The organism is Pseudomonas sp. Ma2-10, from assembly GCF_054330215.1.
On sequence record NZ_JBTEYL010000012.1, the window covers coordinates 57,672 to 115,342 of the forward strand.

Here is a 57,671-nt window from a genome sequence, read left to right on the forward strand (position 1 = left end):
CCGCATATTGCTTGGACAGTTCGACGCCGAAGGCTTCCTGGGCGATGGCTCGCAGGAACACGTCTGGCTTTTGAATCAGCAGACCGCAACCGTCACCGGTCTTGCCGTCGGCGTTGATCCCACCGCGGTGGGTCATGCAGGTCAGGGCCTCAATGGCCGTTTGCAAAAGGGTATGACTGGGCTCGCCCTGCATATGGGCTATCAGGCCGAAACCACAGTTATCCTTGAATTCATCTGGTTGGTACAGACCTGCTTTCATAGACACTTTCTCACCAGGCTGCCTCTTATCGAGGCAAATTTCTTTTCAATTCAACCACTTACCATCCACGCCGAACGTACGCCAGCTTTGCGGGGGCAAAAGGGAGGTCATTGTACACACCGACACAGAGGCTCACAAATTTGACGACGAAATGTCGCAAATCTATGTCGCATTTATGAAAGGTTTAAAGCGATACGCTGTGCTAGTCAAAACTTTTTTAATTTTGACCGCAACGACTCAAAGACTACTGTGACGCAGACACCACAAGGCACGCGGCCTGTAGAGGCGGCATGCGCTTGTAGAAATTTTGAGGTGCCGGGAGAGGCGGCCTGGGTAAGGCCGCCGAATCTTCAGCGAGTTGTTGCCTGTTCCTGTTGGACGCTGGCGACAGTGCGAGGCCAAGGTTTACCAGCCTGAACCTTCGCTGGCAAGGCCTTGATAGCGGTAACGGCTGCATCGCGGTTGGCGAAGCTACCGTAAGTGATGACGTAAAGCGGCTTGCCATTGAGGGTTTTCTTGAAATAACGGTACTCGCCGCCCTGCTCCTTGACATAGGATTGCGCGGCCGTTTCGGAGCTGGTGCCGAGGATTTGCACCACGTAGTTACCCGGCGCTTGCCCTGCGTACCAGGTGCCGCCGGCGGTCTTGGCGGCTGGTTTGGCTGGCACTGGAACTGGCTTCACGGCAGGCGCAACCGGCTTGGCAGTCGCGACTTGAGTCGGAGCAGGCTTGGCGGCAGGTGTCGGTGCCGGGCCAGGCTGGATGCCCGCAGGCGGCGCAGTGGTAGTTACGGTCGGCGGCGTAGTGCTCGAACCTTCGACCTGCACACCGTCATCGCCTTCGGTGATGCCACCGGCGGCTTCGGCCAACGGACTACGCATGACCGGCTGCGAGTTACCGACCAGCGGCAATGGCATCGGTTGCGAGTTACCGGCGAATTCGACGGCAGGCGCGCCGCCGCTGTCAGGTTGTGGCGTGCCCTGGCCAAGCGGCAATTGCGCCTGCTCGCTGGCAGGTGCGCCAGTGGTCGGTGCTTTGCTGCGACCTGGCATCAACCAGGCAGCGGCCACCGCGACCACGACAACGGCAGAAATTGCCAATACGTGTTTCTTCGGCATGTTGAACCCCATACTTGGACGCTTAACCGCTGAGCGGCTAGCAATCATGGCTTCGATCATTGCATCGCGGGCAACCTGGTTGATGGTGCCAGGCCAACCGTCGGAGCTTTCGTGAATATCAGAGATCTGATCCGCAGTGAAAAGTTCGATACCCCGGCCGGCGCCTTCGAGCCGCTGGTCCAGGTATTCGCGGGTTTCTTCTTCGGTGTAAGGCTGCAACTCGATAACGTGAAAACGCTCTTCCTCGAGGCTCAGCGCATCCAGCTGAGCGATCAACGACGACTCGCCGAACAGGAATACATGCGGGCGACCTTCCGGTGCACCGGCAGCCAGGGCCAGCAAAGCTTCCAGCGCGGACTCGTCCAGTTGCTCGGCGTCATCCACCAGCAAATAGACTTCCTGCCCCGTCAACGCAAGTTGCACCACTTGCGCCAGAATCGCGCCGATCTCGGCCTGGGCGACGTTCAGCGCCTGAGCCACCTGACGCAGCACGCCAGCCGAATCACCGGCGCCACGGGCGGAAACCACCACGCTCTGCACCGACTGTTTGTTGGTGCTGGCCACCAGCGCCTGCCGTAGCAGCGTCTTGCCACTGCCTTGGGGGCCAGTGACTACCAGCAGCAACTGACTGTAGCGTGCCAGGTGATGCAGTTGCCCCAGCACCGGTTTTCGCTGGGCCGGGAAGAATTTGAAGCCAGGCACCCGTGGTGAAAAAGGGTCATGACTCAACTGGTAATGGCCGAGGAAAGCCTCGTCGGCGTGCAAACTAGTCATCGGGATCTTATTAACCTTTAAGCTGAGCCAGAGCGCGGTAATCCGCTCCCAGCGTGGCCTGTAAAACCTCTTTCGGATAATCGTCGGTCACCACCGCTTCGCCCATGTGGCGCAGCAGCACCAAGCGCAAACGACCGTCGATCACTTTCTTGTCAATTGCCATGTGTTCGAGAAAATCGGCTTCGGTCATCTCTTCAGGCGGGATAACCGGCAAACCGGCACGCTGAAACAGACGAATGCCGCGATCGCGCTCCTGCTCGCTGATCCAGCCCAGGCGCGCGGACATTTCCAAGGCCATTACGGTGCCAGCAGCGACCGCCTCACCATGTAGCCAGACACCATAGCCCATGTGGGTTTCGATGGCGTGGCCAAAGGTGTGACCCAAGTTGAGCGTGGCGCGAACACCGGTCTCCCGTTCGTCGGCACCCACCACTGCAGCCTTGGCCGCGCAAGAGTGCTCGATGGCGTAAGTCAGGGCAACCTGGTCCAGTGCACGCAGACGATCGACATTGTCTTCAAGCCAGGTGAGGAACAGCTCGTCGCAGATCAGCCCGTATTTGATGACCTCAGCAAGCCCGGCGGACAGTTCGCGGGCCGGCAGGGTATTGAGGGTAGCGGTATCAATCAGCACCACATTCGGCTGATAGAAAGCGCCGACCATGTTCTTGCCCAACGGATGGTTGATTCCGGTCTTGCCGCCCACCGAAGAGTCGACTTGCGACAGCAGCGTGGTGGGGATCTGGATGAAATCGACACCACGTTGGTAGCAGGCGGCAGCAAAGCCGGCCATGTCACCCACCACGCCGCCACCGAGGGCGATGACGGTGGTACGGCGGTCGTGCCGTGCGGTCAGTAGACCGTCGAAAATAAGTTGCAGGGTTTCCCAGGTCTTGAACGCTTCGCCGTCCGGCAGCACCACGCAAACCACGGAGAACGGTGCGAGGCTGCGGGTCAGACGCTCAAGATAGAGCGGCGCAACGGTCTCGTTGGAGATGATCGCCACTTGCCGTCCGCGGATATGCGGGGCCAGTAGCTCAGGCTGATCCAACAAACCTTCGCCAATATGAATCGGGTAGCTGCGCTCGCCTAGATCGACCTTGAGTGTCTGCATGTGTCCCCACAGTGAAGATGGAATCAGGCGTCCTGCCTTGAGTTAACGAATGTCTACGGCGTCTGCTGGTGTGACGCCGTTCGGTAGCCATCCGCCACAACCTTGAGCGGCCATGACAGGACGCCGAGAATAGCGCATTTCGCGTTGCGCTTTAACGGGGAGGTAGCTGCTGCAAGCGTTCGAGAATATCGAGCACCACCATTCGCGGCGGCCGCTCATCGGTTTCCACCACCAGATCGGCGATTTCCCGATAAAGCGGATCGCGGATCGCCAGCAGATCCCGAAGGGTCTTGGCCGGATCGGCAGTACGCAACAGGGGGCGATTGCGATCGCGGGAAGTGCGGCCCACCTGCTGCTCGACAGACGCATGCAGATAGACCACCCGCCCCCCGGCGTGCAGCGCCCGACGATTGGCCTCGCGCATCACTGCGCCGCCACCGGTCGCCAGCACCACGCCGTTGCACCTGCACAGTTCGGCAATCATCGCCTGCTCGCGATCACGAAAGCCCGGTTCGCCTTCTTTATCGAAAATCCACGGGATATTGGCGCCCGTGCGCAATTCAATTTCCTTATCGGAATCTTTGAACGGCAGGCGCAGCTCTTTGGCCAGCAACCGGCCGATGGTGCTTTTTCCAGCACCCATCGGTCCAACAAGAATCAAATTTCGCACAGAATCAATGACTCACAGCAATCGCCTGGTTATTCATGATACGCGGAGTGAGAAATACCAGCAGCTCGGATTTTTTCTCCGAAACCACGTCACGCCGGAAAAGGCGGCCAAGATACGGCACATCACCGAGAAATGGCACCTTATCTACAACCTTGCTCTGAGTATTTGAGAAAACCCCGCCAATCACGATGGTCTCGCCGTCGTTGACCAGGACCTTGGCATTGACCTCGTTTTTCTTGATCGGCGGTACATCCTGCACCTTGTTCAGGTAGTCCGGTTCGTCCTTGGTGACCTTGACCTCCATGATGATCCGGTTGTCCGGGGTGATCTGGGGCGTCACTTCCAGAGACAGCGAGGCCTCCTTGAACGACACCGACGTCGCGCCGCTGGAGCTGGCTTCCTGATAGGGAATCTCTGTGCCCTTGAGGATTTTCGCGGTTTCCTTGTCCGACGTGACCACTTTGGGCTGAGAGACGATTTCGCCGTTACCGGTCTTCTCCATGGCCGTCAGCTCAAGATCCAGCAGCACATTGTCGGTGATGAAGGCGATGCCGAGCCCCGAGGTGTTGGCGGCAGAGCCCAGGTCGACGAACGGCGAGTTGGTGCTGGTGCTGCCAGGCGTACCGATGGTCGACGAAGCATTGGCCCCATTGCTGACACCTGAGGTGTTCCAGTTGCCGTTATTCTGCAACGAACCACCCCAACGCACGCCGAGGCTTTTGTCATAGTCGACGTTGGCTTCGACAATGCGCGCCTCGATCATCACCTGTCGCACCGGGATATCCAGTTGCGCGACGATACGGCGCAGTTCGTCGAGGCGATCCTGAGTCTGGCAGGCAATGATGTTGTTGGTCCGCTCATCCACTGTGATCGAGCCCCGCTCGTCGACTTTTGTCTCGGCACTGGTCACCGACTGGAACAGCTTGGCGATATCCGCAGCTTTGGCATAGTTGACCTGCAACAGCTCGCGACGCAGGGGTGCCAGGTCGGCGATTTGCTTCTGCGACTCCAGCTCCTGACGTTCGCGGGCGGCGATTTCATCGGCCGGAGCGACCAGCAAAACATTACCGACCTTGCGTTTATCCAGGCCCTTGGTTTTCAACACCAGATCCAGCGCCTGATCCCACGGTACGTTCTGCAAACGCAGCGTAATGCCACCCTGCACCGTGTCGCTGGCCACCAGGTTGAGGTTGGTGAAATCGGCGATCAGTTGCAGTACCGAACGCACATCGATGTCCTGGAAATTCAGCGAGAGCTTCTCACCGGTATAGGCGAAACGTTCGGCATTGCGTTTGTGCAAGTCATCAACGGTCATCGGCCGGATGCTGACGGTCAGCTTGTTGTCGGTCTGGTAAGTCGAATAATCGAAGGCGCCGCTGGGCTCAATGCTGATCGTGGCCCGATCACCCGTGGCGCTGGCGCTGACGAACTGCACCGGAGTGGCGAAATCCTTGACGTCCAGACGCACACGCAACGGCTCAGGCAATTGAGTTTTGGCGAAACCGAGGATGATCTTGCCGTCGCGCTCCTGAATGTCCGGGGCGATGGAGGGATCCGACAAGTCGATGACCACATTGCCTTCACCCTGAGTGCCGCGCTGGAAATCCACACCCCGGATGGCCTTGCTTACCGGCGCATAGGCTTTTGCCGGGGCTGGCGTTGCCGTCGCTGCGCGCGGCGTTTTTGGCGCGGGGCTGGAGGCCGTTTTGTTGGCGCCTTGCCCGACCACCACAAACAGCGTGTTGCCTTCGACCCGTGCGTTATACGGCGTCAACTGGGTCAGATTGATGATCAGTCGTGTACGGTCCTTGGCTTCCACCACTGTGGCGCTACGGACATTACCGCCGCCCAGGTCACGACTTTTGCTTTTTAGCTGACTGACGACGCCGGGTAGATCCAGCGCAATTCGTGCAGGCGATTCGGTGGTGTAGCCATGGGGCGGCGGTGGCGGCCCATCGAACGACAACTTCAACTCGACGCGGTCCCCCGGCAGCGTGGCGACATCCAGCGCTTTGAGGTTGGCCGCTAGTACCATCGGCGACAGCAACGCTATCCATAGCGAAAGACCGACGGTTGAGAAAATCCTGTTCATTATTCGAGTTCCACTATGTGTGCTCTTTCAAAGGGATGGTCCGCGGCCGCTCCAGCCAGGCGCCTTCGCCGTCGGGAACGATTTCAACCACATCGACCTGCGAGCCACTGATGGCGACGATCCGCCCATCGTTACGCCCCAGGTAATCGCCGACTGTCAACCGATGCACCGCCCCCACGCCGCGCAGCAGCGCAAAGGAGCCGGTCGCATTGGCGATCGTTCCGACCATTTCAAACTGCTCGATGTTGAAACCTTCGAGGTACTGCTTGACCCGATCCGGGTCAGGTTTAACGTTGCGCGAGCCGTGTTTCTGGCCAGACAGATCGACTCTGATCTGTCGTGAAAACGGGCTTCGCAGGTTAGCGGCGCTGTAGGTAAATGTTGGGTAAGATCGAAATGTCGGCGCGGGTTCAATCTTGCCGGGCGCACGCAAACGCATTTCGTTCATGTACGCGTCCAGGTCGCTGAAGTCAGCGTCGCTGCCGCAACCCGCCAGGCTGGCAACCAACACAACCATCGAAAAGCAACGAATCGGGCTCATTTCTGCAGCCCCTTGTCGTTGTAGCGGTAGGTCTTGGCGAGGATGCTCATGCGCAATTTCGAACCCCCCTCCGGGTTGGCCGGCGCAAGGTCGAAGTCATGCAGGGTAACAATCCTTGGCAGCCCGGCGACGCCGCTGACGAAGGTGGCAAGGGCGTGATAGGCACCGGTGACGGTGATCTGGATCGGCAACTCGATGTAGAACGGCTGCGTGTTCTCCGCCAGCAATTTGATCTCTTCGAACTCCAGGCCACTGCCCAGGCCAGTGCGAGTGATGTCCTCGAGCAGACCGGGCACTTCAGTGTCACTGGGTAATTGCCGCAGCAGCACGCCAAAGGAGTTCTCCATTTCCTTCATCTGCTGCGTATACAACTCCAGATTCGCCGCCATGCCGGCTTTGTCGGCAAATTGCGCCTTGAGGGTCGACTCATCCTCGCGCTTGAGTTCGAGGTGGTTCTGAAGGTCGCTGATGGAAAAACTGTAGCCCAGTGAAAGCACCAGAATCATCAGCAGGAGACCCGCCAGCGCCTTGATGGCTGGCGGCCAGGAACCCATGTTATTGGTGTCCAGATCATTGATGTCGATCTTGCGCAGGCCTTCGAACCATTCAGCCAACCTCATTTACCGCCCTCCGCAGCGGCGGGCCGAGTCTGACGAACGGTCAGCTGAAAGACGTTGGCCTGATCCAGTTGACCGGCGGTCGTCGCTTTGACTTCCGTGAGGCTGGGTGCATCAAACCAATCGGACGCATCCAGATTGCGCATCAGGCCTGACACACGATTGTTGGACTCCGCCGCTCCGGTGATGGACAACGACTTTCCGGCCATTTTCACGTCGGTGAAATACACCCCGTCAGGCAGCGTCCTCGCCAGTTGATCGAAAATACGCCCGCTGGTCGGCCGGTTACCTTGCAGGTCCTGAATGATGCGCATGCGCTCGACCAGTTGCTGGCGACGAGCCTTCAAATCGCTGATCTGTTTAATCCGCTCGTCGACCACAGCAATCTGTTTGCTGATGTAATTGTTACGAGCCACTTGCCGATCGATAGCGCCACTGATGGCCTGGTTCGCGATCAGCACCGCGCCTACGGCCCCCACCATCACACCGACCAGCGCCAGTAAAAAGCGTTTGCGGCGCACTTCACGCTGTTCTTCGCGCCAAGGTAAAAGATTGATTCGCGCCATCAGTCGAAACTCCTGAGGGCCAGCCCGCAGGCGATCATCAGTGCCGGCGCATCGCTGGCCAGGTCACCGGCGTGGACCTTGCTGCCAAGGGTCATGTCGGCGAATGGGTTGGCCACTTGCGTCGGCGTACCCAATCGTTGCTCGATCAACCGATCCAGCCCCGGGATCGATGCGGTACCGCCAGCTAACAGAATGTGATCAACCGAGCGGTACTGACCGGAGTCGAAAAAAAACTGCAACGAACGCGACACCTGCTGCACCAGCGCCTCGCGAAACGGCTGCAACACCTCACTGACGTAATCGTCCGGCAAACCACCCTGCTGCTTCGCCAGCCCGGCCTGTTCAAGGGTCAGGGCATAACGTCGCTGGATTTCCTCGGTCAGTTGACGGCCGCCGAACAATTGCTCGCGGGTGTAGATGATCCGCCCTTGGTGCAGCACGCTCAGCGTGGTCATGGTGGCGCCGACATCAACCAGCGCTACCGTCAGACGCTCCTGAGAAGCAGCCAGCTGACTCGCGACCAACCCGTAGGAACGCTCCAGCGCATAAGCCTCGACGTCGACCACGCGAGCTGTCAGGCCAGCCAGGGCCAGGACCGCTTCCCTGACCTCGACGTTTTCCTTGCGACAGGCCGCCAGCAGTACATCGACTCGCCCGGGGTTGCGCGCAGAAACGCCTTGGACCTCAAAGTCGATGGCCACTTCGTCCAATGGATAAGGGATGTATTGATCGGCCTCGACCTTCAGCTGGTTTTCCATTTCGTCGTCGGAAAGACCGGCGTCCATCTCGATGGTCTTGGTAATCACCGCCGAACCGGCCACGGCCACGGCGACGTTCTTGAGGTTGGTTCTGGCCTTGAGCAGCACGCGCACGAGTGCTTGCCCTACGCCTTCGAGCTCGGCGATATTTTTCTCGACCACCGCGTTGGTGGGCAAAGGTTCCACCGCATAGGCCTCGACTCGATAACGGTCGCCTTGGCGGCTTAGCTCCAGAAGCTTGACCGACGTGGAGCTGATGTCGATCCCCAGAAGTGTATTGGCCTTTTTATTGAAGAGTCCTAGCACTACCAATTCCCTATGACTATCCGTGTCTTACGGACTCTGTAATATTCGTTGCGTTCAAACCACCCGTCTTGACAGCAGCGCAAATGACGCCCTCGACGGAAAAATGCTTATAATGCCCAGCGTTTTTTTCCGGTTTTTACTTCAAGCACGGGTCGTTCCTGTTTATCTGAACCCTGATGCCTAATTCATTCTTTGCCCTGGATGTCCAAAAGCCTTGATTCGTCTGCTGAAATTTTTCGGTTGGTCCGTCGTCGCCGTTTTCTGCGGACTGCTCCTCGGTCTTAGCGGCGCCTTTCTCTACCTTAGTCCGGGTTTACCGTCCGTGGAGGCGCTGAGAAGCATCCAGTTGCAGATTCCTTTGCGGGTCTACAGCAACGACAACAAGCTGATCGCAGAATTTGGCGAAATGCGCCGCACACCGATCCGGTTCGCCGACATTCCCCCCAATTTCATCAATGCGTTACTAAGTGCTGAAGACGACAACTTCGCCAATCACTACGGTGTCGACCCTGGCAGCCTGATGCGCGCAGCCACTCAGTTGGTAAAAAGCGGACACATTCAGTCCGGCGGCAGCACCATCACCATGCAGGTGGCCAAAAACTTCTTCCTGTCCAGCGAACGCAGCTTCTCGCGTAAAACCACCGAAATTCTCCTGGCCCTGCAGATCGAGCGGCAGTTGACCAAAGACGAGATCCTCGAGCTCTACGTCAACAAGATCTATCTGGGCAACCGCGCCTACGGCATCGAGGCCGCCGCGCAGGTTTACTACGGCAAATCAATTCGTGATGTCAGCCTGGCGCAGATGGCGATGATCGCCGGCCTGCCAAAAGCCCCTTCGCGCTTCAACCCGCTGGCCAATCCGGCCCGCAGCAAGGAACGTCGCGACTGGATCCTTGGGCGCATGTACAAGCTCGGCAAAATCACCGAGGCCGATTACACCACCGCGATCAACGAGCCGCTGAACGCCAGTTATCACGTGCCCACCCCGGAAGTGAATGCGCCGTACATCGCTGAAATGGCCCGCGCCGAAATGGTCGGCCGTTTTGGCAGCGACGCCTATACCGAGGGTTTCCGCGTTACCACCACGGTGTCGAGCAACCTGCAGGAAATGGCCAACACTGCGGTCCACGAAGGCTTGATGACTTACGACCAGCGTCATGGTTATCGCGGCCCGGAGTCGCGCCTGCCGGGCAAGACTCACGAGGCCTGGACAACCGAGCTGAGCAAACAGCGCACCATCAGCAGCCTTGAACCTGCCATCGTCACCCAGGTCGACAAGACCGGCCTGCAAGTGATGACCCGTACCGGTGACGAATACGTCGGCTGGGACAGCATGAAATGGGCGCGCCCATTCCTGAACACCAACAGCATGGGTCCCAACCCTAAGCAGCCTTCGGACGTCGCCCAGGTCGGCGACCTGATTCGTGTGCAGCGCCAGCCGGACAACTCGCTGAAATTCAGCCAGATCCCCCAGGTTCAAGGCGCACTGGTTTCCCTCGATCCGCAAAACGGTGCCATTCGCTCCCTTGTCGGCGGCTTCTCCTTTGAACAGAGCAACTACAACCGCGCCATGCAGGCCAAGCGCCAGCCGGGCTCGAGCTTCAAGCCGTTTGTCTACAGTGCCGCGCTCGATAACGGTTACACCCCCGCCAGCCTGGTGAACGACGCACCGATCGTGTTCGTCGACGAGTACCTGGACAAAGTCTGGCGTCCAAAGAACGACACCAACACGTTCCTTGGCCCGATCCGTATGCGTGAGGCGCTCTACAAGTCGCGCAACCTGGTGTCGATCCGCTTGCTGCAAGCGCTGGGCATCGACCGCACCATCGACTACATCAGCAAGTTCGGCTTCAACAAGCAGGACCTGCCACGCAACCTGTCCCTGGCCCTGGGCACTGCGACGCTGACGCCCATGGAAATCGCTACCGGCTGGAGCACATTCGCCAACGGCGGCTACAAGATCAGCCCCTACATCATCGACAAGATCGAAAGCCGCAATGGCGACTCGCTGTTCGTCGCCAACCCGCCGAGCGTCCCGAAAGACAACGTCGTCACCGACGGTATAGCCGCCCCTGTCGCGGAGGATGCCATCACCGTCAACGCCCCCCCCGGCGAAGCGCTGACTGCCCAACCAGCGCCACAAACGCCGGCCGTGGCCGAGCGCATCGTCGATGGTCGCACCACTTTCATCCTCAACAGCATGCTCGAGGACGTCATCAAACGCGGCACCGGCCGCCGCGCCCTGGCCTTGGGCCGCAGCGACATTGCAGGCAAGACCGGTACCACCAACGAGTCCAAGGACGCCTGGTTCTCTGGGTACAACGCCGATTATGTGACCACTGTCTGGACCGGTTTCGACCAGCCTGAAAGTCTGGGCCGCAGGGAATACGGTGGCACCATCGCCCTGCCGATCTGGATGAGTTACATGGGCGCCGCACTCAAAGGCCTGCCGCCCCATACGCAGCCAGAGCCCGAAGGCATCCTCAGCCTGCGAGTCGACCCGGTCAGCGGCCGTGCAGTCCCCCCAGGCTCGCCAGGCGCCTACTTCGAGCTGTTCAAGGCCGAAGACACGCCACCGTCGGCGAACGAACTGGGCAACGGCACTGCGCCGGGTAGCCCACTGCCTGCGGATGAAGTGGCGCCGATCGACTTGTTCTGATCGCCTGAAACCAAAAAGCCCCGCCTTCGAAAGAAGAGCGGGGCTTTTTGTTGAAGCGCTACAACGGCTTAGCCGTTGAACACATCATCCACGCTTTTGAGCGGGTAGTTCTTCGGATACGGCAGGGTCGCTACGCCGGTCTCGATCGCAGCCTTGGCCACGGCATCGGAGATCACGGTGATCAGACGGGCATCCATTGGTTTCGGAATGATGTACTCACGACCGAATTCCAGTTTGATGCCGCCGTAGGCGTCGCACACTTCCTGAGGAACCGGCAGCTTGGCCAGTTCACGCAGGGCGTTGGCCGCAGCCACTTTCATTTCTTCGTTGATGCGCTTGGCGCGAACGTCCAGGGCACCGCGGAAGATGAACGGGAAGCCCAGCACGTTGTTGACCTGGTTCGGGTAGTCCGAACGGCCGGTGGCCATGATCACGTCGTCACGGGTGGCGTGAGCCAGTTCCGGGGAGATTTCCGGGTCCGGGTTGGAGCACGCGAACACGATCGGGGTGGCCGCCATGGATTTCAGGCCTTCAGCGCTCAGCAGGTTCGGGCCGGACAGGCCAACGAACACGTCCGCGCCTTTCAGGGCGTCGGCCAGCGTGCGTTTTTCAGTCGCGTGAGCGAAAACAGCCTTGTACTGGTTCAGGTCGTCACGGCCGGAGTGGATCACGCCGGTACGGTCAACCATGAAGATGTTTTCGATGTTGGCCCCCATGCTCACCAGCAGTTTCATGCAGGAGATGGCGGCAGCACCGGCGCCCAGACAAACGATTTTGGCGTCAGCAAGGGTTTTGCCAGCGATTTCCAGGGCGTTGATCATGCCGGCCGCAGTAACGATCGCGGTGCCGTGCTGGTCATCGTGGAATACCGGAATGTCGCACTGCTCGATCAGAGCACGCTCGATCTCAAAGCACTCAGGCGCCTTGATGTCTTCCAGGTTGATGCCACCGAAGGTGATGGAGATACGCTTGACGGTGTCGATGAAGGCTTGCGGGCTTTCGGAGTCGACTTCGATGTCGAAAACGTCGATGCCGGCGAAGCGCTTGAACAGCACCCCTTTACCTTCCATTACTGGCTTGGAAGCCAATGGGCCGAGATTGCCCAGGCCGAGAATTGCGGTGCCATCGGAAATGACTGCAACCAGGTTGCCTTTGCCGGTGTATTTGTAGGCCAGTTCAGGATCGCGGGCGATTTCGCGTACTGGTTCGGCTACGCCGGGGCTGTAGGCCAGCGACAGATCGCGGGCGGTAGCGGTGGCCTTGGTGAGCTCGACACTCAGCTTCCCTGGACGAGGATGGGCATGATATTCGAGAGCGGCAGTTTTCAAATCAGACATGTGGGCATTCCGCTTTTACTGTTGGACGGACGGATCGCCGAGGATACGCGTGTCGCAAAGCCCCCACAAGACTGACCAGTCACCCCTGTCAAGCGCCCGGCCCTACGACTTTGGACCAAGAGCCGCGGAACATAAGGGATAGACTGTTCACAATCATTATAAAAAATGTCTACAGTTTTTATCACTGCGCCATCTGGAGCATCGCCGGGTCGGTCAATGGCAGAAGCCAGCGTGCCTGCCCTTCTTTCAGCCCGCCGCGCCGCGAACGGTCCAGCACCCAGCCACGAGCCTCGATCTGCCTGCCCTTCAGCCGCTCGATAGTCGCCACATCGAACCGCCTCAGAAAATTGGGTGCAACGCGCAGTACAACCGAATCTTGCAACTCGATCCAAACTCCGCCGCGATTGCGCTGAACCTTGCTCACACGACCGCTGAGCACAGCGAAACCGGAAGTGTTGATCTGCGCCGCTTTCAGTACAGGGGATTGACGCCACACCCCTAGCCTGGCCTGACGGGCGCTGTGTTCCGCCGCTTGCTGGCAGTCGACCAGTTCGACATTTGGCGCGACCGCTACGTGGAAACCGAGTCCTTCAGCGAGCATCTGCGCTTCAAGGTTGGCGCCATCAGCGCTGTAGACATGAGCCAAGGTGCGGCCGTAACGGTCTTTGCTTTCTTGACCGAGCAATAAACCGACCCGCCGGCCGCTGGCACCCACCAGTGCTTCCAGGCGTTGGCGTGCCGCCACCGCGAACGGCTCGTCGGAGCGGCCTTTCTTGCCCAGCTCCGGCGTATTCAAACCGATCATGCGCACGCTGCGGCCATCGCTCAGGCGCAACGTGTCACCATCCACCACCCGTTGCACCACAACGGGTGTCAGCCCGCTCGGCGCCGGGCAAAAGGCCTGGGCACCGGAAAGCCACATCGCAGACACAAAAAAGGCGCCCGCGAGGGACGCCTTTTTCATCAGCGAGGTAAAGCCCATGGGGCTTTGTAACCTTACTCTGCAGCAGCAGGAGCTTTCTTGCCGAAAGCACCGAAACGGTCTGCGAAGCGCTGTACACGGCCGCCAGTATCCAGAGTCTTCTGCTTACCGGTGTAGAACGGGTGGCACTCGTTGCATACGTCAGTACCCAGTGGCTTGCACAGGTTCGAACGCGTTTCGAACTTGTTGCCGCAGCTGCAAGTGACTGCGATGGTTTCGTACGCTGGATGGATATCGGCTTTCATGGTGTATTCCTCAGGCTAGTGTGCCGCCACTCAACACTATTGTTGAATACCGCACATAATTAGGCCGCGAATTCTACCAGACCTTTGCAATCACGCAAGCTGTCGCTTCTACCGACCGTCTGCTAGGCTCCCGGCCTTCTTCTCCGCCCCCTCATCGAGAAAACCATCGCGTGCCCGACGCCATTTTGCGCCTCGCCCTGCCTTCACCTCTGCGACGCCTGTTCGATTACCGTGCCCCGGCCGGGATCCTGCGTGCCCAGTTGCAGCCAGGCATGCGCCTGCGGGTGCCGTTCGGCCGACGGGAGATGATCGGGATTCTGGTGGAGGTGACCGATCACAGCGAAGTACCGCTAGAAAAGCTCAAACCGGCCCTGGCCCTGCTCGATGCCACGCCGCCCCTGCCGCCAGCGCTATTCAAACTGTGCCTGTGGACGTCTCAGTATTACCAGCACAGCCTCGGCGACACCTTGAGCTGGGCACTGCCGGTGCTGCTGCGTCAGGGTGAACTGGCCGAAGCACGGCAGGAACGCTTCTGGTCCGCCGCGCCCGGCGCCAGCCTTGATGATCCGCGCATCGCTCGTGCCCCGCGTCAACGGGAGGCCCTGGCGACCCTGGCCCAACATCCCCACGGCGTCGCCCATCAGCTATTGAGCAAACTGATGCTGAGCAAGGACAGCCTGGATTTGCTGCTGGCCAAGGATCTGGTGCAAGTCGAAATCCGCAAGCACGCCCCCGACGCTCGCCACGAACACTGGCTGGCGCAGCCGGAACTGCCGCTCAACCCGGAACAGCGTGCGGCCTATGAGGCGATTCGCGCCGGGTTCGACAGTTATCACGCGTTCCTGCTGGCCGGCGTCACCGGCAGTGGCAAGACTGAAGTCTATTTGCAGCTGATCCGCGAAACGCTCAAGGCCGGCAAACAAGCGCTGGTGCTGATCCCGGAGATCAACCTCGGCCCGCAGACCCTGGCGCGCTTCGAGCAGCGCTTCAATGCACGCATCGCCCTGATCCACTCGGCGGTCAACGACCGCGAGCGCCTCGAAGCCTGGCTCGCCGCCCGGGACGGTGACGCCGATATCATTATCGGCACCCGTTCGGCGCTGTTCACGCCAATGAAGAACCCCGGCCTGATCATCATCGATGAAGAGCACGACGGTTCCTATAAACAGCAGGAAGGCCTGCGCTACCACGCCCGCGACCTGGCGTTGGTGCGCGCACGCCAGGAAAACATCCCGATTGTCCTCGGCTCCGCCACGCCTTCGCTGGAAAGCCTGCACAACGCCTACACCGGTCGATATGGACTCTTACGCTTGAACGAGCGTGCCGGTGGCGCCAAACAGCCGAGATTCCTGCGCCTGGACGTCAAAAGCCGCCCACTGGACAGCGGCATTTCCGGGCCGATGCAACAGGCCATCGGCCAGACGCTGGCCGCCGGGCAACAAGTATTGGTGTTCCTCAACCGTCGCGGTTTCGCCCCCACCTTGCTGTGTCATGACTGCGGCTGGATGTCCGAGTGTCAGCGCTGCGATGCGCGCATGACCGTGCATCAACGCTCCGGCGAACTGCGTTGCCACCATTGCGGCTACGTCGAACGCGTCCCTCGGCATTGTCCGAAGTGCGGCAAAGTCGATTTGCGACCGGTCGGCGCCGGCACCGAGCGCGCCGAAGAACGATTGGGGATTCTATTTCCGCACGTCCCGGTGCTGCGGGTCGACCGCGATAGCACTTCGCGTAAAGACGCCATGAATCAGCTGTTCGCGACCATTCAGAAGGGCCAGCCATGCATTCTGGTGGGCACGCAAATGCTTGCCAAAGGGCACCACTTTCCACGGGTGACGCTGGTGTCGATTCTCGATGCCGACGGCGGACTGTTTTCCGGCGACTTCCGCGCCAGCGAGCGCATGGCACAGTTGATCGTTCAGGTTGCCGGGCGCGCCGGGCGCGCGGAAGAGCCGGGCAAAGTGATCATCCAGACGCACCTGGCCGACCATCCACTGTTGGTGCAATTGACTGAACAGGGCTATTTCGCCTTTGCCGAACAAGCGTTGAGCGAACGTCGCTCGGCGGGGCTACCGCCGTTTGCGCACTTGGCGCTGCTGCGGGCCGAAGCGCACAAACCGGGACAAGCTGAAGGCTTTCTTGATGACGCGTGCAGCGAAGCCGAGCGCTTGCTGGCCGAACAGAACCTGACCGGGATCGAATTGCTCGGGCCGGTGCCGGCGCCGATGGAACGCCGGGCCGGGCGCTATCGTGCGCAGTTGTTGCTGCAAGCGACAGCCCGGGCGCCGCTGCATCGATTATTAAGCAGCTGGCTGCTGGTGTTGGAGCAGATGCCGAGTGGGCGGGCGGTGCGCTGGTCGCTGGATGTCGATCCTGTGGATTTGTATTGATGGGTAGATCGCCATCACGAGCTTGCTCGCGATGGCGGCCGATTTGTCACCACATATCCATAACCTGCCCGCTATAGTTGGCAAGCCCGTCTTCGCAACGGATAATGCCCAGTTTTTCCACTAGCGCATTGAAGCGCCGCCGCGCTTGCGGTCGAAAGAGAACACCATGAAAGACACCATTCGCCAGCTGATCCAACAAGCCATCACCCAACTCGTCAACGAAGGTGTGTTGCCTGAAGGCCTGTCGCCGGCGATCCAGGTGGAAAACTCCCGTGACAAGAAGAACGGCGACTTCGCCAGCAACATCGCCATGATGCTGGCCAAACCGGCCGGCATGAAGCCGCGTGACCTGGCAGAGAAAATCATCGCCGCGCTGCCGGTTGATGAAAACGTCACCAAGACCGAAATCGCCGGCCCGGGCTTCCTGAACTTCTTCCAGAACACCCAGGCCCTGGCCTCTCGCCTGGACGCCGCCCTGGCTGACTCCCACGTCGGCGTGCGCAAGGCCGGCCCGGTGCAGCGCACCGTGATTGATCTGTCGGCACCTAACCTGGCCAAAGAGATGCACGTCGGCCACTTGCGCTCGACCATCATCGGCGACGGCGTGGCCCGGGTGTTGGAGTTCCTCGGCGACGAAGTGATCCGTCAGAACCACGTCGGCGACTGGGGCACCCAGTTCGGCATGCTGATGGCCTACCTTCAGGAAAACCCGATCACCAGCGACGAACTGTCGGACCTGGAAAATTTTTACCGTGCGGCCAAGCAACGCTTCGACGAATCCGAAGAGTTCGCAGATCGCGCCCGCGGCCTGGTGGTCAAGCTGCAAGCCGGCGACCCGGACTGCCTGGCGCTGTGGACCAAGTTCAAAGACATCTCGTTGTCGCACTGCCAGAAAATCTACGAACTGCTGAACGTCAAACTGACCATGGCCGATGTGATGGGCGAAAGCGCCTACAACGATGACCTGATCAACGTAGTCAACGACCTCAAGGCCGCCGGCCTGCTGGTCGAGAGCAACGGCGCCCAGTGCGTGTTCCTCGACGAATTCAAGAACGCCGACGGCGACCCGCTGCCAGTGATCATCGTCAAGGCTGACGGCGGCTACCTCTACGCCACCACCGACCTGGCAGCCGTGCGCTACCGCAGTGGCCAGTTGAAGGCTGATCGCGCGCTGTACTTCGTCGACCAGCGTCAGGCCCTGCACTTCCAGCAAGTATTCCAGGTCGCTCGCCTGGCCGGCTTCGTGACGCACCCGATGGACATGGAACACATGGGCTTCGGCACCATGAACGGTAAAGATGGCCGTCCGTTCAAGACCCGTGACGGCGGCACCGTAAAGCTGATCGACTTGCTGACCGAAGCCCAGGAGCGCGCTTATACGCTGGTGAAGGATAAGAACCCGGAGCTGGCCGATGACGAACTGCGCAACATCGCCAAGGTCGTGGGCATTGGCGCGGTGAAATACGCCGACCTGTCCAAGCACCGCACCAGCGACTACAGTTTTAACTTCGACCTGATGCTGAACTTCGAAGGCAACACCGCGCCGTACCTGCTGTACGCCTACACCCGCGTGGCCGGCGTGTTCCGCAAACTCGGCAAGGACTTCAGCGAAGTCGAAGGTCAGATCGTCCTCGAAGCGGCGCACGAGCACGAATTGGCGACGAAGCTCGCGCAGTTCGGCGAAGTGCTCAACAACGTTTCCGACAAAGGCACGCCGCACATCCTGTGCACCTACCTGTACGATGTCGCCGGCCTGTTCTCCAGCTTCTACGAGAACTGCCCGATCCTCAGCGCCGACACCCCGGCGCAAATGCAGAGCCGTCTGCGCCTCGCCGCGCTGACTGGCCGCACTCTCAAGCAAGGCCTGGAACTCTTGGGTCTGGAAACTCTGGAGCGTATGTAAGTTGGCTGCCAAGAAAAAACCTGCACCCAAGCGTGGCGCCAGCCGTTACCAAGCTCCTGCAAAACAACCGATCCCGGGGTGGCTGTGGATGGCCATCGGCCTGACGGTCGGCGCGTTTATTGTGTTCCTGATGAAACTGGAACCGGGCAAGGGCAGCGAGAGCGTCAAGCGCGAGAAGATCGAGCAGCAGAAAGCCAAGATCGCCGAGGCCAACAAGACCCCGCCGAGCCCGACGCAACCGGTGAAGCCGAAGTACGACTTCTATACGTTGCTGCCGGAATCGGAAGTCATCGTACCGCCGGATGCCGTGCCGGAGAAAACCCTGCCGACGCCACAAGTGCCGACCACTCCGACGACGCCGGTCACACCAGAGCAAGCGGCGAAGATCGATACCGCGCGGGCTCAGGCCGCACTGGCCGGGATTACCCCGCCGCCAGCGCCACCGGTGTCCAAAGCGGCGCCAGTGACCAGGTTCTTCCTGCAGGCCGGCTCGTTCCGCAAGGAGGCTGATGCGGACAAGGTGCGGGCCCAGATCATCCTGCTCGGCCAGGCTGTGGCGGTTGAATCCGGCACCGTGAAAGACGAAACCTGGTATCGGGTATTGGTCGGACCGTTCAGCAACCGTGAGCAACTGACCACCGCCCAGAAACAACTGGCCGGCAGCGGCTTCAGCAACCTGTTGTTACAACAACGCCAAAGCCGCTAACCCTCTCCCCGAGCATTCCCGCGCTCTGCGTGGGAACAATCAAGAGGCGCACCGCTCGTCCCCTCTCCCTTCCCGCAGTTGAAATACGCTCCACCACCCCCATATGAGTTGGCATAAGGCATTTTCGCCCCGCTGCGTGGAGACTCTCCCTTGACCACCATCGTTTCAGTTCGCCGCCACGGCAAAGTCGTCATGGGCGGCGACGGCCAGGTTTCTCTCGGCAATACCGTGATGAAAGGCAACGCGAAAAAAGTTCGTCGCCTGTACCACGGCCAGGTAATCGCCGGTTTTGCCGGGGCCACCGCTGACGCCTTCACCCTCTTCGAACGTTTCGAAGGCCAGCTTGAGAAACATCAGGGCCACCTGGTTCGCGCCGCTGTCGAACTCGCCAAAGAATGGCGCACTGACCGCTCCCTCAGCCGCCTCGAGGCCATGCTTGCAGTCGCGAACAAAGACGCCTCTCTGATCATCACCGGCAACGGCGACGTGGTCGAACCCGAAGAAGGTCTGATCGCCATGGGTTCCGGTGGCGGTTACGCCCAGGCCGCCGCCAGCGCGCTGCTGAAAAAAACCGATCTGTCAGCCCGGGAAATCGTCGAAACCGCCCTCGGCATCGCCGGCGACATCTGTGTATTCACCAACCACACCTTCACCATTGAGGAGCAGGACCTCGCTGAGTAAGCCTGTTTTGGCCACCACGCCACGGCTCACTTTTACCTGAGGACCGCCAATTACTATGTCCATGACTCCCCGTGAAATCGTCCACGAACTCAATCGCCATATCATCGGCCAGGACGATGCCAAGCGCGCCGTCGCCATCGCGCTGCGTAACCGCTGGCGCCGGATGCAACTGCCTGAAGAGCTGCGCGTTGAAGTCACGCCAAAAAACATCCTGATGATCGGCCCGACCGGTGTCGGTAAAACCGAGATTGCTCGCCGCCTGGCAAAACTGGCCAACGCACCGTTCATCAAGGTCGAAGCGACCAAGTTCACCGAAGTCGGCTACGTCGGCCGCGACGTTGAATCGATCATTCGTGACCTGGCCGACGCAGCGATCAAGCTGCTGCGCGAACAGGAAATGACCAAGGTTCGCCACCGCGCCGAAGACGCCGCCGAAGAACGCATCCTCGACGCCCTGCTGCCACCGGCACGCACGGGCTTCAGCAACGACGACGCCACACCGTCGGCCGACTCCAACACCCGCCAGCTATTCCGCAAGCGCCTGCGCGAAGGTCAGCTGGATGACAAAGAGATCGAAATCGAAGTCGCCGAAGTCACCGGTGTCGATATCTCCGCGCCACCAGGCATGGAAGAGATGACCAACCAGTTGCAAAGCCTGTTCGCCAACATGAGCAAGGGCAAACACAAGAGCCGCAAAATCAAGGTCAAGGAAGCGCTGAAACTGGTGCGTGACGAAGAAGCCGGTCGCCTGCTCAACGAAGAAGAGTTGAAGGCCAAGGCCCTGGAAGCGGTCGAGCAGCACGGCATCGTGTTCATCGACGAAATCGACAAGGTCGCCAAGCGCGGCAACACCGGTGGCGTCGACGTGTCCCGCGAAGGCGTGCAGCGCGACCTGCTGCCACTGATCGAAGGCTGCACCGTCAACACCAAACTGGGCATGGTCAAGACCGACCACATCCTGTTCATCGCGTCCGGTGCGTTCCACCTGAGCAAGCCGAGCGATCTGGTGCCTGAACTGCAAGGTCGCCTGCCGATTCGGGTCGAACTGAAGGCCCTGACGCCTGAAGATTTCGAACGCATCCTCAGCGAGCCGCACGCATCGCTCACCGAGCAATACTGCGCCCTGCTGAAAACCGAAGGCCTGGTCATCGAGTTCCTGCCGGACGGTATCAAACGCATTGCCGAGATCGCCTGGCAGGTCAACGAGAAGACCGAGAATATCGGTGCCCGTCGCCTGCACACGCTGCTTGAGCGCCTGCTTGAAGAGGTGTCGTTCAGCGCCGGTGATCTGGCCAGCGCCCACGACGACAAGGCGATCCTGATCGACGCCGATTACGTCAACAGCCACTTGGGCGAATTGGCGCAGAACGAAGACTTGTCCCGTTATATCCTGTAGGTCTCATTCTCTACATGGCAGGGCCGCTTGCGGCCCTGAACCAAAATGACGACCCAGCTCCCCACCGACATCAAACTGCACAAAGCCTCTAAAACCCTGTCGCTCAAATACGCGTCCGGCGAGGAACATCACCTGCCCGCCGAGTTCCTGCGCGTGCACTCTCCTTCCGCCGAGGTCCAGGGCCACGGCAAACCTATCCTGCAATTTGGCAAGATCGGCGTAGGCCTGACCAAGGTCGAACCGGCGGGTCAGTACGCACTGAAATTGACCTTCGACGACGGCCACGACAGCGGCCTGTTCACCTGGGAATATCTGTACCAGTTGGGCCTGCGCCAAGAAGATCTCTGGAACGATTATCTTGCCGAACTCAAAGCCGCCGGAAAAACCCGCGACCCGAACGAATCCATCGTCAAGCTGATGCTCTAGCTCAGGCCTTTCGCTCATTAGAGGGCATTTTCTAATTCCATCTGTTTGAATGCTCCGCTTCCGGGCCTTCGATTGGCCTGCTTGCGAAAAAAATTAAACTCGGGTAACCAATGGAGCTGGCAAGGTCCCTGCAGTGCTCTCTGAACTAAAAAGCAGCGATGCAGAGTTAACGGTCACCCGAGCAGTAGTACCTGGCATTGGCTGTGGACTGCACAGCTGGACCCAGGTACTCGTCTCAGGACAATGGAGCGTCGTAGATGAGTAACAAGAATAACGATGACCTGAAAGTTCAGGCCTCGGAAAATACCTTGGGGCTGAATCCGGTCGTTGGACTGCGCAGAAAAGACCTGCTGGGCTCTGCCCGAATGGTGCTGACCCAGGCCATCAAACAACCGATTCACAGTGCAAAGCATGTCGCTCATTTCGGTATCGAACTGAAGAACGTGCTGTTCGGCAAATCCGTGCTGCAACCGACAAGCGATGACCGTCGTTTCGCCGATCCGGCCTGGAGTCAGAACCCGCTCTACAAACGCTATCTGCAAACTTATCTGGCGTGGCGCAAGGAGCTCCACGACTGGATCGGCGACAGCAACCTCTCGCCCAAGGACGCCGCACGCGGGCATTTCGTGATCAACCTCATGACCGAAGCCATGGCCCCGACCAACAGTGCGGCCAACCCGGCGGCGGTCAAACGCTTCTTCGAAACCGGTGGCAAAAGCCTGCTCGACGGTCTCTCCCATCTGGCCAAGGATCTGGTGCACAACGGCGGCATGCCGAGCCAGGTCAACATGGGTGCGTTCGAGGTCGGCAAGAGCCTGGGCGTCACCGAAGGCGCGGTGGTGTTTCGCAATGATGTGCTGGAACTGATCCAGTACCGGCCGACCACCGAGCAAGTGCACGAACGCCCACTGCTGGTGGTGCCACCGCAGATCAACAAGTTCTATGTTTTCGACCTGAGCCCGGACAAGAGCCTGGCGCGCTTCTGCCTGCGCAACAACATGCAGACATTCATCGTCAGCTGGCGCAACCCGACCAAGGAGCAGCGTGAGTGGGGTCTGTCGACCTACATCGAGGCGCTCAAGGAAGCGGTCGACGTGGTCACCGCGATCACCGGTAGCAAAGACATCAACATGCTCGGCGCCTGCTCCGGCGGCATCACCTGCACCGCCCTGCTGGGCCATTACGCCGCGATCGGCGAGAACAAGGTCAACGCCCTGACGCTGCTGGTCAGCGTGCTGGACACCACGCTGGACAGCGATGTGGCACTGTTCGTCGACGAGCAGACCCTCGAATCCGCCAAGCGCCACTCCTATCAGGCCGGCGTCCTGGAAGGCCGCGACATGGCGAAAGTTTTCGCCTGGATGCGCCCCAACGACCTGATCTGGAACTACTGGGTCAACAATTACCTGCTAGGCAACGAGCCGCCGGTGTTTGACATCCTGTTCTGGAACAACGACACCACACGGTTGCCCGCAGCGTTTCACGGCGACCTGATCGAGATGTTCAAAACCAACCCACTGATCCGTCCTGACGCACTGGAAGTGTGCGGCACACCGATCAATCTGAAGCAGGTCACTGCCGACATCTTCTCCCTGGCCGGCACCAACGACCACATCACGCCATGGAAGTCCTGCTACAAGTCGGCGCAACTGTTCGGTGGCAAGGTTGAATTCGTGCTGTCCACCAGCGGGCATATCCAGAGCATTCTGAACCCGCCCGGCAATCCGAAATCGCGCTACATGACCAGCATCGAGATGCCGGTCAACGCAGAGGAGTGGCAAGAAAACTCAACCAAGCACACCGACTCCTGGTGGCTGCACTGGCAGGCATGGCAAGCCGAACGTTCGGGCAAGCTGAAGAAATCTCCGGGCAGTTTGGGCAACAAGGCTTATCCGGCGGGCGAAGCTGCGCCGGGCACCTATGTGCATGAGCGGTAATTGAAGTAACACTCGTGGGAGCGGGCAAGCCTGCTCCCATACACACCTACAGGGCTCCGTGCATGCCGCAAGCGTTCATATTTCGTACTGTCGACCTGGATGGCCAGACCCTCCGCACGGCGGTACGCCCCGGCAAGCCTCACTTGACGCCCTTGCTGATTTTCAACGGCATCGGCGCCAACCTGGAGCTGGTGTTTCCGTTTGTCGCGGCGCTGGACCCGGACCTGGAAGTCATCGCTTTCGACGTCCCTGGTGTCGGCGGTTCGTCGACGCCAAGGCGACCGTATCGCTTTGCGGGCCTGGCGAAACTCACGGCGCGGATGCTCGACTATCTCGACTACGGGCAAGTCAATGTGATTGGCGTGTCGTGGGGTGGCGCCCTGGCCCAGCAGTTCGCTTACGACTATCCCGAGCGCTGCAAGAAACTCGTTCTGGCGGCCACGGCGGCGGGCGCGGTGATGGTGCCGGGCAAGCCGAGCGTTCTTTGGATGATGGCCAGCCCAAGACGCTACATCCAGCCGTCTCACGTGATTCGCATTGCGCCGATGATCTATGGCGGTGCGTTTCGTCGCGATCCAACCCTCGCCGCCAGCCATGCCGCCAAGGTCCGCTCGGCCGGCAAACTCGGTTACTACTGGCAGCTGTTCGCCGGCCTCGGCTGGACCAGCATTCACTGGTTGCACAAGATCCACCAGCCAACCTTGGTACTGGCCGGTGATGACGACCCACTGATTCCGTTAGTCAACATGCGGTTACTGGCCTGGCGGATTCCCAACGCCCAGTTGCACATCATCGATGACGGGCATCTGTTTTTGATTACCCGGGCCGAAGCAGTGGCACCGATCATCATGAAGTTTCTGGAGGAAGAACGTCAGCGCGCCGTGATGCATCCGCATCCGACGCCATTGGGCGGCTAATCGGCCCATTGTCGGTCGGGGAGACGCAGCGCAGCGCAACAATCCGCAACAGCGTCTATGGTGTTTTGGTTCGGTGTATCTGTATTTGGCCTGAAGACGAAGGAGTGTTGATTCATGCGCGAAAAACCAGCGAGGGAATTTTTGCCCACTCCCGCCGCGTTCATCAATGCACAGAGTGCGATTACCGGCCTTCGTGGTCGGGATCTGTTTTCCACCCTGCGCAGCGTTGCCGCCCATGGTTTGCGCAACCCGGTGCACACCGCCCGACACGCCTTGAAGCTGGGCGGTCAACTGGGCCGCGTATTGCTGGGCGAAACCCTGCACCCGACCAACCCGCAGGACAATCGCTTTGCCGATCCGGCGTGGAGCCTCAATCCTTTTTATCGCCGCAGTTTGCAGGCCTACCTGAGCTGGCAGAAGCAGGTCAAACACTGGATCGACGACAGCAACATGACCCCGGACGATCGCGCCCGTGCCCACTTCGCGTTCGCCTTGCTCAACGACGCCATGGCACCGTCCAACAGCCTGCTTAATCCGCTGGCGATCAAGGAGATTTTCAACTCCGGCGGCAACAGCCTGGTGCGAGGTATCAGCCATCTGGTCGACGACTTCCTGCACAACGACGGCCTGCCCAGGCAAGTGACCAAGCAAGCTTTCGAGGTCGGCAAAACGGTCGCCACCACTACGGGCTCCGTGGTATTTCGCAATGAACTGCTGGAGTTGATCCAGTACAAGCCCATGAGCGAAAAGCAGTATTCAAAACCGCTGCTGGTGGTGCCGCCGCAGATCAACAAGTACTACATTTTCGACTTGAGCCCGCACAACAGCTTCGTTCAGTTCGCCCTGAAGAACGGCCTGCAAACCTTCATGATCAGTTGGCGCAATCCGGATGTACGTCATCGCGAATGGGGGCTTTCGACGTACGTTGAAGCCGTGGAAGAAGCGCTGAATGTGTGCCGGGCGATCACCGGCGCTCGTGAGGTCAATCTGATGGGCGCCTGCGCGGGCGGGCTGACCATCGCCGCCCTGCAAGGTCACTTACAGACCAAGCGGCAACTGCGGCGAGTGTCCAGCGCAACGTACCTGGTGAGTCTGCTCGACAGTCAGATGGACACGCCTGCGACTCTCTTCGCCGACGAACAGACGCTTGAAGCGGCCAAGCGTCGCTCCTATCAGAAAGGCGTGCTGGACGGTCGCGACATGGCCAAGGTCTTCGCCTGGATGCGCCCCAACGATTTAATCTGGAGCTATTTCGTCAACAACTACCTGCTGGGCAAGGAGCCGCCGGCGTTCGACATCCTCTACTGGAACAACGACAACACACGTTTGCCGGCAGCTTTGCATGGTGACTTGCTGGACTTCTTCAAACACAACCCGCTGAGTCATCCAGGTGGTCTGGAGGTGTGTGGCACGCCGATCGACTTGCATAAAGTCACCGTCGACAGCTTCAGCGTTGCGGGCATCAATGACCACATCACCCCGTGGGATGCCGTGTATCGCTCTACCCTGCTGCTGGGTGGGGAGCGACGCTTCGTGCTGTCCAACAGCGGTCATGTACAGAGCATTCTCAACCCACCATCAAACCCGAAAGCCAGCTTCGTCGAGAGCACGAAGCTGAGCAGTGACCCCAGAGCCTGGTATTACGACGCCAAGCAAGTTGACGGCAGTTGGTGGACTCAGTGGCTGGGCTGGATTCAAGAACGTTCAGGTGCGCTAAAAGAAACCCACATAACGCTTGGCAACCCGAACTATCCACCGATGGAAGCGGCTCCCGGCACTTATGTGCGCGTGCGCTGACTGACAACGAACCACGGCCGGCGCCGGCCGTGGCATGACTCGACCATTAAGAAGACTGGATGAAAACCCGCGACCGGATTCTCGAATGTGCTTTGCAGTTGTTCAATCACAAGGGCGAGCCGAACGTCTCCACCATGGAAGTTGCCAACGAAATGGGCATCAGCCCGGGCAACCTCTACTACCACTTCCACGGCAAGGAACCGTTGATTCTCGGACTGTTCGAGCGTTTCCAGGCCGAACTGGCGCCCCTGCTCGATCCACCGGCCGATGTGGAACTTGCACCGGAAGATTACTGGCTGTTTCTGCACCTGATCGTCGAGCGCCTGGCCCATTACCGGTTTCTGTTCCAGGACCTGTCGAACCTCGCCGGGCGCTTGCCGAAACTGGCCAAGGGCATACGCAACCTGCTCAATGCGTTGAAACGCACGCTGGCTTCGTTGCTCGCACGCTTAAAGGCTCAGGGGCGATTGGTCAGCGATACCCAAGCGTTGGGGCAACTGGTGGAACAGATCACCATGACGCTGCTGTTCTCGCTGGACTATCAGCGGATTCTTGATCGCACGGGTGAGGTGAGGTTGGTGGTGTACCAGATCATGATGCTGGTGGCGCCGCATTTGTTGCCGCCGATCAAGGCGGCCACAGAGCAACTGGCGTTGCAGTACCTAGAGGATCATTAAGACCTTTTCAAATGCCAAACAAAAACGCCCGACCTTTTCAGGCCGGGCGTTCTCTTGAGCCCTGAAAATCAGGACTGACTGGTTGGCGTCGAAGAAACTGGCGCGACAGTCGGGGTTGCAGCAGGGGTCGGCGCAGTAGCGGAGTTCGATGCGCTGACCGGCGCCGGGGTTGCCGGTTTGGCGGCAGCCGCTTTCGGCGCTGCCGGCTTTTTCACCGCAGGCTTCTTCGCTGCGGCAGGTTTGGCCGCTGGCTTGGTAGCGGGTTTGGCCGCTGCAGTTTTGGCAGCCGGTTTTGCTGCTGCTTTGGCCGCAGGTTTCGCTGCGGCGGTTTTGGCCGCTGGTTTAGCGGCAGCTTTAGCCAGTGGTTTGGCAGCGGACTTCGCTGCAGGTTTGGCCGCTGCGGTTTTCGCCGCAACCGGCGCCACCTTGGCACCCGTGAGCTTTTCGATCTGCTTGGTCAGGGTATCGACCTTGCTGTGCAGTGCTTTGACTTCACTGCGGCTCGGTACACCCAGGCGCGAAATGGCACTGTTCAGACGCTTGTCGAAAGCCCCTTCCAGCTCATCCCACTTGCCCAGTGCGCGATCTTTCACGCCACTGATACGCGACTTGGCCGACGAAGCAGAGTCCTTGGCAGCATCGACTTTCTTGCCGACAACGCTCTTGGTGAGCTTCTCGGCTTTCTCGCCGTCTTTAACCAATGTATCGAAGAGTTTGCTGCCGTCAGTGTCAATCTTCGAGTACACGCCTAAACCAGCCAGCCAGATTTTGCGGGAGTAGTCTTCGACTTTCCCGATCCACGAGCTGCCTTCTTTTTCAGTATTCTTTTTACCAGCCATCCCGTTCTCCTTAAGATTTACGCGCGACGCGTTCGAGCAATGCCGTCAGCTCATCGAGCTTGGCAGAAAGTGCCTCAACGTCATGTTTAGACGGAATGCCGATACGATTCAAGGTACTTGCCACACGCGAGTCAAAAGCCTTCTCGACCTTGTCGAGTTGAAGTTCGACCTTCCCTTTGAAAGTATTGACTTCACTCTTGGCGTCATCAATCTCGGCATTGGCCGCTTCAAGTTTCTCGGCAACTACTTTTTTGCCTTGCTTTTCAACAATTTGACCAGCCTTGATCAACTCTTGAACGTACTCGCTGCCCTCTTGGCCGACCTTGGTGTAGGCACCCAGGCCTGCCAGCCAGATCCTGCGGGCATAAAATTTAACGTCGCTCAGAGCAGTCGTCGAAGCGTCGATTTTTTTCTTCAGAATAACTTTGGCCATGGTGCACCTCACGCGCAGAAGGTTTGAGGAACTGCCCGCGAAAGAGTCGGGCTCAGGCACAAAGTAGTGAGAATAATTAGAAACGGCACCCTAACAACTGACACAAATCGGTTACGCCAAGGCTTTGTCGAGAGCCTTTTCGATTTCCGATTTGATGGTGCCACTCATGGCCGACATCAACAGGCCAAGTTCGACATCGACCTTGATCGAATCCTCGCCCACATACACCGCGCCTTTCACACCGGAACGTTTGAGGTTCAGGGTGTCGCCGGACCATTGCGGCTCAAGGCCATATTGATCGGACAGTTTCTGCGCCAACTGGTCGGCCTTCTCGCGGGCCGCTTCCTTACCCAGGCCATGGGCACGCTCAACACTAATACGGGCCATCGAATGACTCCTGCTTTATAAATACTTTCCCGAAGCATCCTGACCGCTACTGCGGCAAAACGTCTCGGCGGTTACCTATCTTACCTGCAGCCTTGCCAAGACAAAGCAGGCCACCGGGATTAGAATGTCCCGCATTCTCTTCTGGTGACAGCGATATGACTGATCAGCGCAAAGGCAGCGATGCCGAACCCACCACTCACTTCGGTTTCAAAAACGTTCCGGAAAGCCAAAAAGCGGAAAAAGTCGCTGAGGTGTTCCACTCGGTAGCCGCCAAGTACGACTTGATGAACGACCTCCTGTCGGGCGGCATGCACCGTCTGTGGAAGCGTTTCGCGATCGAGCTGTCGGGCGTGCGCACCGGTAACCGCGTGCTGGACATCGCTGGCGGCACGGGCGATCTGACCAAGAAGTTCTCGCACCTCGTTGGGCCGACCGGCCAGGTCGTGTTGGCCGACATCAACGAATCCATGCTCAAGGTCGGTCGTGACCGCCTGCTGGATCTGGGCGTGGCCGGCAATGTCGAATTCGTTCAGGCCGACGCTGAGAAGCTGCCGTTCCCGGACAACCATTTCGACTGCGTGACCATCGCTTTCGGCCTGCGCAACGTTACCCATAAAGAAGACGCCCTGCGCTCGATGCTGCGAGTACTGAAACCGGGCGGCCGCTTGCTGGTGCTGGAGTTCTCCAAGCCGACCAATGCGCTGATGTCCAAAGCCTACGACGCCTACTCGTTCGCCTTCATGCCGTTGATGGGCAAGCTGATTACCAACGACTCGGAAAGCTACCGCTACCTGGCCGAATCGATCCGCATGCACCCGAATCAGGAAACCCTGAAGTCGATGATGGTCGAAGCCGGTTTCGACCGCGTGACCTACCACAACATGACCGCAGGCATCGTCGCCCTGCACCGTGGCATCAAACCCTGATGTTGCTGGCCGGCCTGCTCGCCAGCGTTGAACTCGGTCTGAACCGGGTGCTGCGCCTCGACAGCACGGCGCTGCCACGGCTGGCGCATTTGAGTGGCAAGGTGATTGCCGTCGACTGCCGCAGCCCGGCGCTGCAAGTGTTCATCCTGCCCAGCGACGAAGGCTTGATGCTGGCATCCCACTGGGAAACCGGCGCCGACTGCACCTTGCGCGCACCGGCCTCCAGCCTGCTGAAACTGGCCATGAGCAAGGACAAGACTTCGGTGCTGCATGCTCCGGAAGTCGAACTCGACGGCGACAGCGGTGTGTTGCTGGAACTGGCGGCGATCCTTCAGGACCTTGAGCTGGACTGGGAGTATGAACTCTCGCGCTGGCTGGGACCTGTCGCCACGCAACTGCTCGGCGGCCACCTGCGCAGTCGCGCACGCTGGTATCAGCAAGGGTTCGCCAGCCTGAACCAGAATCTTGGCGAGTACCTGGCCGAAGAATCGCGCACCCTCGTCGGTCAGCGCGAAGCCGAAGCCCGTTTCAGTGAACTGGACCAGATCAAACTCGATCTGGAACGTCTCGAGGCGCGTTTCGAGCGCCTTTCCCGATCCCTCGACCCAAGCGATAACGCATGAAGCTGCTTGCCGTCCGCCGTTTGTTGCGCATCCAGCGCGTTGTCATTCGCTACCGTCTCGATGACCTGTTGTTCGCCCTGCCACTGCCTTGGTTTCTGCTGGCGCTGCGCTACGCCTTGCCGTGGCGCTGGTTCCCGCGCAAGACGTTGGACCTGAGCCGTGGCGCGCGATTGCGTCTGGCGTTGCAGGACCTGGGGCCGATTTTCATCAAGTTCGGGCAAATCCTGTCCACCCGCCGCGACTTGCTGCCGCAAGACATCGCCGATGAACTGATGAAGCTGCAGGACCGCGTGCCGCCGTTCGACTCGCAAGTGTCGATCAAGCTGATCGAAGAACAGCTCGGCAAAAAGATCAGCGAAGTCTTCAGCCGCTTCGACGTCGAACCGCTGGCCTCGGCCTCGGTGGCGCAGGTGCATGCCGCGCAACTGAAAACCGGCGAAGAGGTGGTGGTCAAGGTCATCCGCCCCGGCCTCAAGCCGATCATCGCGCAGGATCTGGCGTGGCTGTTCATCCTCGCCCGCACCGCCGAAAAGCTCTCGGCCGACGCGCGCCTGCTGCACCCGGTGGACGTGGTCCAGGACTACGAAAAAACCATCTACGACGAACTCGACCTGCTGCGCGAGGCGGCCAACGCCAGCCAGTTGCGGCGTAACTTCGACGGCTCGCCGCTGCTCTACGTGCCACAAGTCTATTGGGACTGGTGCCGGCCGAAAGTGCTGGTGATGGAGCGCATCTACGGCATTCAGGTCACCGACCTGACAACCTTGGCCGACCAGCGCACCGACATGAAAATGCTCGCCGAGCGTGGCGTCGAGATCTTCTTCACCCAGGTGTTCCGCGACAGCTTCTTTCACGCCGACATGCACCCCGGCAACATCTTCGTCAGTACCGTCAACCCGTGGAGCCCGCAGTACATTGCGATCGACTGTGGCATCGTCGGCAGCCTGACCCCGGAAGACCAGGACTACCTGGCGCGTAACCTGTTCGCGTTCTTCAAGCGTGATTACCGTCGCGTCGCGCAGTTGCACATCGACTCAGGCTGGGTACCGGCGGAAACCAAACTCAACGAATTCGAAGCGGCGATCCGCACCGTGTGCGAGCCGATTTTCGAAAAGCCGTTAAAAGATATTTCTTTCGGCCAGGTGCTGATGCGCCTGTTCCAGACCGCTCGGCGTTTCAACATGGAAGTGCAGCCGCAGCTCGTTTTGCTGCAAAAAACCCTGTTGAACATCGAAGGCCTGGGCCGCCAGTTGTACCCGGACCTCGATTTGTGGAACACCGCCCAGCCGTTTCTCGAACGCTGGATGCGCGAGCGTGTCAGCCCCAAAGCTTTGCTCGGCAACGTGCAGAGCCAGTTCGAGCAACTGCCGCACCTGGCCAATATGGCGCGCGATCTGCTTGAACGCATGTCCCAGCCTCATGCCTATGATCCACCGCCACCTTGGCATCGGCGCCGGGACGACTGGTTCCTGCGGCTGCTCGGTACGGCGCATCTGGCCGGCGGTGCAATATTGGCCGTGGGCGGACCTCTGAACGATCTGGCTTACTGGCCGGCCGGTATCATGATGGCCGTCGGTTTGTATCTGGTCGTTCGCCGATAGCCAGTTGTGTGATCCACTGGCACACTGTTTGAACGTTGGGCCCTGCTAATGAAGTGTCGGGCCCGCTGTCGGAGTCGAAGATGAAAAACTGGCTGGACGAGATCAAGTGGGACGCGAATGGCCTGGTGCCGGCGATTGCCCAAGATCACAAGACCGGGCGCGTCCTGATGATGGCCTGGATGAACCGTGAAGCGCTGGAACTGACCGCTGCCGAAAACCGCGCCATTTACTGGTCACGTTCCCGTGGCAAGCTGTGGCGCAAGGGCGAAGAGTCCGGCCATGTGCAAACCCTGCATGAGATGCGTTTGGACTGTGACGCCGACGTGATCATCCTCATGGTCGAGCAGATCGGCGACATCGCTTGCCATACCGGCCGTCAGAGCTGCTTCTACCGCGTCTTCGAGAACGGCGACTGGAAAACCGTCGATCCGGTGCTCAAAGACCCGCACGCCATCTATTCCGCAGGACACCCACATGAGTGACACGCTGACCCGTCTGGCCGAAGTGCTGGAAGAGCGCAAAGGCGCCGCTGCCGACAGCTCGTATGTCGCCAGCCTGTACCACAAGGGCTTGAACAAGATTCTGGAAAAAGTCGGCGAAGAGTCGGTCGAAACCATCATTGCCGCCAAGGATGCCGCCATCAGCGGTGACTGCAGCGATGTGATCTACGAAACCGCCGATTTGTGGTTCCACAGCATGGTCATGCTCGCCCAACTGGGGCAGCATCCACAGGCTGTACTCGATGAACTGGACCGTCGTTTCGGTCTGTCCGGACACGCCGAGAAAGCCTCTCGCCCGTCCGCCTGAACATCTAATTAGAGAGGAACAGCAACATGGGCATTTTTGACTGGAAACACTGGATCGTCATCCTGGTTGTTGTCGTGCTGGTGTTCGGCACCAAGAAACTGAAAAACCTGGGCACTGACGTGGGTGAGTCGATCAAAGGCTTCAAAAAAGCCATGAACGACGACGAAAAACCGACCGATCCGACTGCGACACCGTCCCAACCGGTACCGCCGGTTCAGCCGCAGGCCTCGGTGAACCAGCCGCACACCATCGACGTGCAGGCGCAAAAAGTTGAAGAGCCGATCCGCAAAGACGTGTGAGCACTGACTAATGTTTGGTATGAGCTTCCTTGAACTGCTGCTCGTCGGCCTCGTGGCCCTGCTGGTGCTGGGCCCCGAGCGTCTGCCGGGTGCTGCGCGCACCGCCGGCCTGTGGATCGGCCGTCTGAAGCGCAGCTTCAACGCGATCAAACAGGAAGTTGAACGTGAAATCGGTGCCGACGAGATTCGGCGGCAACTGCACAACGAGCACATTCTGTCGCTTGAGCAGGAGGCGCGGAAGATTTTCACGCCGACTCAGCAGGAGGCTACACCGGTTCAGCCGGTTGAACCGGTGGCGGAGCAAACGATTCATGCTCCGATGGCAGCGGAACCTGCCCCGGTTGTAGCGGCGATAGAACCTGCACCCGTAGAACCTGTTGCTCCTGCCGCCGCGCCGACAACGCCGGCTCCTCACGACACCACTTTGCCGCCGCGAGCCTCATGAGCGATCTCCCCGAAAATGACCAGCACATGCCGCTGGTTTCGCACCTCACCGAGTTGCGTACCCGTCTGCTACGTTGTGTAGCGGCGATCTTCATCATCTTCGCCGGGTTGTTTGCCTTCACCCAGCAGATCTACACCTTCGTCTCCACGCCGCTGCGTCAGTACCTGCCCGTGGGCGCAACGATGATCGCCACCGACGTGTCGTCGCCGTTCCTGACGCCGCTGAAGCTGACGATGATGGTCTCGCTGTTCCTGGCGATCCCGGTGATCCTGCATCAGATCTGGGGCTTTATCGCGCCAGGCCTGTACAAGCATGAGAAGCGCATCGCCGTGCCGTTGCTGATGTCCAGTATCCTGCTGTTCTACACCGGCATGGCGTTCGCCTATTACCTGGTGTTCCCGTTGATCTTCAAATTCTTCGCCGCCGCCACCCCGGCCGGCGTGGAAATGATGACCGACATCACCAGCTACCTCGATTTCGTCATGACGCTGTTCTTCGCCTTCGGCGTAGCGTTCGAGATTCCGGTGGCCGTGGTGCTGCTGGTGTGGATCGGCGTGGTCGACGTCAAATACCTGAAGAAAATCCGTCCGTACGTGATCATCGGCTGCTTCGTGGTCGGCATGATCCTGACGCCACCGGACATCTTCTCGCAGACACTGTTGGCCATACCGATGTGGCTGCTGTTTGAAATCGGCATCCTGTTCGGCAGCCTGATCAGCAAACGCGGAGAACACCCGGACGACCAGCCGGCCGACGATCACAACGACCAGCCGCCAGCGACCCAACCGTGAACCTGCTGCTGCTCGAAGAGGCCGACTTCATGGCGGCCGACCGGGCGATCCTGCGTGATCGCCGGTTGACGCACATGCAGGAAGTCCATCGCTCTGTTGTCGGCGACAGCCTGAGGGTAGGGCGTATCGGCGGGCTGATGGGCTCGGCCGAACTGCTGCGCCTGGACGCCGATGAAGCCGAGTTGTGCGTCACCCTCGACCAGCCACCACCGGCCAAGCTGCCGCTGACCCTGGTGCTGGCCCTGCCACGGCCAAAAATGCTGCGCAGGGTGTTCCAGACCGTAGCGGCCATGGGGGTGCCTCGAGTTATTCTGGTGAACAGCTATCGCGTCGAGAAGAGCTTCTGGCAAACGCCGTTTCTGGAGCCCAAGGCGATTCGCGAACAACTGATCCTCGGCCTCGAACAGGCCCGAGACAGCGTACTGCCGGAAGTCGTCATCGAGAAGCGCTTCAAGCCGTTCGTCGAAGACCGTCTACCGGCGATCACCGACGGTACCCTCGGGCTCGTTGGCCACCCCGGCCATTATCCGCCCTGCCCTCGCGGCCTGACCGAAGCGGTAACCCTGGCCATCGGCCCCGAAGGTGGCTGGATTCCTTACGAAATCGACCTGCTGGGCAAGGCCGGCCTGCAACCGGTGCAACTTGGCGACCGCATCCTGCGGGTCGAAACCGCCGTCACTGCGCTGCTCGCGCGCCTCTTCTAAACCCTACAGATTCCCGGCTGCCTGCCGACACAGTTCCCATAAAACCAACGAATGGTTCGAGGGAGTTGCAGCATGTACCGATGGCTAGCCGAGAAACTGGGGAACGTCAGCGTCAATCGCAAACTAGGTGTCGGCTTCGGTCTGGTGCTGCTGCTTACCTTGTTGATCACCTTCACCGGCTGGACCGGCCTGAGCGGTGTGATGAGTCGCGGCGATAAGCTGGGGTTTATTGCCAGCCTCAACGACCTGACCAAAGACCTGCGCCTGGCCCGTCTGGATTACGAAATGCGTCGTGGAGAACAAGGCCCCGGCGCGGTCAACGATCTGCTTGGCCAACTCGATACCGGCCTGAAAACCGCGCGCACGTTGATCGAACAACCGGCCGACGCCGCCATGATCGACCAGCAACTGGCCGCCGTCAGTGAGTACAAACAAGCCTTTGCTGCCATGACCCAGGCCGGCGCCAACCGCGAAGACGCCCGCAGCAAACTCGGTGCCACTGCCGACAACGCCGTGGCCCGTGTCGCCGAAGTCGAAAAATCCATGCTGCAAGGTGACAGCGTCGCCGATTTCAATAGCGTGATCGGCCTGAGCAAATTGATCCAGCAAGCGCGCTTCCAGGTGCGCGGTTACACCTACAGCGGCAAAACCGAGGCCGAGCAGCCGGCTCTGGATGCCATCGACAACGCGTTGAAAAACCTCGAAAGCCTGCCTTCCAAACTGCCCGAACAACACATCGCCAACCTGCAACAGGCCACTGACTCGCTCAAGGCCTATCGCGCCGCCGTCAGCCAGTTCCGTGACGCTCAGGTGGCCAACGCTGCCGCGCTCAAACACATGGCCGTTCAAGGCGAGATCCTGCGCGACACCAGCAAAAAACTCACCGTGTCGCAAACCATCGTCCGTGACACCGACGCCGCGCACGCCAAGGACCTGCTGCTGCTGGCCACCGTCCTGGCGCTCGCCTTCGGCCTGCTTGCCGCGTGGGCCATCACTCGCCAGATCGTGATGCCCCTGAGCCAGACCCTCAAGGTGGCGGAGCGCGTCGCTGCTGGCGACCTGACCCAAAACCTTATCTCTGAGCGTCAGGATGAACTCGGCCAGCTACAGCGCGCCATGCAGAGCATGACCCTGGGCCTGCGCGAGTTGATCGGCGGTATCAGCGATGGCGTGACCCAAATCGCCAGCGCCGCCGAAGAGCTGTCAGCCGTCACCGAGCAGACCAGCGCCGGGGTCAACAGCCAGAAGGTCGAGACCGACCAGGTGGCCACCGCCATGAACGAAATGACCGCCACCGTGCAGGAAGTCGCGCGTAACGCCGAAGAAGCGTCCGAAGCCGCCGTCGCCGCTGACCAGCAGGCCCGCGAAGGTGACAAAGTGGTCGGCGAAGCCATCGCCCAGATCGAGCGACTGGCCAAGGAAGTCGGCAACTCGACCGAAGCCATGGCTCATCTCAAACGCGAAAGCGACAAGATCGGCAGCGTGCTCGACGTGATCAAATCCGTGGCCCAGCAAACCAACCTGCTGGCGCTCAACGCCGCCATCGAGGCCGCCCGTGCCGGTGAGGCCGGACGGGGTTTTGCAGTGGTCGCCGACGAAGTCCGCAGCCTGGCCCAGCGCACGCAGAAGTCCACCGAAGAAATTGAAGAGCTGATCGTCGGCCTGCAAACCGGCACCCAGCAAGTGGCGACCATCATGGACAATAGCCGCAACCTGACCGACAGCAGCGTCGAACTGACCCGTCGCGCCGGTGGCTCGCTGGAAAGCATTACCCGCACCGTCTCGGCGATTCAGTCGATGAACCAGCAGATCGCTGCCGCGGCAGAACAGCAGAGCGCCGTGGCCGAAGAGATCAACCGTAGCGTGCTGAACGTGCGCGATGTGTCCGAGCAGACCTCGGCAGCCAGTGAAGAGACCGCGGCGTCCAGCGTTGAGCTGGCGCGGTTGGGGACGCATCTGCAGATGCTGGTTGGCCGATTCAAGGTTTGAGGTGATGAGGGTTCCTCGGTTCATACAGGACCGAGGTGATGCCATCGCGAGCAAGCTCGCTTCCACACAGGTTTTGTGATCGACACACATCCCCTGTGGGAGATTCTATGGTTGAGGGGAAGCGCTCAGCTGACTTTTGTTTGGTATTCGCTCTGCCCCTTCAGCAGGGCGAAGACCACCCGAGCCCACCACGATGATCTCGCGTCATCGATGGCACCGGCGTGCGCCGCGTGGACTGCAACCAATGCCGTGACGCCCGCTCGTTTGCACAAGGGTTTACACAGGATTTGTAGCCTGACGCGATCATAAAAAACCCCGCTTTCGCGGGGTTTTTTGTCAGGCCAACTGAGGCTGCACACTCAGCGGTTTGAGCGGCAACAGCGGCGCATGGGGATCGGCTTTCACCGACTTACGCCACGCGTTCAGCCACTCGGGCTGAGCTTCGTTCCAGATCTGCTCATGCAGACGACCCAGAGCTACCGGATCACTGAGCAGTTGCAGGCACTCATTATTGTTCAGACCCTCAGGCCCGACTTCCAGCGCATGACGCACCCGTTCGATCCGCATCCATTCGATCAGCTCGACCTCACGGTGGCGTGAAGTCGCCAGCGAGCACGCCAAGGCGTTCTGCTGTGGATCGACCACTGCCCGGATGAAGCCGTCGTTCAGCGCATGCCAACGGTTTTCGTGGGTGTACTGGTCGGTCGCCAGCAACGCCTGTGGCGGATTGTATTCCTCAGGGATCAGGAACAGGCTCTCGTCACGGGACTTGAGGCCCAGGCCCACTCGACTGGAGATCACCGACACCGGAATCGACAGCATCAACGAACCGACGATCGGCACCAGCCACCAGAGAAAGCTCGGGTTCAGCCAGATCACCAACAGGGCCCAGAAGAAGCCCAGCAAGGTTTGCGGACCGTGGCGTTTGACCGCTTCGCCCCATGGCGTGGAGTCATCGTCACGTTGTGGCGAGTTCCAGGTCGCGGCCCAGCCGAGGAACGCGGCGAGCACGAAGCGGGTGTGGAAAATCATCCGCACCGGCGCCAGCAGCATGGAGAACAGCATTTCCAGCAGCATCGACATCGTCACCTTGGACTTGCCACCGAACTCTTTCGCGCCCTTGGCCCAGATCAGGATGATGCTCAGCAACTTCGGCAAGAACAGCAGCACGACGGTGGTCGAGAACAGCGCAATCGCCTTTTCCGGGTGCCATTGTGGCCACAACGGATACAGCTGACGTGGCTCAAGGAAGTACTGCGGCTCCATCAGTGTGTTGACCGCCAGTAGCGCCGTCGACAGCACAAGGAAGAAGAACCACAAAGGCGCCGACAAGTAAGACATCACGCCCGTCAGGAACACCGCACGGTGCACCGGGTGCATGCCTTTTACCAGGAACAACCGGAAGTTCATCAGGTTGCCGTGACACCAGCGGCGGTCACGCTTGAGTTCGTCCAGCAGGTTCGGCGGTAACTCTTCGTAGCTGCCCGGCAAGTCGTAGGCAATCCACACGCCCCAGCCGGCACGGCGCATGAGCGCAGCTTCGACGAAGTCGTGGGACAGAATCGCACCGGCAAACGCGCCTTTACCGGGCAACGGCGCCAGGGCGCAGTGCTCGATGAACGGCTTCATACGGATGATGGCGTTGTGGCCCCAGTAATGGGATTCACCCAGCTGCCAGAAGTGCAGACCGGCGGTAAACAGCGGACCGTACACACGGGTCGCAAACTGCTGCATACGCGCGTAAAGGGTGTCCATGCCCGACGCGCGCGGCGCGGTCTGGATGATACCGGCGTCCGGCGTGGCTTCCATCAAGCGCACCAGACTGGTCAGGCAGTCGCCGCTCATCACGGAGTCCGCGTCGAGCACGACCATGTACTTGTAGTCGCCGCCCCAGCGACGGCAGAAGTCGTCGAGGTTGCCGCTTTTACGTTTAACGCGGCGGCGACGGCGGCGATAGAAAATCTTGCCGAAGCCCTTGGCTTCACGGCAGACGTCCAGCCAGGCTTGTTGCTCGGCAACGCAGATATCGGCATCGTTGCTGTCGCTGAGGACAAAGAAGTCGAAGCGATCCAGGTTACCCGTGGCCGCAACCGACTCGAAGGTCGCCCGCAAACCGGCAAACACCCGTGGCACGTCTTCGTTGCAGATTGGCATCACCAGTGCGGTGCGAGCGTCCCTGGGGATCGGCTCGTTGCCGGCGCTTTTACCGGAAATGCGGTACTTGTCGTGACCGGTGAGCAGCTCCAGAAAGCCCATCAGTGCGGTCCAGAAACCGGCCGATACCCAGCAGAACAGAATACCGAACAGAATCAGGATGCTGGTTTGTAGTGCATATGGCAGGACTTGTGTGACGGTTTGCAGGAACGGCTGATGCAGGACTTCGTTCAGGTCGACGAACGACCAGCCCTGGTACGGCATGATGCCTTTCATGTACCAGCCGGCAACGATGGTCTGACCGAGCATCAGTACCAGCAGAATGTAGCGGCGGATCGAACCGACAGTGCGCCAGCGAGCCGCTGGCAGCACGTTCTCATCTTTCGGCGGGGCCGGTGGATTCTTGCGACCGGTCAGACGCCGCCAGCCACGCACCAGAAGATTGGTGCGCCACGGCTCCGGCACGACTTTGGTCCGACGAATCGGCGGGGTTGCCCGCAGGCAAACCCGGCCGCTGGCATCAAGCACCAGCATTTGCGCGTCGGCCAGTTCTTCGGCGGTGTTCAGGGTCAAACGACGTCCCACCGAAGCTTGAGCCGCCTCGGTTGGCGCGTCGAACGTCGAGGACGACAGGCGTTCGTGCAATTCGCTGAAAGACTTGCAGCCCGCGAGTTCCGCGCGCTGCTCGTCGGTCATCGGCAGGTGCGCCAGATACTCGGCAAGAGTCTCTGGCTGTGCTTGAGAATTACTCATCGGCAGGCAACTGGTAGCTCCAGGTCTCGGTCAGGACTTCTACAGTCGGTGCCGATTCCGGTGTGGCTGGGGCCGCGTCTGCAGCGACTGGCTGCTTGGCGTTTTTGTTGTCCTTATTCTTCGTCTCTGCAACTGGCTTGGCGTCGGCCTGCTTGGCCTCAGCTTGCTTGGTTTCCTTGGCTTCCTTGTCCATCTTCGCCTGCTGTCGGGCGGCAATTTTGTCGGCCTTGGCGACGGAAGAATTGGACGATGGCACCGATGTTTTGGCCAGGTCGGCAGGCACGATGCTCTCGACCAGCGCAGCACGCATCTCGGTAGGCTTGCCCGGATCCTTGATTTTCATCCGCAGCGTCAGGCGCCAGCCCTTGGTTTCAGGGTTGTAACGTACGCTGTTCTCGACCAGCTCGGCATTCTCGCCGATGCTGACCTGGCTACGAACGTCCGCCGTTTCCGGCAATGCAGCAAGGGATGGGCCTTCGAAGTCCACCAGATAAGCAACGCTGCCGTCTGGCTGACGGATCAGGTTGGACTGTTTCACGTCACCCGTGGAACGCAGGGTCTGTTGAACCCAGGCGCTGTCCGGTGCGTGAAGCGCGGCTTCGTCGATGGTCCAGTGCATGCGATAAGCGACGTCCAGCGGTTGGCCCGGCTCAGGCAGTGTTTCCGGACTCCAGAACGCAACGATATTGTCGTTGGTTTCGTCTGCAGTCGGAATTTCGACCAGATCGACGGAGCCCTTGCCCCAATCGCCTTTTGGTTCGATCCAGGCACTTGGGCGCTTGTCGTAGCGGTCGTCGAGGTCTTCGTAGTGGCTGAAGTCGCGGCCACGTTGCAGCAGGCCGAAACCGCGTGGGTTCTCGATCGAGAAATTGCTCACCGCCAGGTGTTTCGGGTTATTCAGTGGGCGCCAGATCCACTCGCCATTGCCGGCATGGATCGACAGACCGCTGGAATCGTGCAGTTCGCGACGGTAATTCAGCACTTTCGACGGCTGATTGGCGCCGAACAGGAACATGCTGGTCAGCGGCGCAATGCCAAGCTTGGTGACCTTCTCACGCAGGAACATCTTGGCCTTGACGTCGACAACGGTGTCGCTGCCCGGGCGCAGGATCAGGCGATAGGCACCGGTCGCGCGTGGCGAATCCAGCAGGGCGAAGATCACCAAATGCTTGTCACCCGGCTTGGGCTGTTGAATCCAGAACTCGGTAAAACGCGGAAACTCTTCGCCGGACGGCAACGCGGTATCGATGGCCATGCCGCGAGCGGACAAGCCATAGGTGTGGCCCTTGCCGACAACGCGGAAGTAACTCGCGCCGAGCATGGTCATGATTTCGTCTTGTTTGTCAGCCTTGTTGATCGGGTACAGCACACGGAAACCGGCATAACCCAGTTCTTCGGTGGCTTTAGGATCGAACTTCACGTCGCCGAAATCGAAACGACTGGGGTCGTACTTGATCTCTTCGACGGTGTTTGCTGTGATTTCGTTGATTTTCACCGGCGTATCGAAATGCATACCCTGGTGATAGAACGACAGCTTGAACGGGGTTTTCTGATCGGCCCACTCGGCTTTTTCGGTCCGGAAGCGAATTTTTTGATAGTCCGCGAATTTCATCTCGCGAAACTCGTTCGGCAGGTTGCTGCGCGGAGCTTCGTATTTCTGCTCAGCCAGCTCTTTTGCCTTGACCGATACATCATCCAGATTGAATGCCCAAAGCTGACCGGCGCTGAGCAGGCAGAGCAGTGCAGAGCCCGCTACCAAAGCGCTTCGTAACCGTTTGGCAGACAATTTTGGAGCATTACAGGGACTAACAATCACGAGCAACCCTCGCCGAAAACAGATCAAAAAACCAACGGCCAGTTAAAGTGCCTGTGAGGTGTGAGGCATAAAAAACCGACCCTACAGACCACTCTTGCCAAGTTGGCGAGCATTGTTCCGACCCCTATGGGGCTAAATGATTCCCCAAGAGGTCCAGGACAAGTCTCTACCTAAGTCAAAACGGACCAACGAACGCTGATCCCCGTAGCGCGCGATTATCTAGTAGGCCGCGTTACAACGCATCAGGGGTAACAAAGTATTTATCGCGAAAAACGCCTGTTTTTAGGCGAAAAACCCTTAAAAACATGTATCAGCGCTTTCAGGTCTGTAACAGGAAGGTGACCGGACCGTCATTGACCAGGTGCACCTGCATATCCGCGCCGAATCTACCTGATGCCACAGTGCCATGCACCTGTTTCGCCTTACCTAATAGATAGTCGAAAAGCTCCTCGCCCAAGGCCGGGGGGGCGGCGGTCGAAAAACTCGGGCGCAAGCCGCTCTTGGTATCGGCGGCCAGGGTGAACTGTGAGACCAGCAACAACCCACCGCCGACGTCCGACAGGGACAGATTCATCTTGCCCTCGGCGTCACTGAACACCCGATAGTTAAGCAGTTTGTGCAGAAGTTTGTCGGCGCTGGCCCGAGTATCCTCGGGCTCGACCGCCACCAACACCAACAAACCCTGATCGACGGCGCCAACCACCTCCCCCGCCACCTCGACTCGCGCGCCAAGCACGCGTTGCAGCAGGCCCTTCATGCTTCTTCAGGGGCCAGGTCGAGCAGACGACGGGCCATTACATCGGCGGCACGAACCAGTGCATCAGTAATGCCAGGTTCGGAGGCGGCATGACCGGCGTCACGGATCACCTGCAATTCACTGTTCGGCCAGTTCTGGTGCAGTTCCCAGGCGTTATCCAACGGGCAGATCACGTCGTAGCGGCCGTGGATAATCACGCCAGGCAAATGAGCGATCTTGCCCATGTCGCGGATCAGTTGGTTGGGCTCAAGGAACGCATTGTTGGTGAAGTAGTGGCATTCGATGCGGGCGATGGACAGCGCGCGCTGTGGCTCGGAGAACCGATCGACCACCATCGGGTTCGGGCGCAGGGTGGCAGTGCGGCCTTCCCAGGTGGACCAGGCCTTGGCCGCGTGCATCTGGGCAATCTGATCGTTGCCGATCAGGCGCTTGTGGAAAGCCGAGAGCAAGTCTTCGCGCTCGTCCAGTGGGATCGGCGCGATGTAGTCCTGCCAGTAATCGGGGAACAGACGACTGGCGCCACACTGGTAGAACCACTCGATTTCCTGCGGGCGGCACAGAAAAATCCCGCGCAGAATCAGGCCGTGCACACGCTCCGGGTGGGTTTGCGCGTAGGCAAGCGCCAGGGTCGAACCCCATGAACCGCCGAACAACACCCATTTATCGATGCCAAGGTGCTGGCGAATTCGCTCAAGGTCGGCGACCAGATCCCAGGTGGTGTTGTTTTCCAGGCTGGCGTGAGGCGTTGAACGACCACAACCGCGCTGGTCGAAGGTCACAATGCGATACAGGTTCGGATCGAAATACCGACGGCTCTGGGCATCACACCCGGCGCCGGGGCCGCCGTGGATGAACACGACCGGCAAACCTTCCGGTGAACCGCTTTCGTCGACATACAACGTGTGGGTTTCATCGACGGCCAGATCGTGCCGGGCGTGGGGTTTGATCTGCGGGTACAAAGTCTGCATTGCGCGCTCCGTAAGGGGTCGAGGTCATCCCTGGGGGGACTTCTAATATTCTGCCGTCCGGCATCATAAACCCGAATTACGCCAATGAGCATGCCTTGCAGAGTCAGAGTTTTTCAGCCCGTTTTTTCGGACAAATAGCCGAGCAGCGTTTCATAGAGTGCATCAACCTCGGCGACCTGCCCCCGAGCCCGCAGACAGCCGTGAACCAACCCCTCCCCGTAATAAAGCGTCGCGGCTACGCCTGCTGCATTCAGGCGCTCGGCGTAGAGCATGCCGTCATCGCGCAGCGGGTCGAATTGCGCCACGGCGATCAATGCCGGCGGCAGGCCGCTGAAATCCTCTGCGAGCAACGGCATCGCATAGGGACTCGGTTGTCCGATACCGCGCAAGTACAACGCGTGATAGCAATCCACATCACGGCTGCTGAGCAAAGGAGCATCGACGCATTCGCTGCGCGACGGCAATCGGTGATCACCGCCCAGCCCCGGATAAATCAGCACTTGCGCAGCCGGCAATGGCTCACTTGCATCGCGCAACGCCAGACACAACGCCGCCGCAAGGTTGCCTCCGGCGCTGTCCCCGGCCACCAGCGTACGCTCAGGATCGAGCTGGAATGGCCCGGTCCGTAGCGCGCGCCAGACACCCAGGCAGTCTTCAAACGCCGCCGGAAACGGATGTTCCGGCGCCAACCGATAATCGACGGCGATCACCCGCACACCGAGCGTCGAGGCCAGGTCGGCACAGATGAAGTCGTGGGAGTCCAGCCCCCCCACCACCCACCCGCCGCCGTGCAGATAAACGATGCACGGGCAACCGCTGGTCGGTGACGAAACCGGCGGTTGATAAGACCGTAATGGCACGCCGGCCAATTCAAAGTCGACCACATCGAGCCCGGCGGGACGGGACGGGGTGAACGCCCGGCACATGGCGCTGTAGGCCTGGCGCAACTCGGTGAGGCGGTTGTCGGTGCTGTTGAAGCTGACGGTTTTCTCGACGAACGCCGTCATCTGCTCGGATAACGGATAGGAACTCATAAAGGCTTCAAATAGGCCTGAACGGTTGCCACGCCGTCCTTGCCATCGAAACTGCTGACACCTGCCAACCAGCGTTGAAGGTCGTCCGGATGATCACGCAGCCATTGTTTGGCAACGTCCTGAGGTGTCTGGCGCTCCATGATCGGCACCATCAACTGGCTTTCCTGGGCGGCGGTGAAGGTCAGGTTTTCCAGCAGACGGTTTACGTTCGGGCAGCGCTGGGCGTAGTCCGGGGCGGTCACGATGGAGACGGTGGCGGCGCCTTCGTCCGGGCCGTAAACGTCTTCGCTGCCAGTCAGGTAGGCGATTTTCATGTTGATGTTCATCGGATGCGGGGTCCAGCCGACGAACACCACGAATTCCTTGCGATTGACCGCCCGTTGAACGGCGGCAAGCATGCCGGCCTCACCCGACTCGATCAGCTTGAAATCCTTCAAGTCAAAACGATTGGTCTCGATCATGGTTTTGATGGTGGTATTGGCGCCACTGCCCGGCTCGATGCCGTAGATTTTGCCGCCGAGCTGATCCTTGAATTTGGCGATATCGGCGAAGGTTTTCAGGCCTGCTTGCGCGACGTACTCCGGTACGGCGAGGGTTGCCTGGGCGTCGGCCAGGCTCGGTTTGTCCATGACCTTCACCTGATTGGCGGCCACAAACGGCGCGATGTTTTTGTCCATCGCCGGTTTCCAGTAACCGAGGAAGATGTCGAGGCGCTTGTCGCGGATGCCGGCGAAGATGATTTGCTGCACGGCGCTGGTTTGCTTGCTTTCGTAACCGAGGCCGTTGAGCAACACATCGGCCATGCCGCTGGTGGCGATCACGTCGGTCCAGCTGACCACGCCCATGCGCACGGCCTTGCAGGAAGCGTCGTCACTGGCCAGAACGCTGGTGCTCAGCAGAGCAGCACCGGTGAGGATTAACAGACAGCGGTTGAACAGTCGATTCATCGGGAGGGCTCGCTTGGCAGCAGATTATTATGGGCCCGGTGTCTTCACGCACCGTGCCCATAACATTACGCAGCGCCGAGACGGCAAAAGCGAACGGTAGCGACCGTGTTTTGCACGGTGGCGACTATCACTGATAGTGCTGTTCGCCCCAAGCCAACAACCCTTGCAGCAATTCCTTGAGCACCACCTGAGTCGATGCCGCCAGGTCCGGGCGATAACGGAACGGCTCGAACTCTTCCATATACGTGCACTGGCACAACTCCAGTTGCACCGCATGGATGTCCTCGGCCGGATTGCCGTAATGCCGGGTAATGTGGCCGCCCTTGAAGCGACCGTTCAGCACATGGCTGTAATCGCCGTGGCGCGCGCAGATGGCTTCCAACTGAGGGGCCAACTGTGGATCGCAACTGACGCCGTTAAAGGTGCCGAGGTTAAAGTCCGGCAGTTTGCCGTCGAACAGGTGCGGGATGATCGAACGGATCGAGTGCGCATCGAACAGCAACGCGTAGCCAAACTCGGCTTTCAATCGCGCCAGCTCGTTCTGCAACGTGTTGTGGTACGGCGTCCAGATCTGCTCCAGGTAAGTCGTGCGTTCCGCCGCTGACGGCTCCATGCCCTCACGGAACAACGGAATGCCATCGAACAGCGTCGCCGGGTACAGGCCGGTGGTCGCGCCGACATACAAAGGCTTGTCGTCAGACGGTCGATTCAGGTCGATGACAAAACGCGAGTACTCGGCGGCCAACGTGCTGGCGCCCAGTTCGCCAGCAAATGCGTAAAGCTGCGGGATATGCCAGTCAGTGTCCGGCAGGCATTTCGCCTCGGCGATCAACCCGGCTTCAACCGCCGGGGTCAGGCGCAGACCGGCGTGGGGCATGCTGATCAGCAGCGGTACGCGACCTTGTTTGAAGTTCAGAACCTTATTCACAACTGTTCTCCTAAATGCTCACTTCAACGCCGTGACGCACGACGCGTTTTTCCAGGTCGCCGCCCAGCCAGTACGACAGGTCGGCTGGACGGTCGATTTGCCAGGCGACGAAATCTGCACACTTGCCGACTTCCAGCGAACCGTGGGTTTGAGCCATGCCCAGCGCCGTGGCGGCATGAATCGTTGCACCCGCCAAGGCTTCTTCCGGGGTCATGCGGAAACAGGTGCACGCCATGTTCAGCATCAAACGCAACGACAGCCCTGGTGAAGTGCCTGGGTTGAGGTCGCTGGCGATGGCGATTTTCACGCCGTGTTTGCGCAACGCCTCCATCGGCGGCAATTGGGTTTCCCGCAGGAAGTAAAACGCGCCGGGCAGCAGCACCGCGACGGTGCCGGATTCCGCCATGGCGATGGCGTCGTCTTCGGTCATGAACTCCAGGTGATCGGCCGACAGTGCGTGGTAACGTGCCGCCAGACTCGAACCATGCAACGACGACAACTGTTCGGCGTGCAGCTTCACCGGCAAACCGAGCTTCTGCGCGGTGATGAACACCCGCTCGACCTGCGCCGGCGAAAACCCCAGGTATTCGCAGAATGCGTCCACCGCATCCACCAGCCCTTCGGCGGCAAGGGCCGGGAGCATGGCGGCGCAGACGTGATCGATGTAGTCGTCGGCACGATCCGCGTATTCCGGCGGTAAGGCGTGAGCGGCCAGGCAAGTGCTGCGCACACTGACCGGGAACTCGGCGCCGAGACGGCGGATGACCCGCAGGATCTTGCGCTCACTGGCCAGGTCCAGGCCGTAGCCTGATTTCATTTCGACCGTGGTCACGCCGTCGCGCATCAGGCTCTTCAGACGCTTGGCGGCACTGGCGAACAGTTCCTCTTCAGTGGCCGCGCGAGTGGCGCTTACGGTGCTGGCGATACCGCCACCGGCCGCTGCGATTTCTGCATAGCTGACGCCTTGCAGACGCTGTTCGAACTCACCGCTGCGGTTACCGCCAAACACCGTATGGGTGTGGCAGTCGATCAGGCCCGGCGTGACCCAGGCCCCTTTCAGGTCGTTGACCGCCGGGTATTCACCCGACGGCAGTTCAGCACGTGGGCCGATCCACTCAATGTGCGCACCGGACGTCACGATGGCCGCATCCTCGATGATCGAGTAGACGCCTTGCGCCATGGTTGCAACGTTGCAGTGTTGCCAGAGCGTTTTCATCCTGGCCTCCGTTAGGTTATCGATGAGAAAAATCAGGGTCTCGCGCCACCAGTGCCGCTTTACCTGCCGCTGGTTTGACCCACGTCAGGTAGGCCAGCACCAGCAGCACAATCCAGACTACGCCAACGATCAGCGCTGCCTGGGTATCCGGGAAGTAGCCGAGCACGCCGAAAATGAACAGCATGAACGCAATCGCTGCCATCGGCGCATAGGGCCAGAACGGCACCGGGAATTTCAGTTGGGCGACCTGCTCGCGGCTCATGGAACGACGCATGGCCACTTGGGTGAACAGAATCATCAACCAGACCCACACCGTCGCAAAGGTGGCGATAGAGGCGATCAACAGAAAGACGTTTTCCGGAATCAGGTAGTTCAGCAGTACGCCTAGCAGCAGCGCGCCACTCATCACGACTACCGTCATCCATGGCACGCCATTGCGTGACAAGCGGGCGAAGCCTTTGGGCGCATGCCCTTGCTGGGCCAGACCGTACATCATGCGGCCAGCGCCGAAGATGTCACTGTTGATCGCCGACACCGCCGCCGAGATCACCACGATATTGAGAATGGTCGCTGCCGAGCTGATCCCCAGGTTGTCGAAAATCTGCACGAATGGACTGCCTTGGCTGCCGATCTGCTGCCAAGGAAAGATCGACATCAATACGAACATCGTCAGCACGTAGAACAGCAGGATACGCAACGGTACGGCATTGATCGCCCTGGGTAGCACGCGCTGCGGGTCTTTGGCTTCTCCGGCCGTTACGCCGATGATTTCAATGCCGCCAAAGGCAAACATCACCACCGCAAACGAAGCGATCAGACCACCCACGCCATTGGGCATGAAGCCGCCATGGCTCCAGAGATTGCTGATGTCGGTCGCCTGGGCGCCGGGGGCCGTGCTGATGCCGAACAACATGATGCCGAAGCCACCCAGGATCATCGCGACGATGGCCCCGACCTTGAGCAACGACAGCCAGAACTCCATTTCACCGAAGACTTTGACGTTGCACAGGTTCAAGCCGCCGACCACCGAGACGATGCCCAGCACCCAGATCCAACGGGCGACTTCCGGAAACCAGAAACCCATGTAAATACCGAATGCGGTGACGTCGGCCATGCCGACGATGACCATTTCAAACGCGTAGGTCCAACCGAGGATGAAGCCCGCCATCGGCCCCAGGTAGGTGCTGGCGTAGTGGCCGAAAGAGCCGGCCACCGGGTTGTGCACCGCCATCTCGCCGAGGGCGCGCATGACCATGAACACCGCCGCGCCACCGATCAGGTAAGCGAGAAGGACCGCAGGACCGGCCATTTGAATGGCCGAGGCAGAACCGTAAAACAGCCCGGTGCCGATCGCCGACCCCAGCGCCATGAAGCGAATATGTCGGGCAGAGAGCCCGCGTTTGAGTCCTGTTGCTTGCTGTTGCATTGCTCGGTCCTTATTATTTTTATTGGCGGAAATGGTCGTTCCCACGCTCCCGCGCGGGAACGATCATCAGACTTACAGGCTCGGCAGCAACGTCGCCGGCACCAGTGCGTTGAGGCAACGGGTCGCCAACAACTCGCTCGCCGCGTTGATGTCCGGCGCAAAGAAGCGATCCTTCTCATAGAAAGGCACCTGCGCACGCAGAATCGCGCGGGCTTCTTCCAGCTTCGAAGACGTCTTCAAGCCATCACGCAGGTCCAGACCCTGGCAGGCCGCCAACCATTCCACCGCGAGAACGCCGCGAGTGTTTTCGGCCATTTCCCACAGGCGCTTGCCGGCAGCCGGCGCCATGGACACGTGGTCTTCCTGGTTCGCGGAAGTCGGCAGGCTGTCCACCGAATGCGGATGGGACAGCGCCTTGTTCTCGCTGGCCAGTGCCGCAGCCGTCACCTGGGCGATCATGAAACCGGAGTTCACGCCGCCATTGGCCACCAGGAACGGCGGCAGTTGCGACATGTGCTTGTCCATCATCAGCGAGATACGACGTTCGCTCAGGGAACCGATTTCCGCGATGGCCAGCGCCATGTTGTCCGCGGCCATGGCGACCGGTTCGGCGTGGAAGTTACCGCCGGAGATCACGTCGCCTTCAGCGGCGAATACCAGCGGGTTGTCCGAAACGGCGTTGGCTTCGATGGCGAGCACTTCGGCGGCCTGACGGAACTGGGTCAGGCAAGCGCCCATGACTTGGGGCTGGCAGCGCAGGGAGTACGGATCCTGGACCTTTTCGCAGTTCTGGTGCGAGTCGGACACTTCGCTGCGCTCGCCCAGCAGATCGCGGTAAGCGGCAGCGGCGTCGATCTGGCCTTTCTGGCCACGCGCGGCGTGGATACGCGCGTCGAACGGCGAGCGCGAGCCCAGCACGGCTTCAACGGTCAGTGCGCCCAGCGCCACAGCGCCAGCGAACAGGTCTTCACCTTCGAACAGACCACGCAGCGCGTAAGCGGTGGACACCTGAGTGCCGTTGAGCAGCGCCAGACCTTCTTTGGCAGCCAGGGTCAGCGGGGTCAGACCGGCGACTTTCAGCGCTTCGGTTGCTTCCATCCACTCGCCTTTGTAGCGAGCCTTACCTTCGCCCAGCAGCACCAGCGACATGTGGGCCAAAGGCGCCAGGTCACCGGATGCACCGACCGATCCTTTCAATGGAATGTGCGGGTAAACCTCGGCATTGATCAGGGCGATCAGGGCGTCGATGACCTTGCGTCGAATGCCAGAGAAACCACGGCTCAGGCTGTTGACCTTGAGCACCATGACCAGTCGAACCAGTGCGTCGCTGATTGGTTCACCGACACCGGCGGCGTGGGACAGCACCAGCGAACGCTGCAGGTTTTCCAGGTCTTCGCTGGCGATACGGGTCGAGGCCAGCAGGCCGAAACCGGTGTTGATGCCATACGCGGTGCGGTTCTCGGCGAGGATCTGTTCCACGCAGGCAACGCTGGCTTCGATTTGCGCCGAGGCGCTGTTGTCGAGGGTGATTTTGACCGGTTGCTGATAAACATCACGCAGTTGGGCAAGGCTCAGTTGGCCAGGAATCAAATTAAGCGTAGTCACATCATTCTCCTTTTGAGAGCTTCTTATTAACTCACCAGACGCTCCGGAGAGGTCCGTTGTCCGTCGCGTCTCGCTTTTGGGGAGACGCGCCTTGGCACGCTGGTGTGGTGGAAATCAGTTCAGGTTCGGTAAAGCCTTGTGCAGCAAATTCGGGTCTTTCAACACGCTGGCAGCGGCGGCGATGTCCGGTGCCAACCAACGGTCCTGGTCGTAGGCCGGGACGTGTTCGCGCAGCAGGCGCCAGGCAATATCGGTGCCGGCGCCGAAGCGTTGTTCTTTGAGGAATTCAAACGCCTGGGCCGCCAGCAAGTACTCGATAGCGAGGATTTGCGTGCAGTTTTCAAGGGCGCGATGCAGCTTCAGCGCGGCGTTGGTGCCCAGGCTCAGGTGGTCTTCCTGCAGGCCGGACGTAACGTAGTTGTCGAGCACCGCCGGTTGCGCCAGTTGACGGTTTTCCGCACACAGCGAAGCGGCGACGTACTGGACGATCATCATCCCGGAGTTCACCCCCGGGTTGGCCACCAGGAAGGCCGGCAGACCGCTGACATGCGGGTTGATCAAGCGGTCCAGACGACGTTCGGCAATGGAGCCGATTTCAGCCATGGCGATGGCCAGCACATCCGCCGCCATCGCGACCGACTGACCATGCGGGTTAGCCTGGGACATCACTCGGAAGTCGTCCGGCGTCCCCAACAGCATCGGGTTGTCGGTAACAGAGTTGAGTTCGGTTTCGATCTGCTTTTTCGCGTGTTCAAGCTGATCGCGAGCGGCGCCGTGAACTTGCGGAATCGAGCGGATGCTCAGCGCATCCTGAGTGCGAATGCCTTTGCTGCTGGCGATCACTTCACTGCCATCGAGCAATGCACGCAGGTTGATGCCGACTTGCTGCATGCCTGGATGCGGTTTGAGCGCGATGATCTCGGCATCGAACGCGGCAATCTGACCGCGTTGGGCCTCGAAACTCATGGCGCCGATCACGTCGGCCCATTGCACCAGACGCGTCGCGTCGGCGAGTGCCAGGCAGCTGAGGCCGGACATGCACGGTGTGCCGTTCACCAGGCACAGGCCATCTTTGGCGCCCAGCTGAACCGGTTGCAGACCTTCTTCGGCCAGGGCTTGCTGCGCGGAAACGATCTGCCCGCGATAACTGACATTGCCGACACCCAGCAACGCGATGCTGATGTGGGCCATGTGGGTCAGGTAACCCACCGAACCCTGGGACGGCACTTGCGGGGTGATGCCGCGATTGAGCAGCGCCAGAAGACCCTCGACGACCCGGCGGTGAATACCGGATTTGCCATGGCTGTAGTTGCGAATAGCGGCGCAGAGGATTGCGCGAGTCTGTTCGTCGGCCAATGGCGCGCCAACGCCACAGGCGTGACTGAGCAGGGTGTTGCGCGACAACTGGCTCAGTTGCTCGTCTTTGAGCGAGACGTTGCACAAGGCACCAAGGCCCGTGTTGACGCCATAGGCGCGCTCGCCACTGGCGACGATGCGCTGGACGATCGCCTGGGCATTCTCGATCCGTGCCCAGGTCTGTGACGACAGCTCAAGCTGTGCGCCATGGCGGGCAACGGCAACCACATCCTGCCAACGCAACGGGGCGTCGGCGATAACGATTTTTTCAGCCTGGGACATCTTTGACCTCTTGAACTTGATCGTTCCCACGCTCTGCGTGGGAACGCCGTCTTTAAACCACCGCAGCCCGACGCTGTACGAACCGGTCCACATACTCATCCGCCGGCGAATGCAGGATCTCTCTTGGCGTACCGACCTGAATCAGGCGGCCATCCTTGAGAATCGCAATGCGGTTGCCGATGCGCACGGCCTCGTCGAGGTCGTGGGTGATGAAGACGATGGTCTTGTGCAGGGTCTTTTGCAGCTCCAGCAACTGGTCCTGCATTTCTGCGCGAATCAGTGGGTCGAGGGCACTGAAGGCTTCGTCCATCAAGATGATGTCGGTGTCTGCCGCCAAGGCGCGAGCCAGGCCCACACGCTGACGCATGCCACCCGAAAGCTGATGCGGGTATTTGTTTTCGTAGCCCTTGAGGCCCACGGTGCTGATCCAGTGCAGCGCGCGCTCGGAGCACATTTGCTTGGTTTCGCCGCGCACTTTCAGGCCGTAGGCAACGTTATCCACCACGGTTTTGTGCGGCAGCAGGCCGAAGCTCTGGAACACCATGCTGATCTTGTGCCGACGAAACTCGCGCAGGGCTTGCATGTCGTATTGCAGGATGTCCACGCCGTCCACCAGGATCGCGCCGCTGGTCGGGTCGATCAGGCGATTGAAGTGGCGCACCAGGGTGGACTTGCCGGAACCCGACAGGCCCATGATCACGAAGATCTCGCCGGTGCCGATGCTCAGGGACAAGTCGTTCACGCCGACCACGCAGCCGGTTTCGGACAGCACCTGATCCTTGGTTTTGCCCTGCCCAATCATGGCCAGCGCATCCTTGGAACGGTTGCCGAAAATCTTGAAGACGTTTTTGACTTCGATCTTGCTGATGGCTTCGTTGTTCATTTGCTCACCTCATGCCGTGGCCGACCATACGCCTGAGTAATACGGTCGATAACCACTGCCAGAATCACGATCGCCAGGCCCGCCTCAAGACCACGCCCGACGTTGAGGGTCTGAATCCCCACCAACACGTCCTCACCCAAGCCACGGGCACCAATCATCGAGGCAATCACTACCATCGACAGGGCCATCATGGTGGTCTGGTTAATCCCGGCCATGATGCTCGGCAGGGCCAGTGGAAGTTGCACGCCAAACAGTTGCTGCCAGCGGTTGGCACCGAAGGCGTTGATTGCTTCCATCACTTCACCGTCGACCTGGCGAATACCCAAATCGGTCAGGCGGATCAGCGGTGGTGCGGCGTAGATCACGGTGGCGAAAATCGCCGGGACCTTGCCCAGGCCGAATAGCATCAGCACCGGGATCAGGTACACGAAACTCGGCATGGTTTGCATGATGTCGAGCAACGGCATCAGCACCGAACGCAGGCGATTGCTGCGCGCCGAGAGAATGCCCAGAGGAATGCCGATCAACACCGAAATGACCGTCGCGACCATCATCAGCGCAAGGGTCTGCATCAGCTTGTCCCACAGCCCGACGGCACCGACGAGGAACAACAGGCCGACGATGACCGCCGTCGTCACGACCTTGCGGGTCGCGTGCCAGGCCACGCCCGCCACGATCGCCAGCATCAGCCACCAAGGCGCCGCACGCAGCAGCCCTTCAAGATTGACGATAGCCCACAACAGCGTGTCGGAGATCTGCCGGAACACGTCGCCGTAGTTGGTGACCAGCGAATCGACCCAACCGTTGACCCAGTCGGCGATAGAAAAGGTAAAGCTTTCGGGAAACATAAGAGACTCTCAATCAAGGGGTTGCGATACAGCCTGCGACTGCCGTTGCCGGCAGTCGTGAAAGCTGGACCTACAAGGCCGCGTCGATCTTTTTGGCCGCGTCTTCGCTTACCCACTGGTGCCAGACTTCAGGATGTTCCTTGAGGAACGTTTTCGCCAGCTTCGGCGAAGCGATCCGCTCCTTGGCCATGCGCCCAAGGTTCTGATTGAGCAGGTCGATTGGCAGGTTGACCTTTTCCAGCACCGCCACCAGTTCCGGGGCTTGCTCGTGGAAGGTCTTGGACAGGCCGACCTTGATGGTCACGCTCTTGTCCACGCCTGGTTTCTCTTCGAGTTTCACCAGATCAACCTGGCCCATCAGCGGGGTGGGCGACCAGTAGTAAAACAGGATCGGCTCGCCACGTTTGTAGCTCGACAGCACCGCGGCATCCAGTGCCGGACCGGTGCCCGGACGGAAGTTGGTGTAGGTGCTTTCCAGGTCGTAGCTTTTCAGCATTTCGCTGTTATCCAGCTCACAGGTCCAGCCCGCCGGGCAGTTATAGAAGCGGCCCTTGGATGGCTCTTCCTGGTCCTTGAACACTGCAGCGTATTTGCCCAGATCGGCGATTGCTTTCAGGCCCGGGGCTTTAGGCTCCAGCTTGCGCTTGGCGTCGCCTTCGATCACGTAGCGCGGCACGTACCAGCCTTCGATTGCGCCAACCACCGGAGCGCCGACACCGACGACCTTCCCGGCCTTCTCGGCCTTGTTCCAGATTTCGCTGCGGCCGACCCACTCTTCGGCGAACACTTGAATGTCGTTGCTGCCCAGGGCGTTTTCCATGGTGATGGAGTTGCCCGGCAGGCTGTCGGTCTTGCAGTCGTAGCCCTTCTCCAACACGATTTGCATCACGTCGGTCAGCAGCATGCCGCTTTCCCAGTTCAGACCGGCGAATTTCACCGGTTTGCCCGACTCGCACCAACCCGCCGCCTGAGTGGCGCCGGCGCTGGCGAGCAGGCCCATCGAAAGCAATGCGGTCAGCAGGGTCTTGTTCGATTTCATTGTGTGACGCTCCTAATCATGAATTGGCTTACGGCAGTCAAGAGGCATCCAGCCCTGTCCACGTCCAATCAGGTCTGCGCCGCAGCGCGACCGGTCCCGTTTGTTTTAGGTGCTGCATCGCTGTTCTGCTCGACTGGCAGAATCAGGTGGTCGGGTACTGCGCTGTGCCATTTTTTCGCGCACACGTAATACAGGGCTGCGGGAAGCACCAGACCGATGATCCAGGAGATATCCACATCACCCAGGGCCGCCACTAGCGGACCGGTATAGAACTTGGTGGAGATGAACGGCAGCTGCACCAGTACACCGAAGACATAGACGCTGATACCGAGGGCATTCCAACGGCCGTAGCGACCATTCGGATCGGCCAACGCCGGCACGTCGTAGCGTTCGCGGGTGATGCAGTAGTAGTCCACCAGGTTGATCGCGCTCCAGGGCGTAAAGAACGCCAGCAGGAACAGAATGAAGGACTTGAACGCACCGAGGAACGAGTGCTGACCGAGCAACGCCATCAGGGTCGCAGTACCGACGATGACCAGTACGAAGACCAGGCGCTGCAAGCGCGTTACTTTCAGATCACCACGAAAACCGCTGATGACGGTCGCAATGCACATGAAGCTGCCGTAGGAGTTCAGCGTGGAGATGGTGATCTTGCCAAACGCGATGCTGAAATACAGCAACGCAGCGGTGGCACCGGTACCGCCCAAACCTACGATATAGGCCACTTCGTGGCCGGCGAATTGGCCGTTGGCCGATGCGGCAGCGAACACGCCGAGGACCATCGCGACCTGCGCACCAATGACCGAACCTGCGCCGGCGGCAAAAAATGTTTTCACCGAGGAAATCTTGCTCGGCAGGTAGCGAGAGTAGTCAGCCACATAAGGGCCGAAGGCGATCTGCCAAGACGCCGCGAGCGATACCGCGAGCAAGAAGCTGCTCCAGCTGAAGTGGCGGATTTGCAACAATGCGCCAACATCAACCTGGCTCATCAGACGGCTGAACAGATAAACAAAGGCAATCACGCCAATGACACTGGCAACACGGCCGATCCAATGGATTACCCGATAACCGAGCACCGTAACCAGCACGATGACACTGGCAAAAATCAGGATGCCAACGCTGTCGCTGACGCCAAACAACTGGCCCAGCGCCTGACCGGAAAGCACGGTTCCCGTTGCGGTAAAGCCCAGGTACATCAAGCAGACCAGCACGATCGGGATGGCCGCGCCATACACGCCGAACTGTACCCGACTGGAAATCATCTGCGGTAGACCCAGCTTGGGCCCTTGCGCGGCATGCAGCGCCATGACCCCGCCGCCGAGCAGTTGACCGATCAACAGACCGATCAACGACCAGAACACGTCACCGCCCAGCACCACGGCCAGGGCCCCGGTGACAATCGCGGTGATTTGCAGGTTGGCACCCATCCACAGGGTGAACTGGCTAAATAGACGACCGTGTCTTTCCGCTTCCGGGATGTAGTCGATCGAGCGCTTCTCGATCAACGGTTTGTTGCCTGCACGTTCGCTGACAGCCATGGTTCAACCTCTGTGGATTGTTTTGTGGGGTTGGCTTTGCGTTGTTATTTACCGGTAATCATCGGCAGGTTCAGGCCCTGCTCCTTGGCGCAATCGATCGCGATTTGGTAACCGGCATCGGCGTGACGCATGACACCGGTCGCCGGGTCGTTGTGCAGAACGCGAGCGATACGCTCGGCTGCTTCGTCAGTCCCGTCGCAGACAATCACCATGCCCGAGTGCTGGGAGAAGCCCATGCCGACGCCGCCGCCGTGGTGCAGGGAAACCCAGGTCGCGCCGCTCGCGGTGTTGAGCAGAGCGTTGAGCAGTGGCCAGTCGGACACGGCATCGGAGCCATCTTGCATGGATTCGGTTTCGCGGTTCGGGCTGGCCACCGAACCGGAGTCCAGGTGGTCGCGACCGATGACGATTGGCGCGGACAATTCTCCGCTGCGCACCATTTCGTTGAACGCCAGACCGAGCTTGGCGCGCAAGCCCAGGCCCACCCAGCAGATACGTGCCGGCAGACCCTGGAAGCTGATGCGCTCGCGCGCCATGTCCAGCCAGTTGTGCAGATGCGCGTCGTCCGGGATCAGTTCTTTTACTTTGGCGTCGGTTTTGTAGATGTCTTGCGGATCGCCCGACAGTGCAGCCCAACGGAATGGACCGATGCCACGGCAGAACAGCGGACGGATGTACGCCGGTACGAACCCCGGGAAGTCGAAGGCGTTTTCTACGCCTTCTTCTTGGGCCATCTGACGGATGTTGTTGCCGTAGTCGAACGTCGGGATGCCCATCTTCTGGAAATCCAACATCGCTTTAACGTGCACGGCCATCGATTGCTTGGCGGCTTTCACCACCGCAGCAGGCTCGGTCTTGGCGCGCGCGCGGTACTCTTCCCAGGTCCAGCCGGCCGGCAGGTAACCGTTGAGTGGGTCGTGGGCGCTGGTCTGGTCGGTGACCATGTCCGGGCGCACGCCACGCTTGACCAGTTCCGGCAGGATTTCAGCGGCGTTGCCGAGCAAGGCGATGGAAATCGCTCTGCCTTCTTTGGTGTATTTGGCGATGCGGGCCAGCGCGTCGTCGAGGTCGGTGGCTTGCTCATCGACATAACGGCTGTTCAGGCGGAAATCGATGCTGACCTGCTGGCATTCGATGTTCAGCGAGCAAGCGCCGGCCAGGGTCGCCGCCAGAGGCTGAGCGCCGCCCATGCCGCCGAGGCCGGCGGTCAGGACCCAACGACCTTTCAGGTCATCGTTGTAGTGCTGGCGACCGGCTTCGACGAAGGTTTCGTAGGTGCCTTGAACGATGCCCTGGCTGCCGATGTAGATCCAGCTGCCGGCGGTCATCTGGCCGTACATGGCCAGGCCTTTGGCGTCGAGTTCGTTGAAGTGCTCCCAGCTCGCCCAGTGTGGCACCAGGTTGGAGTTGGC

52 protein-coding genes and 1 pseudogene (2 of these 53 cut by a window edge) are annotated in these 57,671 nt (G+C 59.9%); 22 read left to right on the forward strand and 31 right to left on the reverse strand.

What is annotated here, in order from left to right; genetic code table 11:
* The 9 genes from gltB to ACXPVS_RS16050 all read right to left on the reverse strand — a co-directional run.
* Positions 1-259, reverse strand: partial view of a glutamate synthase large subunit gene (gene gltB / locus ACXPVS_RS16010; protein WP_458510799.1) — the 5' portion only. Its footprint begins 4,187 nt before the window's first position; 259 of the gene's 4,446 nt are visible here — the first part of the coding sequence; it begins with the start codon at positions 257-259; its stop codon lies beyond the left edge, outside the window.
* Positions 260-609: 350 nt separating this feature from the next.
* Positions 610-2,151: an AAA family ATPase gene (locus ACXPVS_RS16015; RefSeq protein WP_458510800.1), complete on the reverse strand. Its 1,542-nt coding sequence runs from the start codon at positions 2,149-2,151 to the stop codon at positions 610-612.
* Positions 2,152-2,161: 10 nt separating this feature from the next.
* A complete protein-coding gene (aroB, locus tag ACXPVS_RS16020) occupies positions 2,162-3,262 on the reverse strand; it encodes a 3-dehydroquinate synthase (protein ID WP_458510801.1) in 1,101 nt (366 codons plus the stop codon).
* A 151-nt stretch (positions 3,263-3,413) separates the two neighbouring features.
* Complete coding sequence (gene aroK / locus ACXPVS_RS16025; protein WP_458510802.1) at positions 3,414-3,932, reverse strand: shikimate kinase AroK; 519 nt, start codon at positions 3,930-3,932, stop codon at positions 3,414-3,416.
* 4 nt (positions 3,933-3,936) lie between these two features.
* A complete protein-coding gene (gene pilQ / locus ACXPVS_RS16030) occupies positions 3,937-6,024 on the reverse strand; it encodes a type IV pilus secretin PilQ (protein ID WP_458510803.1) in 2,088 nt (695 codons plus the stop codon).
* Positions 6,025-6,037: 13 nt separating this feature from the next.
* Positions 6,038-6,565 carry a pilus assembly protein PilP gene (locus ACXPVS_RS16035; protein WP_458510804.1) on the reverse strand — a complete coding sequence of 176 codons (528 nt, stop codon included), beginning with the start codon at positions 6,563-6,565 and terminating at the stop codon, positions 6,038-6,040.
* Positions 6,562-7,185 carry a type 4a pilus biogenesis protein PilO gene (pilO, locus tag ACXPVS_RS16040; RefSeq protein WP_458510805.1) on the reverse strand — a complete coding sequence of 208 codons (624 nt, stop codon included), beginning with the start codon at positions 7,183-7,185 and terminating at the stop codon, positions 6,562-6,564. Before pilO ends, ACXPVS_RS16035 begins: the two co-directional genes overlap by 4 nt.
* On the reverse strand, positions 7,182-7,748 hold the full coding sequence (locus ACXPVS_RS16045) for a PilN domain-containing protein (protein ID WP_458510806.1): 567 nt from the start codon (positions 7,746-7,748) through the stop codon (positions 7,182-7,184). Before ACXPVS_RS16045 ends, pilO begins: the two co-directional genes overlap by 4 nt.
* Positions 7,748-8,812, reverse strand: a complete 1,065-nt coding sequence (locus tag ACXPVS_RS16050; RefSeq protein ID WP_458510807.1) for a pilus assembly protein PilM — start codon at positions 8,810-8,812, stop codon at positions 7,748-7,750. The genes ACXPVS_RS16045 and ACXPVS_RS16050 overlap by 1 nt, the downstream gene beginning before the upstream one ends.
* Positions 8,813-9,029: 217 nt before the next feature.
* Here ACXPVS_RS16050 and ACXPVS_RS16055 point away from each other — a divergent pair, with 217 nt between their 5' ends.
* Positions 9,030-11,471, forward strand: a complete 2,442-nt coding sequence (locus ACXPVS_RS16055) for a penicillin-binding protein 1A (RefSeq protein WP_458510888.1) — start codon at positions 9,030-9,032, stop codon at positions 11,469-11,471.
* 68 nt (positions 11,472-11,539) lie between these two features.
* On the opposite strand, the gene ACXPVS_RS16060 is transcribed toward ACXPVS_RS16055, so the two are convergent.
* From ACXPVS_RS16060 to rpmE, 3 genes are all read right to left on the reverse strand, one after another.
* Entirely contained in the window at positions 11,540-12,808 is a 1,269-nt protein-coding gene (locus tag ACXPVS_RS16060; RefSeq protein WP_056741177.1) for a malic enzyme-like NAD(P)-binding protein, read from the reverse strand.
* Positions 12,809-12,989: 181 nt separating this feature from the next.
* Positions 12,990-13,790, reverse strand: coding sequence for a thermonuclease family protein (locus ACXPVS_RS16065; protein ID WP_458510808.1), 801 nt, complete (start codon positions 13,788-13,790; stop codon positions 12,990-12,992).
* Between the two features lie 14 nt (positions 13,791-13,804).
* A complete protein-coding gene (gene rpmE, locus ACXPVS_RS16070; protein WP_048723245.1) occupies positions 13,805-14,035 on the reverse strand; it encodes a 50S ribosomal protein L31 in 231 nt (76 codons plus the stop codon).
* A gap of 170 nt (positions 14,036-14,205) precedes the next feature.
* Between rpmE and ACXPVS_RS16075 the strand changes: the two genes are divergently transcribed.
* The 10 genes from ACXPVS_RS16075 to ACXPVS_RS16120 all read left to right on the forward strand — a co-directional run bounded on the left by ACXPVS_RS16075 (position 14,206) and on the right by ACXPVS_RS16120 (position 26,865).
* A complete protein-coding gene (locus ACXPVS_RS16075) occupies positions 14,206-16,425 on the forward strand; it encodes a primosomal protein N' (protein ID WP_458510809.1) in 2,220 nt (739 codons plus the stop codon).
* A gap of 166 nt (positions 16,426-16,591) precedes the next feature.
* On the forward strand, positions 16,592-18,328 hold the full coding sequence (gene argS, locus ACXPVS_RS16080; protein WP_458510810.1) for an arginine--tRNA ligase: 1,737 nt from the start codon (positions 16,592-16,594) through the stop codon (positions 18,326-18,328).
* Position 18,329: 1 nt separating this feature from the next.
* Complete coding sequence (locus tag ACXPVS_RS16085; RefSeq protein ID WP_458510811.1) at positions 18,330-19,034, forward strand: SPOR domain-containing protein; 705 nt, start codon at positions 18,330-18,332, stop codon at positions 19,032-19,034.
* A gap of 150 nt (positions 19,035-19,184) precedes the next feature.
* Positions 19,185-19,715, forward strand: a complete 531-nt coding sequence (hslV, locus tag ACXPVS_RS16090; protein WP_007899242.1) for an ATP-dependent protease subunit HslV — start codon at positions 19,185-19,187, stop codon at positions 19,713-19,715.
* 55 nt (positions 19,716-19,770) lie between these two features.
* Positions 19,771-21,111, forward strand: coding sequence for an ATP-dependent protease ATPase subunit HslU (gene hslU / locus ACXPVS_RS16095; protein ID WP_458510812.1), 1,341 nt, complete (start codon positions 19,771-19,773; stop codon positions 21,109-21,111).
* Positions 21,112-21,156: 45 nt separating this feature from the next.
* Entirely contained in the window at positions 21,157-21,537 is a 381-nt protein-coding gene (locus ACXPVS_RS16100) for a gamma-butyrobetaine hydroxylase-like domain-containing protein (protein ID WP_458510813.1), read from the forward strand.
* A 257-nt stretch (positions 21,538-21,794) separates the two neighbouring features.
* Positions 21,795-23,474 carry a class II poly(R)-hydroxyalkanoic acid synthase gene (phaC, locus tag ACXPVS_RS16105; protein WP_458510814.1) on the forward strand — a complete coding sequence of 560 codons (1,680 nt, stop codon included), beginning with the start codon at positions 21,795-21,797 and terminating at the stop codon, positions 23,472-23,474.
* Positions 23,475-23,536: 62 nt separating this feature from the next.
* Positions 23,537-24,391 carry a poly(3-hydroxyalkanoate) depolymerase gene (phaZ, locus tag ACXPVS_RS16110; RefSeq protein WP_458510815.1) on the forward strand — a complete coding sequence of 285 codons (855 nt, stop codon included), beginning with the start codon at positions 23,537-23,539 and terminating at the stop codon, positions 24,389-24,391.
* A 114-nt stretch (positions 24,392-24,505) separates the two neighbouring features.
* Positions 24,506-26,188, forward strand: coding sequence for a class II poly(R)-hydroxyalkanoic acid synthase (gene phaC, locus ACXPVS_RS16115; RefSeq protein ID WP_458510816.1), 1,683 nt, complete (start codon positions 24,506-24,508; stop codon positions 26,186-26,188).
* A gap of 59 nt (positions 26,189-26,247) precedes the next feature.
* Positions 26,248-26,865, forward strand: a complete 618-nt coding sequence (locus ACXPVS_RS16120) for a TetR/AcrR family transcriptional regulator (protein ID WP_458510817.1) — start codon at positions 26,248-26,250, stop codon at positions 26,863-26,865.
* Between the two features lie 68 nt (positions 26,866-26,933).
* Here ACXPVS_RS16120 and ACXPVS_RS16125 read toward each other — a convergent pair whose 3' ends face one another.
* From ACXPVS_RS16125 to ACXPVS_RS16135, 3 genes are all read right to left on the reverse strand, one after another.
* A complete protein-coding gene (locus ACXPVS_RS16125) occupies positions 26,934-27,704 on the reverse strand; it encodes a phasin family protein (protein WP_458510818.1) in 771 nt (256 codons plus the stop codon).
* Positions 27,705-27,714: 10 nt separating this feature from the next.
* A complete protein-coding gene (locus tag ACXPVS_RS16130; protein ID WP_458510819.1) occupies positions 27,715-28,137 on the reverse strand; it encodes a phasin family protein in 423 nt (140 codons plus the stop codon).
* A gap of 111 nt (positions 28,138-28,248) precedes the next feature.
* Positions 28,249-28,524 carry a polyhydroxyalkanoic acid system family protein gene (locus ACXPVS_RS16135; RefSeq protein WP_458510820.1) on the reverse strand — a complete coding sequence of 92 codons (276 nt, stop codon included), beginning with the start codon at positions 28,522-28,524 and terminating at the stop codon, positions 28,249-28,251.
* A 155-nt stretch (positions 28,525-28,679) separates the two neighbouring features.
* Between ACXPVS_RS16135 and ubiE the strand changes: the two genes are divergently transcribed.
* The 11 genes and pseudogenes from ubiE (at position 28,680) to ACXPVS_RS16190 (ending at position 36,709) form a co-directional block, all read left to right on the forward strand.
* Positions 28,680-29,450, forward strand: a complete 771-nt coding sequence (ubiE, locus tag ACXPVS_RS16140; RefSeq protein WP_007948968.1) for a bifunctional demethylmenaquinone methyltransferase/2-methoxy-6-polyprenyl-1,4-benzoquinol methylase UbiE — start codon at positions 28,680-28,682, stop codon at positions 29,448-29,450.
* Positions 29,450-30,073, forward strand: coding sequence for a ubiquinone biosynthesis accessory factor UbiJ (locus ACXPVS_RS16145; RefSeq protein WP_111449382.1), 624 nt, complete (start codon positions 29,450-29,452; stop codon positions 30,071-30,073). Before ubiE ends, ACXPVS_RS16145 begins: the two co-directional genes overlap by 1 nt.
* On the forward strand, positions 30,070-31,674 hold the full coding sequence (gene ubiB, locus ACXPVS_RS16150) for a ubiquinone biosynthesis regulatory protein kinase UbiB (protein ID WP_458510821.1): 1,605 nt from the start codon (positions 30,070-30,072) through the stop codon (positions 31,672-31,674). The genes ACXPVS_RS16145 and ubiB overlap by 4 nt, the downstream gene beginning before the upstream one ends.
* Positions 31,675-31,754: 80 nt before the next feature.
* Positions 31,755-32,156: a phosphoribosyl-AMP cyclohydrolase gene (gene hisI / locus ACXPVS_RS16155; RefSeq protein ID WP_458510822.1), complete on the forward strand. Its 402-nt coding sequence runs from the start codon at positions 31,755-31,757 to the stop codon at positions 32,154-32,156.
* A complete protein-coding gene (locus ACXPVS_RS16160; protein ID WP_008047820.1) occupies positions 32,149-32,481 on the forward strand; it encodes a phosphoribosyl-ATP diphosphatase in 333 nt (110 codons plus the stop codon). Before hisI ends, ACXPVS_RS16160 begins: the two co-directional genes overlap by 8 nt.
* A 26-nt stretch (positions 32,482-32,507) precedes the next feature.
* Positions 32,508-32,780: a twin-arginine translocase TatA/TatE family subunit gene (locus ACXPVS_RS16165; RefSeq protein ID WP_458510823.1), complete on the forward strand. Its 273-nt coding sequence runs from the start codon at positions 32,508-32,510 to the stop codon at positions 32,778-32,780.
* Positions 32,781-32,790: 10 nt separating this feature from the next.
* Positions 32,791-33,225 (forward strand): Sec-independent protein translocase protein TatB, encoded by a 435-nt coding sequence (gene tatB, locus ACXPVS_RS16170; protein WP_458510824.1) that lies wholly within the window; start codon positions 32,791-32,793, stop codon positions 33,223-33,225.
* Positions 33,222-34,016 carry a twin-arginine translocase subunit TatC gene (tatC, locus tag ACXPVS_RS16175; protein ID WP_458510825.1) on the forward strand — a complete coding sequence of 265 codons (795 nt, stop codon included), beginning with the start codon at positions 33,222-33,224 and terminating at the stop codon, positions 34,014-34,016. The genes tatB and tatC overlap by 4 nt, the downstream gene beginning before the upstream one ends.
* Positions 34,013-34,720, forward strand: coding sequence for a 16S rRNA (uracil(1498)-N(3))-methyltransferase (locus ACXPVS_RS16180; RefSeq protein WP_458510826.1), 708 nt, complete (start codon positions 34,013-34,015; stop codon positions 34,718-34,720). The genes tatC and ACXPVS_RS16180 overlap by 4 nt, the downstream gene beginning before the upstream one ends.
* A gap of 72 nt (positions 34,721-34,792) precedes the next feature.
* Positions 34,793-35,851, forward strand: a pseudogene (locus tag ACXPVS_RS16185) (methyl-accepting chemotaxis protein); the annotation flags it as partial.
* 144 nt (positions 35,852-35,995) lie between these two features.
* Positions 35,996-36,709: a methyl-accepting chemotaxis protein gene (locus ACXPVS_RS16190; RefSeq protein WP_458510889.1), complete on the forward strand. Its 714-nt coding sequence runs from the start codon at positions 35,996-35,998 to the stop codon at positions 36,707-36,709.
* A gap of 336 nt (positions 36,710-37,045) precedes the next feature.
* Here ACXPVS_RS16190 and mdoH read toward each other — a convergent pair whose 3' ends face one another.
* From mdoH to hutU, 16 genes are all read right to left on the reverse strand, one after another.
* A complete protein-coding gene (gene mdoH, locus ACXPVS_RS16195) occupies positions 37,046-39,616 on the reverse strand; it encodes a glucans biosynthesis glucosyltransferase MdoH (protein ID WP_458510827.1) in 2,571 nt (856 codons plus the stop codon).
* The gene (locus ACXPVS_RS16200) at positions 39,609-41,432 is read right to left on the reverse strand and encodes a glucan biosynthesis protein (RefSeq protein WP_458510828.1); all 1,824 of its coding nucleotides are present in this window, start codon (positions 41,430-41,432) and stop codon (positions 39,609-39,611) included. The genes mdoH and ACXPVS_RS16200 overlap by 8 nt, the downstream gene beginning before the upstream one ends.
* A gap of 319 nt (positions 41,433-41,751) precedes the next feature.
* The gene (gene dtd / locus ACXPVS_RS16205) at positions 41,752-42,189 is read right to left on the reverse strand and encodes a D-aminoacyl-tRNA deacylase (protein ID WP_458510829.1); all 438 of its coding nucleotides are present in this window, start codon (positions 42,187-42,189) and stop codon (positions 41,752-41,754) included.
* Entirely contained in the window at positions 42,186-43,157 is a 972-nt protein-coding gene (gene pip, locus ACXPVS_RS16210; RefSeq protein ID WP_458510830.1) for a prolyl aminopeptidase, read from the reverse strand. Before pip ends, dtd begins: the two co-directional genes overlap by 4 nt.
* Before the next feature lie 113 nt (positions 43,158-43,270).
* Positions 43,271-44,191, reverse strand: coding sequence for an alpha/beta hydrolase (locus tag ACXPVS_RS16215; RefSeq protein ID WP_458510831.1), 921 nt, complete (start codon positions 44,189-44,191; stop codon positions 43,271-43,273).
* Positions 44,188-45,138 (reverse strand): choline ABC transporter substrate-binding protein, encoded by a 951-nt coding sequence (gene choX / locus ACXPVS_RS16220; RefSeq protein ID WP_458510832.1) that lies wholly within the window; start codon positions 45,136-45,138, stop codon positions 44,188-44,190. Before choX ends, ACXPVS_RS16215 begins: the two co-directional genes overlap by 4 nt.
* Before the next feature lie 127 nt (positions 45,139-45,265).
* The gene (gene hutG / locus ACXPVS_RS16225) at positions 45,266-46,066 is read right to left on the reverse strand and encodes an N-formylglutamate deformylase (protein WP_458510833.1); all 801 of its coding nucleotides are present in this window, start codon (positions 46,064-46,066) and stop codon (positions 45,266-45,268) included.
* A gap of 10 nt (positions 46,067-46,076) precedes the next feature.
* Entirely contained in the window at positions 46,077-47,282 is a 1,206-nt protein-coding gene (gene hutI / locus ACXPVS_RS16230; RefSeq protein ID WP_458510834.1) for an imidazolonepropionase, read from the reverse strand.
* Positions 47,283-47,298: 16 nt separating this feature from the next.
* Positions 47,299-48,708, reverse strand: coding sequence for an amino acid permease (locus tag ACXPVS_RS16235; protein ID WP_458510835.1), 1,410 nt, complete (start codon positions 48,706-48,708; stop codon positions 47,299-47,301).
* A gap of 72 nt (positions 48,709-48,780) precedes the next feature.
* Positions 48,781-50,313 carry a histidine ammonia-lyase gene (hutH, locus tag ACXPVS_RS16240; RefSeq protein ID WP_458510836.1) on the reverse strand — a complete coding sequence of 511 codons (1,533 nt, stop codon included), beginning with the start codon at positions 50,311-50,313 and terminating at the stop codon, positions 48,781-48,783.
* A 114-nt stretch (positions 50,314-50,427) separates the two neighbouring features.
* Positions 50,428-51,951 carry a histidine ammonia-lyase gene (hutH, locus tag ACXPVS_RS16245; protein WP_458510837.1) on the reverse strand — a complete coding sequence of 508 codons (1,524 nt, stop codon included), beginning with the start codon at positions 51,949-51,951 and terminating at the stop codon, positions 50,428-50,430.
* Between the two features lie 52 nt (positions 51,952-52,003).
* On the reverse strand, positions 52,004-52,834 hold the full coding sequence (locus tag ACXPVS_RS16250; RefSeq protein ID WP_458510838.1) for a quaternary amine ABC transporter ATP-binding protein: 831 nt from the start codon (positions 52,832-52,834) through the stop codon (positions 52,004-52,006).
* Positions 52,831-53,682, reverse strand: a complete 852-nt coding sequence (locus ACXPVS_RS16255) for an ABC transporter permease (protein ID WP_045061975.1) — start codon at positions 53,680-53,682, stop codon at positions 52,831-52,833. The genes ACXPVS_RS16250 and ACXPVS_RS16255 overlap by 4 nt, the downstream gene beginning before the upstream one ends.
* Positions 53,683-53,752: 70 nt before the next feature.
* Positions 53,753-54,721, reverse strand: a complete 969-nt coding sequence (locus tag ACXPVS_RS16260) for an ABC transporter substrate-binding protein (protein ID WP_458510839.1) — start codon at positions 54,719-54,721, stop codon at positions 53,753-53,755.
* A 68-nt stretch (positions 54,722-54,789) separates the two neighbouring features.
* A complete protein-coding gene (locus tag ACXPVS_RS16265; protein WP_458510840.1) occupies positions 54,790-56,259 on the reverse strand; it encodes a purine-cytosine permease family protein in 1,470 nt (489 codons plus the stop codon).
* 44 nt (positions 56,260-56,303) lie between these two features.
* Positions 56,304-57,671, reverse strand: the 3' portion of a protein-coding gene (hutU, locus tag ACXPVS_RS16270) for a urocanate hydratase (RefSeq protein WP_458510841.1). The gene runs 321 nt beyond the window's last position; the window shows 1,368 of its 1,689 coding nt (coding positions 322-1,689); the start codon falls outside the window, past its right edge; its stop codon occupies positions 56,304-56,306.

What these genes read in the sequence shown, in the direction of transcription:
- ACXPVS_RS16015 (WP_458510800.1), bottom strand. Translation starts at nt 2,151, where the DNA reads ATGACTAGTTTGCACGCCGACGAGGCTTTCCTCGGCCATTACCAGTTG.
- aroB (WP_458510801.1), bottom strand. Translation starts at nt 3,262, where the DNA reads ATGCAGACACTCAAGGTCGATCTAGGCGAGCGCAGCTACCCGATTCAT.
- pilQ (WP_458510803.1), bottom strand. Translation starts at nt 6,024, where the DNA reads ATGAACAGGATTTTCTCAACCGTCGGTCTTTCGCTATGGATAGCGTTG.
- ACXPVS_RS16035 (WP_458510804.1), bottom strand. Translation starts at nt 6,565, where the DNA reads ATGAGCCCGATTCGTTGCTTTTCGATGGTTGTGTTGGTTGCCAGCCTG.
- pilO (WP_458510805.1), bottom strand. Translation starts at nt 7,185, where the DNA reads ATGAGGTTGGCTGAATGGTTCGAAGGCCTGCGCAAGATCGACATCAAT.
- ACXPVS_RS16045 (WP_458510806.1), bottom strand. Translation starts at nt 7,748, where the DNA reads ATGGCGCGAATCAATCTTTTACCTTGGCGCGAAGAACAGCGTGAAGTG.
- ACXPVS_RS16060 (WP_056741177.1), bottom strand. Translation starts at nt 12,808, where the DNA reads ATGTCTGATTTGAAAACTGCCGCTCTCGAATATCATGCCCATCCTCGT.
- ACXPVS_RS16065 (WP_458510808.1), bottom strand. Translation starts at nt 13,790, where the DNA reads ATGGGCTTTACCTCGCTGATGAAAAAGGCGTCCCTCGCGGGCGCCTTT.
- rpmE (WP_048723245.1), bottom strand. Translation starts at nt 14,035, where the DNA reads ATGAAAGCCGATATCCATCCAGCGTACGAAACCATCGCAGTCACTTGC.
- argS (WP_458510810.1), top strand. Translation starts at nt 16,592, where the DNA reads ATGAAAGACACCATTCGCCAGCTGATCCAACAAGCCATCACCCAACTC.
- hslU (WP_458510812.1), top strand. Translation starts at nt 19,771, where the DNA reads ATGTCCATGACTCCCCGTGAAATCGTCCACGAACTCAATCGCCATATC.
- ACXPVS_RS16100 (WP_458510813.1), top strand. Translation starts at nt 21,157, where the DNA reads ATGACGACCCAGCTCCCCACCGACATCAAACTGCACAAAGCCTCTAAA.
- phaC (WP_458510814.1), top strand. Translation starts at nt 21,795, where the DNA reads ATGAGTAACAAGAATAACGATGACCTGAAAGTTCAGGCCTCGGAAAAT.
- phaZ (WP_458510815.1), top strand. Translation starts at nt 23,537, where the DNA reads ATGCCGCAAGCGTTCATATTTCGTACTGTCGACCTGGATGGCCAGACC.
- phaC (WP_458510816.1), top strand. Translation starts at nt 24,506, where the DNA reads ATGCGCGAAAAACCAGCGAGGGAATTTTTGCCCACTCCCGCCGCGTTC.
- ACXPVS_RS16120 (WP_458510817.1), top strand. Translation starts at nt 26,248, where the DNA reads ATGAAAACCCGCGACCGGATTCTCGAATGTGCTTTGCAGTTGTTCAAT.
- ACXPVS_RS16125 (WP_458510818.1), bottom strand. Translation starts at nt 27,704, where the DNA reads ATGGCTGGTAAAAAGAATACTGAAAAAGAAGGCAGCTCGTGGATCGGG.
- ACXPVS_RS16130 (WP_458510819.1), bottom strand. Translation starts at nt 28,137, where the DNA reads ATGGCCAAAGTTATTCTGAAGAAAAAAATCGACGCTTCGACGACTGCT.
- ACXPVS_RS16135 (WP_458510820.1), bottom strand. Translation starts at nt 28,524, where the DNA reads ATGGCCCGTATTAGTGTTGAGCGTGCCCATGGCCTGGGTAAGGAAGCG.
- ubiE (WP_007948968.1), top strand. Translation starts at nt 28,680, where the DNA reads ATGACTGATCAGCGCAAAGGCAGCGATGCCGAACCCACCACTCACTTC.
- ACXPVS_RS16145 (WP_111449382.1), top strand. Translation starts at nt 29,450, where the DNA reads ATGTTGCTGGCCGGCCTGCTCGCCAGCGTTGAACTCGGTCTGAACCGG.
- ubiB (WP_458510821.1), top strand. Translation starts at nt 30,070, where the DNA reads ATGAAGCTGCTTGCCGTCCGCCGTTTGTTGCGCATCCAGCGCGTTGTC.
- hisI (WP_458510822.1), top strand. Translation starts at nt 31,755, where the DNA reads ATGAAAAACTGGCTGGACGAGATCAAGTGGGACGCGAATGGCCTGGTG.
- ACXPVS_RS16160 (WP_008047820.1), top strand. Translation starts at nt 32,149, where the DNA reads ATGAGTGACACGCTGACCCGTCTGGCCGAAGTGCTGGAAGAGCGCAAA.
- ACXPVS_RS16165 (WP_458510823.1), top strand. Translation starts at nt 32,508, where the DNA reads ATGGGCATTTTTGACTGGAAACACTGGATCGTCATCCTGGTTGTTGTC.
- tatB (WP_458510824.1), top strand. Translation starts at nt 32,791, where the DNA reads ATGTTTGGTATGAGCTTCCTTGAACTGCTGCTCGTCGGCCTCGTGGCC.
- tatC (WP_458510825.1), top strand. Translation starts at nt 33,222, where the DNA reads ATGAGCGATCTCCCCGAAAATGACCAGCACATGCCGCTGGTTTCGCAC.
- ACXPVS_RS16190 (WP_458510889.1), top strand. Translation starts at nt 35,996, where the DNA reads ATGAACGAAATGACCGCCACCGTGCAGGAAGTCGCGCGTAACGCCGAA.
- mdoH (WP_458510827.1), bottom strand. Translation starts at nt 39,616, where the DNA reads ATGAGTAATTCTCAAGCACAGCCAGAGACTCTTGCCGAGTATCTGGCG.
- dtd (WP_458510829.1), bottom strand. Translation starts at nt 42,189, where the DNA reads ATGAAGGGCCTGCTGCAACGCGTGCTTGGCGCGCGAGTCGAGGTGGCG.
- pip (WP_458510830.1), bottom strand. Translation starts at nt 43,157, where the DNA reads ATGCAGACTTTGTACCCGCAGATCAAACCCCACGCCCGGCACGATCTG.
- ACXPVS_RS16215 (WP_458510831.1), bottom strand. Translation starts at nt 44,191, where the DNA reads ATGAGTTCCTATCCGTTATCCGAGCAGATGACGGCGTTCGTCGAGAAA.
- choX (WP_458510832.1), bottom strand. Translation starts at nt 45,138, where the DNA reads ATGAATCGACTGTTCAACCGCTGTCTGTTAATCCTCACCGGTGCTGCT.
- hutI (WP_458510834.1), bottom strand. Translation starts at nt 47,282, where the DNA reads ATGAAAACGCTCTGGCAACACTGCAACGTTGCAACCATGGCGCAAGGC.
- ACXPVS_RS16235 (WP_458510835.1), bottom strand. Translation starts at nt 48,708, where the DNA reads ATGCAACAGCAAGCAACAGGACTCAAACGCGGGCTCTCTGCCCGACAT.
- hutH (WP_458510837.1), bottom strand. Translation starts at nt 51,951, where the DNA reads ATGTCCCAGGCTGAAAAAATCGTTATCGCCGACGCCCCGTTGCGTTGG.
- ACXPVS_RS16250 (WP_458510838.1), bottom strand. Translation starts at nt 52,834, where the DNA reads ATGAACAACGAAGCCATCAGCAAGATCGAAGTCAAAAACGTCTTCAAG.
- ACXPVS_RS16255 (WP_045061975.1), bottom strand. Translation starts at nt 53,682, where the DNA reads ATGTTTCCCGAAAGCTTTACCTTTTCTATCGCCGACTGGGTCAACGGT.
- ACXPVS_RS16260 (WP_458510839.1), bottom strand. Translation starts at nt 54,721, where the DNA reads ATGAAATCGAACAAGACCCTGCTGACCGCATTGCTTTCGATGGGCCTG.
- ACXPVS_RS16265 (WP_458510840.1), bottom strand. Translation starts at nt 56,259, where the DNA reads ATGGCTGTCAGCGAACGTGCAGGCAACAAACCGTTGATCGAGAAGCGC.